General features: G+C 71.8%; 49 protein-coding genes and 14 pseudogenes (2 of these 63 running past the window's edge). 23 read left to right on the plus strand and 40 right to left on the minus strand.

Annotated features, from left to right (window positions below; all coding sequences use genetic code 11):
• The 4 genes from WKH84_RS21580 to WKH84_RS21595 form a co-directional block, all read right to left on the minus strand.
• A protein-coding gene (locus tag WKH84_RS21580) for a hypothetical protein (protein WP_341855054.1) crosses the window boundary here: on the minus strand, positions 1-315 show its 5' portion. Its footprint begins 327 nt before the window's first position; 315 of the gene's 642 nt are visible here — the first part of the coding sequence; the start codon lies at positions 313-315; the stop codon falls past the left edge of the window.
• A 479-nt stretch (positions 316-794) separates the two neighbouring features.
• Positions 795-1,049, minus strand: coding sequence for a hypothetical protein (locus tag WKH84_RS21585; protein WP_341855055.1), 255 nt, complete (start codon positions 1,047-1,049; stop codon positions 795-797).
• The gene (locus tag WKH84_RS21590) at positions 1,046-1,213 is read right to left on the minus strand and encodes an SRPBCC family protein (protein WP_341855056.1); all 168 of its coding nucleotides are present in this window, start codon (positions 1,211-1,213) and stop codon (positions 1,046-1,048) included. Before WKH84_RS21590 ends, WKH84_RS21585 begins: the two co-directional genes overlap by 4 nt.
• Positions 1,210-1,524, minus strand: coding sequence for a hypothetical protein (locus WKH84_RS21595; RefSeq protein ID WP_341855057.1), 315 nt, complete (start codon positions 1,522-1,524; stop codon positions 1,210-1,212). The genes WKH84_RS21590 and WKH84_RS21595 overlap by 4 nt, the downstream gene beginning before the upstream one ends.
• A 32-nt stretch (positions 1,525-1,556) precedes the next feature.
• Here WKH84_RS21595 and WKH84_RS21600 point away from each other — a divergent pair, with 32 nt between their 5' ends.
• A complete protein-coding gene (locus WKH84_RS21600) occupies positions 1,557-1,721 on the plus strand; it encodes a hypothetical protein (RefSeq protein ID WP_341855058.1) in 165 nt (54 codons plus the stop codon).
• On the opposite strand, the gene WKH84_RS21605 is transcribed toward WKH84_RS21600, so the two are convergent.
• Positions 1,705-1,971, minus strand: coding sequence for a hypothetical protein (locus tag WKH84_RS21605; protein WP_341855059.1), 267 nt, complete (start codon positions 1,969-1,971; stop codon positions 1,705-1,707). The genes WKH84_RS21600 and WKH84_RS21605 overlap by 17 nt on opposite strands.
• Before the next feature lie 130 nt (positions 1,972-2,101).
• A complete protein-coding gene (locus tag WKH84_RS21610) occupies positions 2,102-2,857 on the minus strand; it encodes a phosphotransferase (protein ID WP_341855060.1) in 756 nt (251 codons plus the stop codon).
• Positions 2,858-3,247: 390 nt separating this feature from the next.
• Between WKH84_RS21610 and WKH84_RS21615 the strand changes: the two genes are divergently transcribed.
• The 3 genes from WKH84_RS21615 to WKH84_RS21625 all read left to right on the plus strand — a co-directional run bounded on the left by WKH84_RS21615 (position 3,248) and on the right by WKH84_RS21625 (position 4,646).
• Positions 3,248-3,376, plus strand: a complete 129-nt coding sequence (locus WKH84_RS21615) for a hypothetical protein (RefSeq protein WP_341855061.1) — start codon at positions 3,248-3,250, stop codon at positions 3,374-3,376.
• A gap of 81 nt (positions 3,377-3,457) precedes the next feature.
• Entirely contained in the window at positions 3,458-3,982 is a 525-nt protein-coding gene (locus tag WKH84_RS21620) for a class I SAM-dependent methyltransferase (RefSeq protein ID WP_341855062.1), read from the plus strand.
• A gap of 10 nt (positions 3,983-3,992) precedes the next feature.
• Complete coding sequence (locus tag WKH84_RS21625; protein ID WP_341855063.1) at positions 3,993-4,646, plus strand: SAM-dependent methyltransferase; 654 nt, start codon at positions 3,993-3,995, stop codon at positions 4,644-4,646.
• Positions 4,647-4,788: 142 nt separating this feature from the next.
• Here WKH84_RS21625 and ilvD read toward each other — a convergent pair.
• The 3 genes and pseudogenes from ilvD to WKH84_RS21640 form a co-directional block, all read right to left on the minus strand.
• A pseudogene (ilvD, locus tag WKH84_RS21630) lies at positions 4,789-6,532 on the minus strand (dihydroxy-acid dehydratase).
• An 84-nt stretch (positions 6,533-6,616) separates the two neighbouring features.
• Positions 6,617-7,876, minus strand: a complete 1,260-nt coding sequence (locus tag WKH84_RS21635) for an alpha-hydroxy acid oxidase (RefSeq protein WP_341855064.1) — start codon at positions 7,874-7,876, stop codon at positions 6,617-6,619.
• Between the two features lie 48 nt (positions 7,877-7,924).
• Positions 7,925-9,610, minus strand: coding sequence for an L-lactate permease (locus WKH84_RS21640; RefSeq protein ID WP_341855065.1), 1,686 nt, complete (start codon positions 9,608-9,610; stop codon positions 7,925-7,927).
• Between the two features lie 374 nt (positions 9,611-9,984).
• Here WKH84_RS21640 and WKH84_RS21645 point away from each other — a divergent pair, with 374 nt between their 5' ends.
• Positions 9,985-10,665, plus strand: coding sequence for an FCD domain-containing protein (locus WKH84_RS21645; protein WP_341855066.1), 681 nt, complete (start codon positions 9,985-9,987; stop codon positions 10,663-10,665).
• Between the two features lie 27 nt (positions 10,666-10,692).
• Here WKH84_RS21645 and WKH84_RS21650 read toward each other — a convergent pair whose 3' ends face one another.
• The 4 genes and pseudogenes from WKH84_RS21650 to WKH84_RS21665 form a co-directional block, all read right to left on the minus strand.
• Positions 10,693-11,859, minus strand: coding sequence for a bifunctional 2-methylcitrate synthase/citrate synthase (locus WKH84_RS21650; RefSeq protein WP_341855067.1), 1,167 nt, complete (start codon positions 11,857-11,859; stop codon positions 10,693-10,695).
• 5 nt (positions 11,860-11,864) lie between these two features.
• Positions 11,865-12,817, minus strand: a pseudogene (gene prpB / locus WKH84_RS21655) (methylisocitrate lyase).
• A pseudogene (locus tag WKH84_RS21660) lies at positions 12,817-14,332 on the minus strand (MmgE/PrpD family protein). Before WKH84_RS21660 ends, prpB begins: the two co-directional pseudogenes overlap by 1 nt.
• A complete protein-coding gene (locus WKH84_RS21665) occupies positions 14,329-15,045 on the minus strand; it encodes a GntR family transcriptional regulator (protein ID WP_341855068.1) in 717 nt (238 codons plus the stop codon). Before WKH84_RS21665 ends, WKH84_RS21660 begins: the two are co-directional and overlap by 4 nt.
• Positions 15,046-15,180: 135 nt before the next feature.
• On the opposite strand from WKH84_RS21665, the gene WKH84_RS21670 reads away from it, so the two are divergent.
• Together WKH84_RS21670 and nagE are read left to right on the plus strand one after the other, a co-directional pair.
• Positions 15,181-15,423, plus strand: coding sequence for a hypothetical protein (locus tag WKH84_RS21670; protein WP_341855069.1), 243 nt, complete (start codon positions 15,181-15,183; stop codon positions 15,421-15,423).
• Complete coding sequence (nagE, locus tag WKH84_RS21675) at positions 15,423-17,363, plus strand: N-acetylglucosamine-specific PTS transporter subunit IIBC (RefSeq protein WP_341855070.1); 1,941 nt, start codon at positions 15,423-15,425, stop codon at positions 17,361-17,363. Before WKH84_RS21670 ends, nagE begins: the two co-directional genes overlap by 1 nt.
• A 48-nt stretch (positions 17,364-17,411) precedes the next feature.
• Here the strand turns inward: nagE and WKH84_RS21680 are convergent, their stop codons facing one another.
• Positions 17,412-18,326, minus strand: a complete 915-nt coding sequence (locus WKH84_RS21680) for a fused MFS/spermidine synthase (RefSeq protein ID WP_341855071.1) — start codon at positions 18,324-18,326, stop codon at positions 17,412-17,414.
• Positions 18,327-18,399: 73 nt separating this feature from the next.
• Between WKH84_RS21680 and WKH84_RS21685 the strand changes: the two genes are divergently transcribed.
• The 5 genes and pseudogenes from WKH84_RS21685 to WKH84_RS21705 all read left to right on the plus strand — a co-directional run bounded on the left by WKH84_RS21685 (position 18,400) and on the right by WKH84_RS21705 (position 21,425).
• Entirely contained in the window at positions 18,400-18,882 is a 483-nt protein-coding gene (locus tag WKH84_RS21685) for a GNAT family N-acetyltransferase (RefSeq protein WP_341855072.1), read from the plus strand.
• A gap of 157 nt (positions 18,883-19,039) precedes the next feature.
• Positions 19,040-19,324 (plus strand): zinc ribbon domain-containing protein, encoded by a 285-nt coding sequence (locus WKH84_RS21690; RefSeq protein ID WP_341855073.1) that lies wholly within the window; start codon positions 19,040-19,042, stop codon positions 19,322-19,324.
• Between the two features lie 57 nt (positions 19,325-19,381).
• Positions 19,382-20,637, plus strand: a pseudogene (gene fmdA / locus WKH84_RS21695) (formamidase).
• A 213-nt stretch (positions 20,638-20,850) separates the two neighbouring features.
• Entirely contained in the window at positions 20,851-21,306 is a 456-nt protein-coding gene (locus WKH84_RS21700; RefSeq protein ID WP_341855074.1) for a hypothetical protein, read from the plus strand.
• Positions 21,276-21,425 (plus strand): hypothetical protein, encoded by a 150-nt coding sequence (locus WKH84_RS21705; RefSeq protein ID WP_341855075.1) that lies wholly within the window; start codon positions 21,276-21,278, stop codon positions 21,423-21,425. Before WKH84_RS21700 ends, WKH84_RS21705 begins: the two co-directional genes overlap by 31 nt.
• An 87-nt stretch (positions 21,426-21,512) precedes the next feature.
• Here WKH84_RS21705 and WKH84_RS21710 read toward each other — a convergent pair whose 3' ends face one another.
• The 5 genes and pseudogenes from WKH84_RS21710 to WKH84_RS21730 all read right to left on the minus strand — a co-directional run bounded on the left by WKH84_RS21710 (position 21,513) and on the right by WKH84_RS21730 (position 28,180).
• On the minus strand, positions 21,513-22,397 hold the full coding sequence (locus tag WKH84_RS21710) for an endonuclease/exonuclease/phosphatase family protein (protein WP_341855076.1): 885 nt from the start codon (positions 22,395-22,397) through the stop codon (positions 21,513-21,515).
• Positions 22,352-23,650, minus strand: a complete 1,299-nt coding sequence (locus tag WKH84_RS21715; RefSeq protein WP_341855077.1) for an MmcQ/YjbR family DNA-binding protein — start codon at positions 23,648-23,650, stop codon at positions 22,352-22,354. Before WKH84_RS21715 ends, WKH84_RS21710 begins: the two co-directional genes overlap by 46 nt.
• A gap of 353 nt (positions 23,651-24,003) precedes the next feature.
• Complete coding sequence (locus WKH84_RS21720) at positions 24,004-24,315, minus strand: antibiotic biosynthesis monooxygenase (RefSeq protein ID WP_341855078.1); 312 nt, start codon at positions 24,313-24,315, stop codon at positions 24,004-24,006.
• A 7-nt stretch (positions 24,316-24,322) separates the two neighbouring features.
• The gene (locus tag WKH84_RS21725; protein WP_341855079.1) at positions 24,323-24,871 is read right to left on the minus strand and encodes a type 1 glutamine amidotransferase domain-containing protein; all 549 of its coding nucleotides are present in this window, start codon (positions 24,869-24,871) and stop codon (positions 24,323-24,325) included.
• 631 nt (positions 24,872-25,502) lie between these two features.
• Positions 25,503-28,180: pseudogene (locus WKH84_RS21730) on the minus strand (excinuclease ABC subunit UvrA).
• Between the two features lie 225 nt (positions 28,181-28,405).
• Here WKH84_RS21730 and WKH84_RS21735 point away from each other — a divergent pair.
• Positions 28,406-29,599, plus strand: a complete 1,194-nt coding sequence (locus WKH84_RS21735; RefSeq protein ID WP_341855080.1) for an alcohol dehydrogenase catalytic domain-containing protein — start codon at positions 28,406-28,408, stop codon at positions 29,597-29,599.
• Positions 29,600-29,864: 265 nt separating this feature from the next.
• Here the strand turns inward: WKH84_RS21735 and hxlA are convergent.
• Together hxlA and hxlB are read right to left on the minus strand one after the other, a co-directional pair.
• A pseudogene (gene hxlA / locus WKH84_RS21740) lies at positions 29,865-30,489 on the minus strand (3-hexulose-6-phosphate synthase).
• 53 nt (positions 30,490-30,542) lie between these two features.
• Positions 30,543-30,995, minus strand: a pseudogene (gene hxlB / locus WKH84_RS21745) (6-phospho-3-hexuloisomerase); the annotation flags it as partial.
• A gap of 215 nt (positions 30,996-31,210) precedes the next feature.
• Between hxlB and WKH84_RS21750 the strand changes: the two are divergent.
• Both WKH84_RS21750 and WKH84_RS21755 read left to right on the plus strand, forming a co-directional pair.
• A complete protein-coding gene (locus WKH84_RS21750; RefSeq protein ID WP_341855081.1) occupies positions 31,211-32,062 on the plus strand; it encodes a LuxR C-terminal-related transcriptional regulator in 852 nt (283 codons plus the stop codon).
• A gap of 22 nt (positions 32,063-32,084) precedes the next feature.
• A pseudogene (locus tag WKH84_RS21755) lies at positions 32,085-32,210 on the plus strand (IS256 family transposase); the annotation flags it as partial.
• Positions 32,211-32,272: 62 nt separating this feature from the next.
• On the opposite strand, the gene WKH84_RS21760 reads toward WKH84_RS21755, so the two are convergent.
• From WKH84_RS21760 to WKH84_RS21775, 4 genes and pseudogenes are all read right to left on the minus strand, one after another.
• Positions 32,273-32,908: a thioredoxin domain-containing protein gene (locus WKH84_RS21760; protein WP_341857005.1), complete on the minus strand. Its 636-nt coding sequence runs from the start codon at positions 32,906-32,908 to the stop codon at positions 32,273-32,275.
• Between the two features lie 15 nt (positions 32,909-32,923).
• Positions 32,924-33,130 (minus strand): annotated as a pseudogene (locus WKH84_RS21765) (Na+/H+ antiporter NhaA); the annotation flags it as partial.
• Positions 33,076-33,687, minus strand: a pseudogene (locus tag WKH84_RS21770) (Na+/H+ antiporter NhaA); the annotation flags it as partial. The pseudogenes WKH84_RS21765 and WKH84_RS21770, both read right to left, overlap by 55 nt.
• The gene (locus tag WKH84_RS21775; protein ID WP_341855082.1) at positions 33,624-34,151 is read right to left on the minus strand and encodes a Na+/H+ antiporter NhaA; all 528 of its coding nucleotides are present in this window, start codon (positions 34,149-34,151) and stop codon (positions 33,624-33,626) included. The pseudogene WKH84_RS21770 and the gene WKH84_RS21775, both read right to left, overlap by 64 nt.
• A 752-nt stretch (positions 34,152-34,903) precedes the next feature.
• On the opposite strand from WKH84_RS21775, the pseudogene dnaK reads away from it, so the two are divergent.
• The 4 genes and pseudogenes from dnaK to WKH84_RS21795 all read left to right on the plus strand — a co-directional run bounded on the left by dnaK (position 34,904) and on the right by WKH84_RS21795 (position 39,147).
• Positions 34,904-36,762 (plus strand): annotated as a pseudogene (dnaK, locus tag WKH84_RS21780) (molecular chaperone DnaK).
• Positions 36,762-37,439, plus strand: coding sequence for a nucleotide exchange factor GrpE (locus WKH84_RS21785; protein WP_341855083.1), 678 nt, complete (start codon positions 36,762-36,764; stop codon positions 37,437-37,439). Before dnaK ends, WKH84_RS21785 begins: the two are co-directional and overlap by 1 nt.
• Positions 37,440-37,583: 144 nt before the next feature.
• Positions 37,584-38,591: pseudogene (locus WKH84_RS21790) on the plus strand (DnaJ C-terminal domain-containing protein).
• A 115-nt stretch (positions 38,592-38,706) separates the two neighbouring features.
• Positions 38,707-39,147: a MerR family transcriptional regulator gene (locus tag WKH84_RS21795; protein WP_341855084.1), complete on the plus strand. Its 441-nt coding sequence runs from the start codon at positions 38,707-38,709 to the stop codon at positions 39,145-39,147.
• A gap of 572 nt (positions 39,148-39,719) precedes the next feature.
• Here WKH84_RS21795 and WKH84_RS21800 read toward each other — a convergent pair.
• From WKH84_RS21800 to WKH84_RS21850, 11 genes and pseudogenes are all read right to left on the minus strand, one after another.
• Positions 39,720-40,427 (minus strand): glycosyltransferase family 4 protein, encoded by a 708-nt coding sequence (locus tag WKH84_RS21800; RefSeq protein WP_341855085.1) that lies wholly within the window; start codon positions 40,425-40,427, stop codon positions 39,720-39,722.
• A gap of 13 nt (positions 40,428-40,440) precedes the next feature.
• Positions 40,441-41,046: a TVP38/TMEM64 family protein gene (locus tag WKH84_RS21805; RefSeq protein WP_341855086.1), complete on the minus strand. Its 606-nt coding sequence runs from the start codon at positions 41,044-41,046 to the stop codon at positions 40,441-40,443.
• A gap of 183 nt (positions 41,047-41,229) precedes the next feature.
• The gene (locus tag WKH84_RS21810) at positions 41,230-42,468 is read right to left on the minus strand and encodes a glycosyltransferase (RefSeq protein WP_341855087.1); all 1,239 of its coding nucleotides are present in this window, start codon (positions 42,466-42,468) and stop codon (positions 41,230-41,232) included.
• 199 nt (positions 42,469-42,667) lie between these two features.
• A complete protein-coding gene (locus tag WKH84_RS21815; RefSeq protein WP_341855088.1) occupies positions 42,668-42,880 on the minus strand; it encodes a hypothetical protein in 213 nt (70 codons plus the stop codon).
• Positions 42,877-43,182 carry a YbhB/YbcL family Raf kinase inhibitor-like protein gene (locus WKH84_RS21820; protein ID WP_341855089.1) on the minus strand — a complete coding sequence of 102 codons (306 nt, stop codon included), beginning with the start codon at positions 43,180-43,182 and terminating at the stop codon, positions 42,877-42,879. Before WKH84_RS21820 ends, WKH84_RS21815 begins: the two co-directional genes overlap by 4 nt.
• 5 nt (positions 43,183-43,187) lie before the next feature.
• A complete protein-coding gene (locus WKH84_RS21825; RefSeq protein ID WP_341855090.1) occupies positions 43,188-43,862 on the minus strand; it encodes a hypothetical protein in 675 nt (224 codons plus the stop codon).
• Positions 43,847-44,386, minus strand: a complete 540-nt coding sequence (locus tag WKH84_RS21830) for a hypothetical protein (protein WP_341855091.1) — start codon at positions 44,384-44,386, stop codon at positions 43,847-43,849. Before WKH84_RS21830 ends, WKH84_RS21825 begins: the two co-directional genes overlap by 16 nt.
• Before the next feature lie 278 nt (positions 44,387-44,664).
• Positions 44,665-45,870 carry a hypothetical protein gene (locus tag WKH84_RS21835; RefSeq protein ID WP_341855092.1) on the minus strand — a complete coding sequence of 402 codons (1,206 nt, stop codon included), beginning with the start codon at positions 45,868-45,870 and terminating at the stop codon, positions 44,665-44,667.
• Positions 45,871-46,004: 134 nt separating this feature from the next.
• Positions 46,005-47,704 (minus strand): annotated as a pseudogene (locus WKH84_RS21840) (glycoside hydrolase family 13 protein).
• A gap of 101 nt (positions 47,705-47,805) precedes the next feature.
• Positions 47,806-49,806, minus strand: a complete 2,001-nt coding sequence (locus WKH84_RS21845) for a glycoside hydrolase family 13 protein (protein WP_341855093.1) — start codon at positions 49,804-49,806, stop codon at positions 47,806-47,808.
• A gap of 13 nt (positions 49,807-49,819) precedes the next feature.
• Complete coding sequence (locus WKH84_RS21850; protein WP_341855094.1) at positions 49,820-50,194, minus strand: ABC transporter permease subunit; 375 nt, start codon at positions 50,192-50,194, stop codon at positions 49,820-49,822.
• Between the two features lie 359 nt (positions 50,195-50,553).
• Here WKH84_RS21850 and WKH84_RS21855 point away from each other — a divergent pair, with 359 nt between their 5' ends.
• Entirely contained in the window at positions 50,554-50,745 is a 192-nt protein-coding gene (locus tag WKH84_RS21855) for a hypothetical protein (protein ID WP_341855095.1), read from the plus strand.
• On the opposite strand, the gene WKH84_RS21860 is transcribed toward WKH84_RS21855, so the two are convergent.
• The 4 genes from WKH84_RS21860 to WKH84_RS21875 all read right to left on the minus strand — a co-directional run bounded on the left by WKH84_RS21860 (position 50,738) and on the right by WKH84_RS21875 (position 53,290).
• Positions 50,738-51,166, minus strand: a complete 429-nt coding sequence (locus WKH84_RS21860) for an ABC transporter permease subunit (RefSeq protein ID WP_341855096.1) — start codon at positions 51,164-51,166, stop codon at positions 50,738-50,740. The genes WKH84_RS21855 and WKH84_RS21860 overlap by 8 nt on opposite strands.
• A complete protein-coding gene (locus WKH84_RS21865) occupies positions 51,090-51,674 on the minus strand; it encodes a hypothetical protein (protein ID WP_341855097.1) in 585 nt (194 codons plus the stop codon). Before WKH84_RS21865 ends, WKH84_RS21860 begins: the two co-directional genes overlap by 77 nt.
• On the minus strand, positions 51,632-52,318 hold the full coding sequence (locus WKH84_RS21870; RefSeq protein WP_341855098.1) for a hypothetical protein: 687 nt from the start codon (positions 52,316-52,318) through the stop codon (positions 51,632-51,634). The genes WKH84_RS21865 and WKH84_RS21870 overlap by 43 nt, the downstream gene beginning before the upstream one ends.
• Before the next feature lie 129 nt (positions 52,319-52,447).
• Positions 52,448-53,290, minus strand: coding sequence for an extracellular solute-binding protein (locus WKH84_RS21875; RefSeq protein WP_341855099.1), 843 nt, complete (start codon positions 53,288-53,290; stop codon positions 52,448-52,450).
• A gap of 600 nt (positions 53,291-53,890) precedes the next feature.
• Here WKH84_RS21875 and WKH84_RS21880 point away from each other — a divergent pair.
• The 3 genes and pseudogenes from WKH84_RS21880 to trpS all read left to right on the plus strand — a co-directional run.
• Positions 53,891-53,962, plus strand: a pseudogene (locus WKH84_RS21880) (LacI family DNA-binding transcriptional regulator); the annotation flags it as partial.
• A gap of 478 nt (positions 53,963-54,440) precedes the next feature.
• Positions 54,441-54,893, plus strand: coding sequence for a substrate-binding domain-containing protein (locus WKH84_RS21885; RefSeq protein ID WP_341855100.1), 453 nt, complete (start codon positions 54,441-54,443; stop codon positions 54,891-54,893).
• A 706-nt stretch (positions 54,894-55,599) separates the two neighbouring features.
• Positions 55,600-55,812 carry the beginning of a tryptophan--tRNA ligase gene (gene trpS / locus WKH84_RS21890; RefSeq protein WP_341855101.1) on the plus strand. The gene runs 882 nt beyond the window's last position, so only the first 213 of its 1,095 coding nucleotides appear in the window; it begins with the start codon at positions 55,600-55,602; its stop codon lies beyond the right edge, outside the window.

Genomic DNA, 55,812 nt, shown 5'->3' on the forward strand with positions numbered 1-55,812 from the left:
GGCGAGCACGGCGAGGGCCTCCTCGGCGCCGCCGGGGGCAGTGTCCGGCGACGGATCGCGCGTGGACCGGGTGCGGGTGAAGGCGTGGAGGGTAGAGGTCAGCACCTCGGCGAGGACCGCGCGGGCCGACGGGTCGGCGCCGAGGCCTGCGAGCCGCGCGGCGGCCCGATCCAGGACGTCGACCTCTGCAGGACCGCCGGCCGGCTCAGAACCGCCGTCAGGCCCGGACGCGCGGGCCGACGGGGGCTCTGCGCCGGGGCGGCAGGAGTCCCCACCGGGGCGGTCCCCGTCGTCCTGCCGTCTCGTGTGAGCCATGCCTCCATCGTACGTGTGTGCGATTTGTGACACCAGGACTGAAGGGAATCTGTGGATGAATCCGACGGCCTTCTCGTAAATGTGGACAGAACTGTGGAAAACGTGGGTGTGTGGAGGAGAGGTCGAGGTGGCCGTGTCGGCGTCTGTGCGGTGAGAGTGCTGGTCATGCGCGATGCGACGAGTGTTTGCCCGTCGCGCGCGCCCTGTCGGACCCGTCGGAGAAACGGTTCGATGTTGACGCCTTGGGTTGACCGCGGAAAATGCGAGGAAGTGGGCCTGTCAATACCTCGACAAGAATTGTGCACAGCCCCCGACTGTGGAGGAAAGGCGGGCCGCGCGAGCCGGCCGCTCGACCATTTCCCCAGCGGCGTCAGCACCGCTGTCACCCGCCGGTGACCGCTCGCGTCGTCGCTCAGCCCGAGCTTCGCGAAGAGCCGCTGGGTGTGCTTCTCGATCGCTGGGCATCCCTGCCCCGACCCTCAGCCCTGCTCGCAGATCTCCTTCAGCGTCGCCAGGTCCGCGCCGACGGCCTCGGCGTCCTCCGTGAACTCCGCCTCGCTCATCGAGCCGCGGCGCAGGGTGAACACCACCTCGCAGCTCTCCTCCGTCAGCGGCGGCACCCGCGGCGGGTTCAGCACGGACTCGCCGGTGGGCAGGGTGACGGTGTGGTCCACCACGCCCAGATCGTTCTCCGGCACGAAGCTGACCAGCACCCGCCCCATTGGCGAGCTCATCGACCACTGGGAGACCTCCCGCGCACCTCGCTGCCCGCGAGCCCCGCCGCCCAGCGGGGCAGGTTCCGCGGATCACTCACGTACTCGTACACGCGACGCCAGGGGCGGTCGATCACGATCGACAGGTGGCGGGAGGGGCCGGCGGCGGGGGTGGAGTCGCTCATGGGGCGACGCTAACAGCCTTCGTGTCGCGAGCGCCCTGCGCCGCCCTGACCGTCGCGCCGACCGCGTCCTCCCAGCTGGTCGTGACGAGCCCCTCCTCCCGTTCGAGACGCCCCGGCACCTGCGCGCACGGCCCGTACCAGAGCCCGCAGATCCCGTGGAGCATCGCCGCCGCGAGATCCGGCACGTGGGTGAGGGTGTGCGGCGCGTCGGCCCGGCCGAACAGGATCGCGCGACGCCCCGCGAGCAGCGGCTCGATCACCATCGCGGTCGCGACCGCCGCCCCGGTGCCGACGGAGCTCGGCCCGATCATGTCCGAGGCGATGACGCTGAGGGGGGGCCGGTGTGCGCGGCATCGTCGAGCTCGGGAACGCCCAGATCGCCGGTAGCGGCGTCGCCGGCCTCAGCGCCCACCTGTTCGGCCAGCTCGGCCCCGATGCGGTCGCCCTCGGCGAGGACATCCTCCGCCCCCAGATCGAGATCCTCGCGGACCTCATCGCACCGCGCTGAGCGACCTGCCCGTCGCGTCCTCGTCGAGCGCGGCGAGGACGACCCGGACGATCGCGCTCGGCGTCGCGGGCTCTCGCACCCGCGCGCCCGCCGCCGAAGGGGCGACCACGACCCAGTGGGGCGTGCCTCGTCGGCGCATCCTGCCGATCTCGACGCTCCCACCCCTGCGCAGCGGGATCACGAGCGCACCGCTCGGGCCGACGGCGAGGCGGGATCCCAGCTCGGGACGCGCGCGCGAGCAGGAGCGCACGGATCCGCTCGCGCTCGGCCCGCACCACATCGGCGGGGACGGAGCGCGCAGCGGAGCGGCGCGACGGCGACATGCTCACGAGCCTAGGAGCGGGGTGCGACAAGGGAGCGGAGCGACGCGGGCCGTTCGCTCAGCGTCGCAGCGCCCGGGCCCAGACCTCGCGATGCCGGGCGACATGATCGGCCGCAGCACGCCAGTGCGCGCCGTGCCCCGACACGAACATCGTCCCCCACGGCTCGCGGCCCTCGGCATGGGACCGGCGCAGCAGCTCGTGCATCGCCTCGGTGCGCTCCGCCATCGCCTCCGGGAGGTCGCCGCGCGGCTCGGGGCCCGCCCCGTAGCCGTCGACCAGTGCGGCCAGGCGCGGCGCCGCGGAGGCCGGATCCTCCCGGACGTCGTTCAGGGTGAAGGCCTGGGCGGAGTACGCGAGGTCCCACAGCCGGGTGCTCGGTGCCGCACCGTCCCAGTCGATGAACACCCATCGTTCGCCGATCAGCAGGTTCCACGGGGTGAGGTCCCCGTGGCAGATCAGGTCCGCCTCGGCTCCCGGTGACGGGATCAGCGGGACCCAGCCCGGCTCCTCCGTGGGGCGGAACGCCTCGCAGGCGTCATGGACGGCGCGGATCATCGCCCCGACGCGTGCGAGCTCGTCGAGGGAGAGCCTCGGCGACTCCAGGGCGAGCGTCCCGGGGACGAACTCCAGGATCTGCCTGCCCTGCTCGTCCCGTCCGAGCGGGCTGGGGACGTCGATCCCTGCCGCGGAGACGGTGCGCATGAGCTCGTGCACCGCGGGAGTGGCTCGCTCCCAGGGCTTGCGCACCGTGTCGCCGACGCGCACCACGCCGGCGGTCGCGTTCCCGCCATCCAGCGGCTCCTCGTGCACCATCGTGCCACCGTAGCGACATCTCCCCCTCACGGGGGAGCGGAGTCGCTCGCGGGAGGGAGGCGGGCGGGACGGGCGAGGGCGAGGCTCGTCCCATGAGCACCACCACCGACACCCCCGCCCTCCGCACCCGCCCCCGTCCCGACCGCCTCACGACGGCCGCCGGCTGGAGCCTCCTCGCGATCTGCGCCCTGCACACGCTCGCCTTCTCGCTCCATCCGTACTGGGCCGACTGGCTCGCCGGACCGCTGCGCACCACCGAGGCGAGCCTCGACGAGGCGGCGCAGTTCTGGGGGGCGCCCGGCGGGTTCGTCCTCCCCGGCGTCCTGCTCGCCCTGCTCGCTGATCCGTCTGGGGAGGCAGGGAGGGCGAGCACCCGCGGCGTTCGGGCCCGTGCTGGGGCTCTGGGCCCTGGGTCGCGTGTGGATCCTCGGACCCAGCGGGTTCCTGTTCGTCCTGGTCCCTGCCGCGCCGTTGCTCGTCCTCGCGCGCCTGAAGGGCGGCCCTGCCGCCGCCGCCTAGGATCCTCGTCCATGACCGCACTGGAGGCCTACGCCCGCCGCGCCGAGGAGTACACCGCGGCCGCTCGGCGGCGTCGAGGCGATGGCCCCGGCGGACGTCCGACGGATCGAGACCTGGGCCCGCACGGCCTGTGGGCCGCCGCTCGACCTCGGTCGCGGCCCCGGACACTGGACCGCGCACCTCGCTGCGCTCGGCCACGAGGTCGAGGGCTGGGACCCGGTGGCGGAGTTCGTGCGGAGCGCCCGGGACCGCCGTCCCGGGACGGCCTATCGCCGGGCCGCGCTCGCCGACCTCGAAGGGCACCCGGGCACCTGGGGCGGGATCCTCGCCTGGTACTCGCTGATCCACCTCGAGCCCGCGGCGATGCCCGGCGCCCTCGCCGCGCCGCACCGGGCCCTGCGCCGCGGCGGGACCCTGCTGCTGGGGTTCTTCGACGGGGCGCGGCAGGAGCCCTTCGACCACGCCGTCGCGCCGGCGCAAGACTGGCCCGTCGGCCGGATGACCGAGCTCGTGGAGGCGGCGGGGTTCGAGGTCCTCGATGTCGAGACGCGCACGGACCCGGGCGCCCGGCCGCACGCGGCCGTCCACGCCCGAGCCCCTCACTAGGCTGACACCCATGGCACAGCGCAGGCAGGACGGCGGCGCGGGAGACGCGGACTACGGCGCCCTCGGGTCCACCTACTCCCGCTACCGACGCCCCGACCCGCGGATCGCCGCCGTGATCACCCAGGCGCTCGGCGAGGCGCGCACCGTGCTCAACGTCGGGTCCGGGGCCGGCTCCTACGAGCCGACGGACCGGGAGGTCACCGCCGTCGAGCCCTCCGCCGTGATGCGGGCCCAGCGCCCCGCCCACCTGGCCCCGGCCGTGGACGCGACCGCCGAGCAGGCTGCCCTTCGCCGACGACTCCTTCGACGCCGCCATGACCACCTTCAGCGTCCACCAGTGGCAGGACCTTCCTGCGGGCCTGGCCGAGCGCGCCGCGTGACGCGCGGCCCGGTCGTGATCCTCACCTGCGACCCGGCCCGCGTGCAGGAGTTCTGGGTGCGGGAGTACGCGCCGGAGGTGCTCGAGGTCGAGGCGCGCCGCTGCCCGTCGCCGGAGGCGCTCGCCGACGGGCTCGGCGGCGGCGTCTCGATCAGCACCGTGCTGATCCCGCAGGGTCGCACCGACGGGTTCACCGAGGCGTACTACGGACGGCCCGAGCACCTGCTCGACGTCGAGGCGCGCCGCGCGCCTGCTCGGCCTGGTCGCTCGTCGACCCCGCGGTGATCGACCGCTTCACCAGGGAGCTCGCCGGTGACCTGCTCGACGGCACCTGGGACGCCCAACACGGCGCGCCGCGCACGCCGCCGCGCTACGAGGGGTCCCTCGTCGCCGCTCGTCGCCGAGCCCTGAGCCGTCCCCGCCCCGCTCAGTCCCCGAGGATCGCGCCGCGGGAGGCGGACTTCACGAGCTTCACGTACTTGCCCAGCACGCCCTTGGTGAACTTCGGGGGCGGCGGCTCCCAGCCCTCCTGCCGTGCGGCGAGCTCCGCCTCGTCGACCAGCAGGTCGAGGGTGCCCGCGCCGACGTCCAGCCGGATCCGGTCCCCGTCGCGCACGAACGCGATCGGGCCGCCGTCCACCGCCTCCGGGGCGATGTGGCCGACGCACAGGCCCGTCGTCCCGCCGGAGAAGCGGCCGTCCGTCATCAGCGCGACGTCCTTGCCGAGCCCGGCGCCCTTGATCGCGCCGGTGATCGCGAGCATCTCGCGCATGCCCGGCCCGCCCTTGGGGCCCTCGTAGCGGATCACCACCACGTCGCCGTGGTCGATCGTGCCGTCGTTCAGCGCGTCCAGCGCATGCCGCTCCCGCTCGAACACGCGCGCGGTCCCCTCGAAGACGTCCTCCTCGAAGCCCGCGGACTTCACCACCGCGCCCTCGGGGGCGAGGGAGCCGTGCAGGATCGTGATCCCGCCGGTCGGGGCGATCGGCGCGGTCGCCGGGCGCGAGACGGTCCCGTCGGCCGGGCGGGGCTTCAGCACCTCGAGGTTCTCGCCGATCGTGCGGCCGGTGACGGTCAGGCAGTCCCCGTCCAGCAGGCCCTCGTCCAGCGGCGTCTTCATCACGACCTGGATGCCGCCCACGTGGTCGACGTCGTTCATGACGTAGCGGCCGTAGGGCTTGAGGTCCGCGAGGTGCGGCACCTTCGCGCCGATCCGGGCGAAGTCCTCGAGGGTGAGGTCCACGCCCGCCTCGTGCGCGATCGCGAGCAGGTGCGAGACTGCGTTGGTCGAGCCGCCGAAGGCCTGGACCACGCTGATCGCGTTCTCGAAGGAGGCCTTGGTCATGATGTCGGAGGTCGTGATGCCCTGCCTCAGCATCCCCACCACGGCCTCGCCCGCCCGGCGCGCGTCGGCGTCGCGGCGCCGGTCGGCCGACGGGGGAGTGGCCGAGCCGGGGATCGACATGCCGATCGACTCGGCGACCGTCGCCATGGTGTTCGCGGTGTAGAAGCCGCCGCAGGCGCCCTCGCCCGGGCAGATGGAGCGCTCGATCCGGCCGACGTCCTCCCGGCTCATCAGCCCGCGGGCGCAGGCGCCGACGGCCTCGAAGCCGTCGATGATCGTCACGTCCTTCTCAGTGCCGTCGGAGAGTGCGGCGCGGCCGGGCATGATCGTGCCCGCGTAGACGAAGACGCTCGCGAGATCGAGGCGCGCCGCGGCCATCAGCATCCCCGGCAGGGACTTGTCGCAGACCGGCCAGCAAGACCGAGCCGTCGAGCCGCTCGGCGAGCATCACCGTCTCGACGCTGTCGGCGATGATGTCGCGGGAGACGAGGGAGTAGTGCATGCCCTCGTGCCCCATCGAGATCCCGTCGGAGACCGAGATGGTGCCGAACTGCAGCGGGTACCCGCCGCCGGAGTGCACGCCCTCCTTCGCGGCCTGGGCGAGCCGGTCCAGCGACAGGTTGCAGGGGGTGATCTCGTTCCAGGAGCTCGCGATGCCGATCTGGGGCTTGTCCCAGTCCGCATCGCCCATCCCCACCGCGCGCGCGATGCCGCGGGAGGTGGTGGCGGCCAGGCCGTCGGTGACCGTGCGGCCGCGCGGCTTGATGTCCGGGGCGCGGCGGTCGGCGGGGGAGGGAGCGGCAGGGGCGGCGTCGTCGGGGGTCATGGCCCGACCCTAGGACTCCGCGCCGCCGATGTACACGGGCGGCGGGGCGCGTCGGACCGGCCGACGCGCCCCGCGACGGGCCGGTCAGAGAACCCGGGAGCGGCTCTCCTCCTCGCCGAGGCGGGTGAGGCGGCCGAGCCGCGTGACGTGCTGCGGACCGAGATCGGCGAGGGTGGGGACCTGCAGCGGCTTCATGGTCTGCTCGACCTGGCTCGCGAGGATCTCGATGGTGCGGTCCACGCCTTCCTTGCCGCCGGCCATGAGCCCGTAGAGGTAGGCGCGGCCGATCATCGTGAAGTCGGCGCCCAGCGCGATCGCGGCGACGATGTCGGCACCGCTGCGGATGCCGGTGTCCAGGATGATCTCGACGTCCTTGCCGATCTCGCGCGCCACCTCGGGCAGAAGATGGAAGGGCACGGGGGCGCGGTCCAGCTGGCGGCCGCCGTGGTTGGAGAGCACGACCGCGTCGACGCCGAGGTCGGCGAGCTTCTTCGCGTCCTCGAGGGTCTGGACCCCCTTGACCGCGAACTTCCCGGGCCACATCTTCCGGATCTCGGCGAGGTCCTCGAAGTCGATCGAGGGATCCATCGCGGAGTTCAGCGGCTCCCCGACGGTGCCGCCGGTCTCCGAGAGGGAGGCGAACTCGAGCTTCGCCGTGGTCAGGAAGTCCCACCACCACCAGGGGCGCGGGATCGCGTTGACGACGGTGCCGAGGCTGAGGCGCGGCGGGATCGAGAAGCCGTTGCGGGAGTCGCGCGACCGTGCACCGGCCACGGGGGTGTCCACCGTGAAGAAGAGGGTGTCGAAGCCGGCCTCGGCGGCGCGCTCCACCAGGCCGTAGGAGATCTCCCGCTGGCGCATCACGTAGAGCTGGAACCAGTTGCGACCCAGCGGGTTGGCCTCCTTGACGTGCTCGATCGAGGTCGTGCCCAGGGTCGAGAGGGTGAAGGGGATACCGGCTTCGCCGGCCGCCGAGGCACCTGCGATCTCGCCCTCGGTCTGCATCAGGCGGGTGAAGCCGGTGGGGGCGATGCCGAAGGGTCGCGCGGAGTCGCCGCCGAGGATCTGGGTGGTGGTGTCCACCGAGGAGACGTCGTTCAGGATCGAGGGGTGGAACTCGATGTCCTCGAAGGCCTCGACGGAGCGGCGCATCGAGATCTCCCGCTCGGCGGCGCCGTCGGTGTAGTCGAAGGCCGCGGCGGGAGTGCGTCGCTTCGCGATCGTGCGCAGGTCCTCGATCGTGAGCGCCGAGGAGAGCCGTCGCCGCTTGGGGTCGAGGTCGATCTTCTTGAACTTCATGAGCTCGAGGAGCTCGGAGGGGCGGGGGATCTGACGCTGGACCATGGGTCCTCCTTCGTGTCGGGCGGTCGTATCGGGGCGAGCGGGAGCGGGTCAGAGGGTGGGGATCATCCAGGACAGCACGTTCGACTGCAGCCCGACCAGCAGGCACAGTGCGATGAGCATGCCGAGGCTCCACCAGATGACGCGGCGGAAGATCGCGGACTCCTGGCCGACCAGGCCCACGGCGGTCGCCGCGATGGTGAGGTTCTGGGGGCTGATCATCTTGCCGACCACACCGCCGGAGGTGTTCGCGGCCACCAGCGGCGCCGGGTCCAGCCCGGCCTTCTCGGCGGCGGTCTGCTGGAGCGTCGCGAACAGGGCGTTGGCGCTCGTGTCCGAGCCGGTGACCGCGGTGCCGAGCCAGCCCAGGATCGGGGAGAGGAACGCGAAGGCGGCGCCGGTGCCGGCGATCCAGGTGCCGATGGTGATCGTCTGCCCCGACTGGTTCATGACGTAGGCGAGCGCGAGCACCGCGGCGACGGTGAGGATCGACCAGCGCATCTTCACGAGGTTGGTGACGTACACGTCGACGGCGTCCCGCGCGCTCAGTCGGTAGACCAGCGCCACCACGATCCCGGTCAGCAGCAGCAGGGTGCCCGGCGAGGAGAGCCACTGGAGGGCGTACACCGTGCTGGTGGAGACCTCCCCGGCGGCGGTGAGCACCCGGCCGTCCAGACCCGGCCAGTGGATCTTCAGATCCGTCGAGGCGAGGAAGGAGTTCAGCGCCGGCACCAGCTTCGAGGCGGAGAAGACCAGGATCACCAGCAGGTAGGGGAACAGGGCCATGAGCACGCGACCCGAGGTCAGGGCGGTGTCGGGTCGGGTGCGGGTGGCGGACGCGACGGCGCCGGTCCCGTCCTGCGGGGTGTCGGCCTGCTCGGTCTCGCGCTCGCGGTGCATGTTCTCCAGGGCGTCCTTCCCACCGACGGGCTTCCACACGCGCGCGATGAGCACCGCGGCGCCGAGCCCGGCGAGGGAGGCGATGATGTCGGTGAGCTCGACGGAGATGAAGTTCGAGGAGACGTACTGGCTGATCGCGAAGACGAGGCCGACCACCAGCGCGAGCGGCCAGAGCTGGCGCACCCCGCGCCGACCGTCGACCAGCGCCACGAGGAAAAGCGGCACCACGGCGGCGAGGAACGGCGCCTGGTGTCCGATGATCGCGCCGATGTGCTGGTAGGGGATGCCGGTGAGGTTGCCGGCGGTGATGATCGGGATCGCGATCGCGCCGAAGGCGACCGGGGCGGTGTTGGCGATGAGCACCACGGTCGCGGCGCGCATCGCGGTGAAGCCCACCGCCATCAGCATCACGCCGGTGATCGCGACGGGGGCGCCGAAGCCGGCGAGGGCCTCGAGCAGGCCTCCGAAGCAGAAGGCGATGATGATCGCCTGGACCCGGGGATCGTCGGAGATCCTGTCGATGACCAGGCGGAGGTCCTCGAAGCGTCCGCTGCGGACGGTGAGCTCGTACAGCCAGATCGCGTTGAGCACGATCCACATGATCGGGAAGAGTCCGAAGGCGAACCCCTGCGAGGCGGAGAGGGCGACGAGGTCCAGGGGCATGCCGTAGACGAGCGCGGCGACCAGGCCTGCGACGGCCAGCGCCGAGAGGCCTGCCCAGTGCGCCTTCCAGCGCAAGACTCCGAGGGTCACGAAGATCGTCAGCAGGGGGAGGATCGCGACGAGCGAGGACAGCATCAGGCCGCCGGCCAGCGGTGCGAGGTCTGGGGTGTACATGGGAACCTCCGAGGCACGTCAGCGGCGGTGCCGCACTGCATCGCCGTCGATGTCGTGCCTGGTGAGTCGTGAGGGGAGAGGAAGCGGAAGACCACGATGTGGTCCGACCACACAGTGATGGTAGGGCCGGGGCGGCGGCGAGGCAAGCCCCTGACGGGACGGGATCACGGGACGGGGCCGGAGCGGGACCTCGACGGGATGCGTCCGGCGAGGGCCGGTGGACGGAGCGGGCCGTGCGCTCGCAGAGCCGGCCGTGCTAGAACGGGTCCATGGTCGAGAACGCGCACCACTCGGAGGTCGGACCGCATCGGAGCACGGCCGGAGCCGGCGGTGCGGCCTGGGGCCCTGTGTCCCGTCGCAGCACCCACGAGCTGGTGATCGACGCGATCGAGGACCAGATCATGAGCGGTGCGCTGGCCGTCGGGGACCTGCTCCCGCCCGAGCGGGAGCTCGCCTCCCGGTCGCAGGTGAGCCGCACCGGGGTGCGCGAGGCGATCCGGGTGCTCGAGGCCCACGGGGTGCTCCGCTCCGAGGTCGGCTCCGGACGCGGGGCCGGCACCTTCGTCGCCGCGCCGCCCCGCGCCGCCCTCGAGCGCTTCCTGCGACTGCACGTCGCCCTCGCGAACTTCCCCGTCCACGACGTGGTCGAGACGAGGATCCTGCTCGAACGGGCCAGCGCCGCGCTCGCCGCGGAGCGCGCGGACGCGGAGGCGCTCGCGGAGCTCGAGGAGCTCCTGACGAGGATGGACCGTCCCGGCGCGAGCCGCGACGACTTCAACGACGCGGACACCGAGTTCCACGTCGCGATCGCCCGCGCCGGCGGCAATGCGCTGTTCGCGGAGATGACCGGGGCGATCCGCGCCTCCCTGCGGGCGCCGATCCTCGAGGCCTTCACCAAGGTCGAGGACTGGGACGCGATGGCCGACATGCTCCGCGCCCAGCACCGGGAGATCCTCGACGCGCTCCGGGCGGGGGAGGCCGAGGAGGCCGCTAGGCTGACCGCGGAGCACATCCGCGCCGCCGCCGCGGCCCTGCCCGACCTCCCCGGCTCCTGAGCGCCAGGACTCGCGGCACCGGCCGGATCAGGCGCCGGGCACCGGCCGCTCGTCCACCCCGTCGTACTGCGACAGCGGACGGATCAGCGCGTTCGACGCCCGCTGCTCCATCACATGGGCCGTCCACCCGGTCACCCGCGCCGCGATGAACAGCGGCGTGAACAGCTCGGTGTCGAAGCCCATCAGGTGGTAGACGGGACCGGCGGGGTAGTCGAGGTTCGGCTTGATGCCCTTCGCCTCGTCCATCGCCTGCTCGAGCCCGTCGTACAGGCCCAGGATCTCGTCGCGGCCGGTGTGGGCGATCATCGCGTCCAGCGCCTGCTTCATGGTGGGCACGCGCGAGTCGCCGTGCTTGTAGACGCGATGGCCGAAGCCCATCACCTTCCTCTTCTGCGCGAGGGCGTCCTCCATCCAGGCCCTCGCCCGCTCCTTCGCCTCGGCGCCGGACTCCTCCGGACGGATCCCGATCTCGTCGAAGGTGTGCATGACCGCCTCGTTCGCCCCGCCGTGCAGCGGGCCCTTGAGCGCGCCGATCGCCCCGGTCACGGCCGAGTGGAGGTCGGCGAGGGTCGAGGTGATCACGCGCGCGGTGAAGGTCGAGGCGTTGAAGGAGTGCTCGGCGTAGAGGATCAGCGAGACGCGGAAGGCGTCGACCACCTCGGGCGCCGCCTCCTCGCCGAAGGTCATCCACAGGAAGTTCTGGGAGTGGTCGAGGTCCTCGCGGGCGGGGACCGGCTCGGTCGGCCCGCCGGCGCGGCGCCGACGCCGCTCGTAGGCGATCACGGCCGGCGGCTGCGCAGTGAGCCGTTCGGCCTTGGCGAGCTCGCTCTCGAGGGAGGAGTCCTCCGCGTCGGGGTCCAGCGCTCCGAGCACCGAGACGGCCGTGCGCACCGAGTCCATCGGGTGGCAGGTCGTCGGCGGCGCATCGAGGGCCTGCCTGACCGTCGGGTCGAGGCCGCGGTGGGCGCGGAAGCGCCCCTGCGGCGCGGTGAGCTCGTCCGCGTCGGGCGGCTCCCCGGTCCACAGCAGATGGGCGACCGCCTCGAAGGACTGTGTCGCCGCGAGCCGCGGGACGGGATAGCCGCGATAGAGCAGCGAGTTGGTCTCGGGGTTCACCTTCGAGATCGCGGAGACGTCGGCGACGACGCCGTTCAGGCCCTTCCTGATCTCGGAGGTGTCGGTGGCATGGCTCATGGGGCTCACTCCTTCGTCGACGGCGGTGTCCGGTCGGGGGCGTGCGGGTCGGTGCCGTGCACGGCGGGGACCTCGAAGTCGAAGACCGAGGCGTCGAAGCGGCTGTAGGACTCATAGTCCACCAGTTCGTACAGCCGCGCACGCGTGAGCATCTCCGGGACACGGGATTCCTGCGTGCCGGTCTCCAGGATCGTCTCCAGCACCCGCTCGGCCGCGCCCATCGCGGCGCGCAGAGGGTGACCGGGTAGATCACCATCGCGACGCCCGCCTCGGCGAGTCGCTCTCGGGTGAACAGCTGCGACTTCCCGAACTCGGTCATGTTCGCCAGCACCGGCACGTCGAGCGCCGCGCAGACCTGCTCGAACTCGCCGAGGTCCGCCAGCGCCTCGGGGAAGATCGCCTCGGCCCCCGCGTCCACCAGCGCCTTCATCCGGTCGATCGCGGCGGTCAGGCCCTCGGTCGCGCGCAGGTCGGTGCGGGCCATGACCAGGAAGCCGGGGTCGCGCCTGCCGTCGGCGGCGGCGCGGATCCGCTTGGTCGCCGTGTCGAGGTCGACCATGGTCTTGCCGTCCAGGTGCCCGCGGCGCTTGGGGTTGACCTGGTCCTCGATGTGGCGACCCGCGAGCCCCGCGTCCTCGAGCTCCTGGATCGTGCGGGCCACGTTCATCGGCTCGCCGAAGCCGGTGTCGGCGTCGATCAGGCAGGGAAGGTCGGTGGAGCGGGCGATCTGGGCGCCGCGCGTCGCGACCTCGCTGAGGGTGGTCAGGCCGATGTCCGGCAGGCCCAGCTCGTTCGCGATCACGGCTCCGGAGATGTACGCGCCGGGGAAGCCCTTCTCCTCGATCAGCTTCGCGGACAGCGGTGTGAACGCGCCGGGGAACGGGGCGGCGGCGCCGGGGGTGAGCAGGGAGCGCAGGTCCTGCCGCTTCTGGGCGGGGGTGCGGGTGCTCGACAGCATCAGAACAGTCCCTTCGGGGCGGCCGACGGGTCGATCACGCCCGGAGCGGCCAGGACGTTCAGGCGATGCAGCCGCCCGGAGGGCGGCTCCGCGAGGTTCTCCGCGGCGTCGAGGAAGCGGGCGATCTCGCGCTCCTCGAGCACGCCGTCGGCGAGGGAGCGGAATTTGTCGATGTACTGCGCGCGGGCGAAGGGCCGGGCGCCCTGGGGTGCGCATCGGCCACCGCGATCTCGTCGCGCGCCGTTCTCCCGTCGGCCAGGGTGATCACGACCTCGCCGCCGAACGCCTTCTCGGCGAGGTCCAGGGAGTGGTAGCGGCGGGTCCACTCCGCGTCCTCCTCGGTGGTGACCTTCTGCCACAGCGCGACGGTGTCCTCGCGGGAGGCGCGCTCGGGGGCGTAGGAGTCGACGTGGTGCCAGGTCCCGTCCTGCAGGGCGACCGTGAAGATGTACGGGATGGAGTGGTCGAGCGTCTCGCGGGACGCGGTCGGGTCGTACTTCTGGGGGTCGTTCGCGCCCGAGCCGATCACGTAGTGGGTGTGGTGCGAGGTGCGCAGCAGGATCGAGTCGACGTCGCCGGGGTCGGCGAGCTCGGGGTGCTCGGCGTGCAGTCGCCGGGCCAGGTCGATCCAGGCCTGCGCCTGGTACTCGGCCGAGTGCTCCTTGGTGTAGGTGTCCAGGATCGAGCGCTTGGCCTCGCCGGGACCGGGCAGCGGCACCGTGTAGCGGGCGTCCGGGCCGCCCAGCGACCAGGCGATCACCCCGTCCTCGCCCTCGTAGATCGGGACCGGGGAGGTCTGGCCGCGCATCGCGCGGTCCACCGCCTCCACGGCCATCTTCCCGGCGAAGGCGGGGGCGTGCGCCTTCCAGGTGGAGATCTCGCCCTTGCGGGACTGGCGGGTGGCGGTGGTGGTGTGCGCGCCTGCCCGATCGCCTGGAAGATCGTCTCCGCGGGCAGGCCCAGCGGCGTGCCGATCCCGGCGGCGGCCGACGGGCCGAGGTGGGCGACGTGGTCGATCTTGTGCTCGTGCAGGCAGATCGCGCGCACCAGGTCCACCTGCAGCTCGTAGCCGGTGGTGATGCCGCGCAGCGGCTCGGCGCCGGTGCGGCCGGTGTGCTCGGCGACGGCCAGCAGCGGCGGGATGTTGTCGCCGGGGTGGGAGTAGTCCGCCGCCAGGAAGGTGTCGTGGTAGTCGAGCTCGCGCACGGCGACGCCGTTGGCCCAGGCCGCCCATTCGGGGGAGGTGCGCGTCTCGAGGCCGACAACGCTCGAGCCGGTGCCTCCGGCGGGGACGGGATGGCTGAGCGCCTGGGCGCGGGCGGAGACGATCGGGGCGCGGGTGAGGGAGGCGACGGCGACGGCGGCGTTGTCGATGACGCGGTTGATCACCATCTCGGCGACCTCGGGCTCGACCTCGACCGGGTCGACGGCGACCTGCGCCATCTTCCAGGCCAGCTGGTCCTCGTGGGCGAGGTTCTCCTCGGAGCGGTGGACGCGGACGTCGTGGTCGATCATGCGGTGGCCTCCTGGCGGGCGGGATCGGCGGATGCGGCGGGGTCGGTGGGGATGCCCGCGTCCTGCAGGTGGGCGAGGGCGCGGCGCAGATGGACGAGGGTGCTCGCCGCCGCGAGCTCGGGATCCCCCGAGGCGATCGCGCGGGCGATGTCGGCGTGCTCGCGGGCGGAGTCGGCCAGGCGACCTGGGGAGTTGCGCGCCAGGCGTCGCAGACGACCCAGGTGCAGGCGCAGACCGCGCAGGGACTCGGCGAGATAGGCGTTCTGGCAGGCGGTGTCCAGCGCGGCGTCGAGCTCGCGGGTCAGGGCGTAGTAGGCGGTGGGGTCGGTGCCGGCGGCGAGGAGGCCGCGTGCCTGCGCGAAGCGGTCGGCGAGAGCGGCGAAGGCGTCGGCCCCGCCCCGCGCGCCGGACGTCCCGTCGGACCGCGCGATGCGCTCCGCCGCGCGGCGGGCGGCGAGGGTCTCCAGCGCGATGCGGAGGTCGAACAGCGGGGTGGCCTCCTCGAGGGAGACGGCGGTGACGACGATCCCGCGGCCCGCGGCGGGCTCGGCGAGCCCGTCGGAGACCAGCCGGGCCAGGGCCTCGCGCAGCGGGGTGCGCGAGAGGCCCAGTCGCCGGGACTGCTCGACCTCGCCCAGCACGGCGCCGGGCGCGAGGGAGCCTTCGATGATCTCCTCGCGCGCCGCCGTGTAGGCGCGGTCACTGGCCCGCATGACATGAGTGTATGCAAAGTTTCCGTCCCTGTGCGAGAGCACCGGTGATTCCAGGGGAATCGTGCCACCGATGTATGCACTGCGCGGGGGTGGCTCGTCGTCCGGAGCCCGGCCCGTCGGGACCGGGGAACCGGCGTGATAGCGTCCACGCGGCCCGAGACCGCCGTCGGCCCCCGCACCGGGACCCACCTCGGCGACGCCGCCGGTCCGACGGGCGCCTGGCAGGTCCTGCCGCGCCGCCACCGCACGTCGGCGCGATCCCGGACCGGGGAGCGGGACCCACCGCGCCCCGCACCGACCCTGACCACCACCGGGCGCACCCCGCCCCGCGGCCTCGCCGCGGGATCCGCCGTGCCCCTCCCTCCTGAGAGGCCCTGATGAAGTTCTTCCAGCGCCTGGGCAGATCGCTGATGTCGCCCGTGGCCGTCCTCCCCGTCGCCGCGATCCTCAGCGGCATCGGCTACTGGATCCTGACCGCCACCGGGAACGACGCGAACCTCGTCGGCGTCTTCTTCACGACCGCCGGCGGTGCGCTCCTGGACAACCTCCCGCCGCTGTTCGCGATCGGCGTCTCGCTCGGCATGGCCACGAAGCCCGACGGCACCTCCGCGCTCGCCGGCCTCGTCTCCTGGCTGGTCGTGACCACGCCGCTGTCCCCCGAGAACGTCGCCCTGTTCCAGGGCATCGAGCCCGATGCCGTGAACCTGGCCTTCTCGAACCTCGAGAACGTGTTCGTGGGCATCCTGTGCGGCCTGATCGGCGCCTGGTCCTACGACAGGTTCAAGGACACCGAGCCGCCGGACGCGCTCGCCTTCTTCGCCGGGCGCCGCTCCGTCGCGATCGTCTCCGCCGGGCTCTCCCTCGTGCTGGCCCTGGCGCTGTTCTTCATCTGGCCCCTGGTGTTCTCCGGCCTCGTCGCCTTCGGCGAGTTCATCCTGACGCTCGGGCCGGTGGGCGTGGGCCTCTACGGCTTCCTCAACCGCCTGCTGATCCCGCTGGGCCTGCACCACGCGCTGAACTCCGTGTTCTGGTTCGACGTGGCCGGCATCAACGACCTGGGCAACTTCCTGGACGGCTCCGGCACCTACGGCGTCACCGGTCAGTACATGACCGGCTTCTTCCCGATCATGATGTTCGGCCTGCCCGGCGCGGCCCTGGCCATGTACGTCACCGCGAAGACCTCGCGCCGCAAGGTCGCCGCCGGCGTGCTCTTCTCCAGCGCCGTCGCCGCCTTCTTCGTGGGCGTCACCGAGCCGCTCGAGTTCGCGTTCATGTTCCTCGCCCCCGGCCTGTACCTCGTCCATGCCCTGTTCACCGGCATCTCCATGGCGATCAGCGCGCTGCCGCCGGTGCGGATGGGCTTCGGCTTCTCCGGCGGCTTCATCGACCTGGTCCTCGGCTGGGTGAACCCCATGGCGCAGAACCCGTGGGCGATCCCGCTGATGGGCATCTTCTGGTTCGCGGTCTACTTCGTGGCGTTCCGCTGGATCATCCTGAAGTTCGACCTGAAGACCCCCGGCCGCGACGACTCCTTCGACGGCCGGGTCGAGGGGGAGGACGCCGCGAGCGACGGCAGGTACGCCGCGACCGCGACCGCCTTCCTCGCCGCCCTCGGCGGCGCCTCGAACATCACCGACCTCGAGAACTGCGCGACGCGCCTGCGGATGGAGCTCGCGGACGTCTCCAAGGTCGACGAGGCGGCGCTGAAGCGCGCGGGCGCCGCCGGGACCATGAAGCCCGGCGGGCACTCCGTCCAGGTGATCTACGGGACCTCCGTCCAGTTCGTGAAGGACGCGATGGAGCGGATCATGAGCGGCACGGACCGGCCCGTCGCCGAGGAGGACGTCCGCGCCCTCGAGGAGCAGGACGCCGCCGAGGCGGGAGGCGGGAGCGCCACCGCGCCGCGGGCCTCCTCCCTCGTGCGCCTGCGCCGGCCCGTCGAGGGCACCTCGGTGCCGCTCGACCAGGTGCCGGACCCGACCTTCTCCCAGGGGATCATGGGCCCCGGCATCGCGATCGAGCCCAGCGACGGGCTCGTGCTCGCCCCGGCCGAGGGCACCGTCGCCCACGTGTTCCCCACCGGTCACGCCGTCGCGCTGACCCTCGAGGACGGCGTCGAGGTGCTGATCCACGTGGGCCTGGACACCGTGGAGATGAAGGGGCACGGCTTCGAGACCCTCGTGCAGACGGGAGACCGCGTCGTCGCCGGCACGCCGCCGCTGCGCGCCGACCTCGCCGCGATCCGTGCGGCCGGGCACCCGACCGTGACCCCGGTGATCGTGATGAACGATCCCGGCGCCCGTATCGAGCTGGTCTGAGCCGATCTCGCCACGACGGCCGTCGCCCCGTCAGCGGGGCGGCGGCCGTCATCGTCCCGGGCGGGGCCGGCCCGTCTGCACCGGCCGGGCAGGGGAGGGCAGACGGGGGCGACCTGTCAGGAGCGGCCGACGCGGCCGACGGCCTCCTCGGTCTCGTGAGGATCCAGCACGCCGGCCGGGTGCGGCCCGGCCGCGAGCCAGGCCGCGCGCCAGTCCTCGACCGCCGGGGAGGCGAGCGCGCCGCCGGCCAGCAAGACCATGTTCCCGTCGGCCGGGCGGGCCAGCAGGCTGCGCATCGGTGAGCGTCCACGCCCCCGGCACCCCCACCACCGCAGCGGCGGCCTCGAGCTCCCTTACCTGCGCGGCGAGGAAGAGGCGCCCCGCGTCGTCGCCGACGTTCACCATCAGCAGACCGTCGGCCCCCAGGTGGGAGAGGGCCTCGCGGTAGAACGCGGCCTCGGCGAGATGGGCGGGGGAGTCCTGACCGGAGAAGACGTCGAGCACGATCACGTCGAACTCGCGCTCCCCGAGCGCGGCGAGCTCCTCGCGCGCGTCCCCGATGACCACCTCGAGCTCCGTGCCCTCCGGCGCCGGCAGTGCGGTGGTGACGAGGGTGGGCGGCTCCCGCTCGATCTCGATCACCAGGCGCGCGGAGCCGGGCCTGGTCGCCTGCACGTAGCGGACCAGGGTTAGCGCCCCGCCGCCGAGGTGCGCGATGCGCGGCGGCGCCCCGGCCGGCCGCACCCGGTCCAGCACGTTGCCCATCCGGCGCAGGTACTCGTGGACGAGCCGCGTCGGATCCTCGAGGTCCACGTGGGACTGCTCCACGCCGCCGATCAGGAGGGTCCAGCCGCCCACCACCTCGTCGGCGACGATCCAGGCCGGCTGGTCCGAGAAGGACAGCCGCAGGCCGCGGGGCGTGCCGGAGGCGAAGGGCGTGGCGGAGGAGGGGGAGGCGTTCATGAGGACATTGTGCCGAGGACGGGTACCCGGAGCGCGCGCCCGCCTTCTGACGGGCACCCCCACAATGGCATCCATGACCGCTCTGGACATCCTGGACCTCCCCACCGGCCCCGTCGCCCTGCACCGCGCGAGCGAGGCGGACCTGCCCGAGCTCGTCGCCCTGCTCGCCGACGACGTGCTGGGCCGGGAGCGGGAGGCCCCGGAGCTCGGCCCCTATCGCCGGGCCTTCGCGGCGATCGACCAGGATCCCGCGCATCTCCTGCTCGCGGCGCGCGACGAGGCGGGCGCGCCGCTCGCCACGCTCCAGTTGACCCTGCCGCCGTCCCTCTCCCGCGGAGGGACGCCGCGCCTGCAGACCGAGTCGGTGCGCGTGACCGCCGACGCGCGGGGGAGCGGCCTCGGGACCGCGCTGATGCAGTGGGCCCATCGCTGGGGGCGCGAGCACGGCGCCGCCCTCGCCCAGCTCACCACCGATGCCGCCCGCACGGACGCCCACCGCTTCTACACCCGGCTCGGCTACGCCCCGAGCCATCTCGGGTTCAAGCTCCCGCTCTGAGCCCGGCTCCCGCACAGCCCCTGCTCCGCGCCCGGCACCCGCCCGCTCCCGCCCGATTCCCGCCGGGCGACCGCCCGGCCGCCGGAGGCGGCGCAACCGCCGCGAGGTGCCTATGATGAGCATCACGGCGAAGCAGCGCAGGCGACAGGAGGGTCCGGTGCCGATCTACGAGTTCCGCTGCGAGGGCGCGCACGAGTACGAACGCTCGGTGCCCATCAGCGCCCGCGACGAGGACCTCCTCTGCCCCGACTGCGGTGCGCCGGCCCGTCGGCGGATGAGCGCCCCGCGCCTCGGCCGGCTCGGCTCGGCCGCCGGACAGCCGCTGGACCGCGCCGCGAAGAGCGCCCACGAACCCGCCGTCGTCGATCGCGTCCCCGGCGCGCGGCCCGCCGCGACCCGCACCTCGACGGACCCGCGCCACGCGCGGTCGCCGCGTCCCTGAACGCGGCCCAGGACCCGGCGGGCCGATCCGCGGACCCGTCGCTGTGGAAGGAGAAGCATGCCCCAGAACGTGTTCCCCCTCGACTCCGCGAAGCCCTTCACCGAGCAGACGATCCTCGGTCACAACCGCTGGCACCCGGACATCCCGCCGGCCGTCAGCGTCAGGCCCGGCGACACCTTCCGCGTGGACTGCCGCGAGTGGTTCGACGGGTACATCAAGAACGACGACTCCGCCGAGGACATCGCCACCGCGCCCCTGCACACCGTCCACACCCTCTCCGGGCCCTTCCGCATCGAGGGGGCGAAGCCCGGCGACCTGCTGATCGTGGACATCCTCGACGTCGGCCCGATCCCGCAGGAGGACGACGGCCCGCTCGCGGGGCAGGGCTGGGGCTACACCGGCATCTTCGCCAAGCGCAACGGCGGCGCCTTCCTCACCGACCAGTTCCCCGACGCCTACAAGGCCGTGTGGGACTTCCGCGGCGAGAGGGCGACCTCCCGCCACGTCCCCGGCGTCGAGTTCACCGGCATGATCCATCCCGGCCTCATGGGCACCGCCCCTCGCCGGAGCCGCTGGGGAAGTGGAACTCCCGCGAGGCGGCGCTCATCGCGACCGACCCGGACCGCGTGCCGGCACTCGCCCTGCCGCCCGAGCCGGACGGTGCGATCCTCGGCGGGGTCCCCGAGGGCGAGTTCGACCGGGTCGCGGGGGAGGGCGCCCGCACCGCCCCGCCGCGCGAGAACGGCGGCAACCAGGACATCAAGAACCTCACCCGCGGCACGAGGATCTTCTACCCCGTGTTCGTGGACGGGGCGAACTTCTCCGTCGGCGACCTGCACTTCAGCCAGGGCGACGGCGAGATCACCTTCTGCGGCGGCATCGAGATGGGCGGGTTCATCGACCTGCACGTCGACGTGATCCCCGGCGGGATGGAGAAGTACAACGTCGCCGAGAACGCGATCTTCATGCCCGGGAACACCGCCCCGCAAGACTCGCGGTGGCTGAGCTTCTCCGGCACCTCGGTCACGCTCGACGGCGAGCGGCGCTATCTCGACTCGCACCTCGCCTACCAGCGGGCGTGCCTGCACGCGATCGAGTACCTGACCACCTTCGGCTGGTCAGCCGAGCAGGCCTACCTGTCGCTCGGCGCCGCGCCGATCGAGGGCCGGTTCTCCGGCGTGGTCGACATCCCCAACGCCTGTGCGACCGTCTACCTGCCGCTGGACATCTTCGACATCGACATCCGCCCCGGGGCGGGCGAGGTGCCGAGGATCGATCCGGGCATCGGCGCGCCGCGCGCGAGCGTGGGCTGACCCCGAGGGCCTGGCCGACAGGGGCGGGCAGAGCACCGACCGACGAGCGACGGCGGCGGGTCCGGGAGGAGTCGCGGGCCCGCCGCCGCGGCCGCCGCGAGAGACGGCCGGGATGACCGGACCCGTCCTCCTGCCGCTCGACGGTGCGCCGCGCCGTGCTGCGCTGAGAGCCTCCGCGCGGCAGGCCCCCGTCGCCTGGTGATAATGGCGCACATGATCGACCTGGACCTGCTCTGGCACGACTATCTCGGGATCAGCTGGACCGGTGCACTGGGCGTGGTGCTCTCCACGATCGTGCTCTACCTGTTCTTCACGCCGCTGGTGCATCTCTCCGGCACCCGGCTGATGGCGACGATGAGCACGGCGAGCTTCGTGGTGCTCGCCGTGGTGGGCGGGGTCAGTGCGCGCTCGATGCTCGGGGAGTCGCCGACGATGCTCGCAGCCCTGCTCGCGCTCAACACGCTGATGGTGATGGATGCGCTGATGGGGACGTTCCGCCGCATCGCGCCGGTCCTGCCCGCGGCCGTGCGTCGCCGCCCGAGCGTCGTGATGCTCGAGGGGAGCGACCGTGCAGAGGCCCTGCGCCGACGTGGGCTGACTGAGGCCGGGCCGCGCACGATCGACTGCGCATCGGGGGAGTGCTCGACCCCGCCGAGGTGGAGCTCGTGATCCTCGAGGAGCGCGGCGGCCTGACGATCGTCCGCCGTGGTGAGCGGATCGCGCCCGGCCTCCTCGCCGGCGTCGAGGGCGCCGAGCTGGTCCCCGAGCGCCTGACGACCTCCGCCTGACCCGTCCGGACGGGGAAGGTCAGACCCCGCCCTGCGCGACCGGGGAGACCTGCACCCGCGGCGCCTTGTGGTCGGCGCCCCGGATCGTCAGGCGGCTCGGCACGGGGCCCTCGCCACCGGGGCCGACGAGCGCATGGCAGGTCCGGGCGAAGGGCGGCACGCTGCGACCGACGGGCCAGGTCGGCTCCCACAGCCCCTCCCCGCGGCCCCTCCGGGGGCGGCGAGGGAGCGCAGGGAGCCGTCGGCCATGAGCTCGCGCATCGTGTGATCTTGCGCGATCGCGTTGAAGTCCCCGACCAGCAGCAGGTTCTCCTCGGTGTCCAGCGAGACCATCTCGCCGACCGCAGCGGCATCGGCGGTCCATGACTCCGCGCCCATCTGCGGCGGCGCCGTGTGGATCACGCCGAGGTGCCAGCGCGTGCCGTCGATGGTGGTGGTGGCGAGGAGGTTGTCGAAGACGGTGCCCGCCGTGGAGTCGACCAGCTCGACCGGGGTGCGGGAGAGCGACATCGTCCCGGCCGCGCCGTCGCGGGCGGTGCCGACACGATGCGGGAAGGCCTCCAGCAGGCCCGACGTCTCGAGAGCCTCCTCGAACTCCGGCGTCACCTCCTGCGGCCGCGATCGCGTCCACCCCCTGCTCGGCGAGACGGCTGATCTCGTCGATGTCGGCGCCGCCGTACTCGATGTTCGACGAGAGCACGGTGAGCGTCCCCTCGGGGGCGACCTGCGGGGTGTCCGACCGCTCCGGTCCGGGCAAAGCATCGGCCAGGCCGTCACCGCTGCGAGCACGAGGGTGAGCGTCGCGGCGAGCAGTCGCCACCGGGCGCGCAGGAGCAAGACGAGTCCGAGCGCGGCGACCAGCGGCGGGACCCCGAGCATCGGGATGAACGACGCGGCGGCGATGAGGTACCCGTGCCAGGTGTGGATCACGGTGACCTGCCGCGGCACGAGCAGCGACGCGGCGCAGAGCACCCCCAGCACCAGCAAGCACCCAGCCCGGGCCGCGGACCGCACGACCCGTCATGCCGCCGGTCCGTCGGTCGAGGAGGAGCCGGTGCCGCCCTCCGCGGCGAGGAAGGTCTGCGGATCCACCGGCCGCCGCACCTGCGGCGCTGCGTCTCGACGACCAGCAGGTAGGAGTCCGTGACGAGCTCGCGCACGAACTCCGCCTCGAGCCCGCCGGGGCTCAGCGTGATCCAGTGCCGCTTGTTCATGTGATAGCCGGGCGTGATCTCCGGATGCGTCGACCGGAGCGCCTCCGCGTCGCGCGGCTCGGCCTTCAGCACCACGATCGGCTCGCCCTTCACCTCGGTGAGCAGCAGGAACATCTTCCCGAGCACCTTCGCGACCTCGGAGCCCGGACCGAAGGGCATCTCGAACGCCGCAGCGGGTAGCTCGAGCGCCCGGGCCCGCACAGTCTCCTGCAGGACGGTCCCGTCCATCGTCTCTTCTCTCATCCCTGTTGCTGGATGATGCCGATCTTCTGCCACACCTTGCGGGCCATGTCCGAGGTGAGCGCCTCGATGCCCTCGACCGCATCCAGCACGTCCCCGTCCGTGGTGTGTTCCGCGAAGAGCGCCGCGCTCTTGCCCACGAGCGAGAGCATCTCCGTGCAGAAGTCGAGATAGCGGGTCAGCTCCGTGCGGTCCAGGTCCAGCCCGCCGTCCGCGCGCGAGCCGCGCTCGAGGCGTTCGGGCACCTTGGTCAGCTGGTGCATGTCGATCACGTGGGCCAGGGAGCGAAGGCGGTGCAGGATCCGCAAGCACGCGCGCCCGCTCCATCCGCTCGGGGATCCGCATCAGGAAGAACACCGCGATCCCGCCGAAGACGAGGTCGTTGATGATCGTCTCGAGCGGCGGGAGCACGTCCAGCGGGCCCAGCACGTCGCGCTCCGCGAACAGGTCCACCGCCGCGAGCGCGACAGCCCCGCCGAGGAACAGCGCGACCGCGAGCATCGCGAGCCGTGAGAGAAGTCGGGCGAGCCGCACCCGTCGGCGGCTGATGCCGGTGCCGGCGTTGATCTCGTCCACGAGCCCCACCACCTCCCGGCACACCTCCCACAGAGTGCGATCGGGGAAGCGGGTCATGATCCGGTGTTCGAGCGCCGCGGCCGAGCGGCGCACCGCCTGCCCGTCCAGGCGCTGGAAGCGGCTCGAGGAGGGCGGCTCGTCGGAGTGGTCTTCAGGGCGGGGCGCGGGGGCCGACGGGTCGGTGGTCGGAGACATGCAGCGAGGCTAAGGGATCCGACGGGAACGGGAGTGCGTCGACCCCGAGCTCCCCCGGGGACCCCTCGAGCGCGCGCAGGTCCGCGCCGGTACCGTGGGCCTGGGCGACGGCCCGTCGAGGGCGCGCGGCGCCACGGAGGCAAGACTGTCCTGACGACCATCGAGGAGGGGCTGATGCGACAGCGGGGCGGCATGACGGTCTGGGTGCCCCGCTGAGGGGACCATCGGCCGCCAGCGGGCGGCGCAACTCGCACGGTCCTGGATCGGGACGGCCCGGGGATCGGCTCCACAGCCGTGGCCACGGATGTGGAGCCGATCGGGGCCGCACCCCGATGTCAATCGATGCTGATGCTCTAGGCGGTCTCGCCGGGCGCCTTGTACGCGATCACGTCGACGTTCTGGATGCTCGGCTCGGTGCTGAACAGATCAGCTCCCTGTGCAGCGAGTGCCTGACCGACGCCACCGGAGAGGTGGGTCTGGCGGGCCTCGTCGTCGGGGAACACGTCGAAGATCCCGAAGGTGGATTCATCGAACTGCAGGGCGAACCAGGCTCGCGTGCCCTCCTCCTGCTCGACGATGGGGCGGGCGCTGCGGAGGAAGTCCGCGACGTCCTGCTCCTTCCCCGGCTTGGCGTGAACGATGACTGACAATGCAGTGTTGATCATGTTTTCCTCACTTGTCCTGGCTGAACAGCTCGACCATCGCGGCGTTGAAGGCCGGGAGATCCTCGGGCGAGCGGCTGGTGATCAGGTTCCCGTCGCGCGCCACCTCTTCGTCGACGACGTTCGCTCCGGCATTGCGCAGGTCGGTGCGGATGCTCGGGTACGAGGTCAGCGTCCGACCCTTCGCGACACCGGCCTCGATCAGCGTCCACGGTCCGTGGCAGATCGCAGCGACCGGCTTGTCGGCGACCATGATGTCGCGCACGAATCCGACGGCGTCGGTGTCCACGCGCGGCTGATCGGGGTTGACCGTGCCGCCGGGAAGCAAGAGGGCGTCGTACTCGTCGGCCGAGGCGGACTTCACCAGGGCATCGACCGAGAATGTCCCGGCTTCGTCCAGGTCGTTCTCGCGTGCCTTGATCTCGCCCTCGTGCAGCGAGAGCAAGACGGTCGTGGCCCCGGCGTCCTGAAGAGCCTGTCGCGGTCGCTCGAGCTCCACGCGCTCGACGCCGTCCGCGGCCAGGATCGCGATCCGCTTGCCATGCAATTCGTCTGCCATGTTCTGCTCCGTTCTGCGAGAGATGATGGCTTGCCCGTGGGAGCGAGCCGCACGCTGTCCGTATCGGACAGCGTGGTTCGGGTGCAGGACGACTCGCGTGCAGTCGTCTTTGCGCTCATCGAGGTCTCGGCAGGTGGTGGTCGCCGATTCTCGGGCCGGGTCCTGGGGGACGGAGAAGAAGCTTCGGCCCGGAGGTCGTCGCTGACGTTCCGCCATCGACGGTGGGCCTTCTTCGCCGGGGCCCGGCCGAATGTGAGCGTCTGCCCCTCAGCCAGTGTAGACCTCGCACGTCAGGGACGGGGCGCACGTGGCCATCTCATCCGGGACGCCGGGACGCCGGGACGCGGAGACGTCGACGACTCCGATGCCGCCCGCGGGCCCTGCAGAGCCCGCCGAAGACGGCGGAGGCACGACCCGGCGGGTTCCCGTCGGACTCGTGCGTCGTGCCCCCGCGAGCCCGCGCCCCGGCCCGGCGTCGCCCTGCTCGCCGGCCCGGGGTGCAGGGCGACGCGGAGAGCCTGCTGACCGCGCTGGGAAGGCATGCGCCCGGGCTCCCGATCTGGCGAGGCGACCTGCTCGTCCGGTGCGCTCTCTGCGCGAGGTATTCGCCTACGTCGCAGCCTTCCGACTCTCACATCCGGGAGGTGGCCTCCCGGAGCGCGGCCTCGAGGTACGGTGCCGACGCACCGGCTCCGGACGAGGCGACCTGCGCGGGCGTCCCTGAGACGACCACCGTGCCGCCATCATCTCCCGCGCCGGGCCCGAGGTCGATGACGTGGTCGGCCACGGCGACGATGCGCATGTCGAGCTCGACCGCGACGACGGTGTTGCCTGCATCCACGAGGGTCTGGAGATGGGTCACGAGCCGGTCGGAATCGGCGCTGTGCGGCCCGGACGTCGGCTCGTCCAGGACGTAGAGAGTGTCCCCGCGCTGGGATCGCTGGAGCTCGGAGGCGAGCTTCACCCGCGCGCCTCACCTCCGGACAACTCGGTGGCCGGCTGTCCGAGTCGGAGATATCCGAGGCCGACGTCGACCAGTGCCGTGAGCGAGCGCATGATGTCGAACTCGCCGTGGAAGAAGTCGTGGGCCTCCTCGACGCTCATGGCGAGGATCTCCGCGATGTTGCGGCCGCGCCAGGCGATCTCCAACGTGCTGGACTGGTAGCGGGTGCCGTGGCAGTCAGGGCACTCGGTGTAGACCGAGGGGAGGAAGAGCAGCTCCACCATGACGGATCCTTCGCCCTTGCAGGTAGGGCAGCGACCGCCGGTGACGTTGAAGGAGAATCTGCCCGCCTTGTACCCGCGAGCGCGAGCCTCGGGCGTCTCCGCGAACCTCCGCCTCACGTGGTCGAACAGGCCCGTATAGGTGGCGACGTTCGAGCGCGGGGTGCGACCGATGGGCTTCTGGTCGATGCTCACGACGCGGCGCACCCCGGCGACATCGCCCCGGATCTCTCCCTCGAGCTCGTCGGGCTCGTCCGACAGCAGGAGCTCGTCCCCTTCGGCGGGGGCGGCGTCCTCCGCCTGGTCTGCTCGTCCCTGCCGTTCGCCGAGCGGCGCAGGCAGTGCCTGGCTGACCAGGCTGGACTTGCCTGATCCCGAGACTCCGGTGACGGCGGTGAACACCCCGAGCGGGAAGGAGATCGTCACGTCGCGCAGGTTGTTGCGCGTGACGTGCTCGAGCCTCAGCCATCCCTGCGGCTCGCGAGGCGTCCGGCGGGGCAGGCCGCGCCCCCGAAGACATAGCCGCGGGTGACGGACTCCTGCACCTCGGCGAGCCCTTCGTAGGGCCCGCTGTAGACGACGCGGCCGCCGCGCTCACCCGCGCCGGGCCCGATGTCGACCAGCCAGTCGGCGTGCCGCATCACATCCACCGAATGCTCCACCACGAACAGGCTGTTGCCCCGGCGCTTGAGCCCGTCGAGGATGCCGAGCAGAGCGCTGACGTCCTGCGGATGAAGACCCGCGGACGGCTCATCGAGCACATAGACCACACCGAACAGCTCAGAGGTCAGCTGGGTCGCGAGTCGCAGTCGCTGCGGCTCGCCGCCGGAGAGGGTGGGGGTGGTGCGGCCCAGGGAGAGGTACCCCAGACCCAGGTCGATGATCGGCCGCAGTCTGTTGACGAGCTCCGCGCCCAATCGCGCTGTCGCGGCCAGCTTCTCGACCGAGCGGTCAGGCGACATGCGCGCGTCCTCGACGGCCGCGGGGGCGGATCCTCCGGCGTCGATCCGCGCGCCCGGCGTCGCGTCGGTCAGCCTGGCCACCTGAGCGGCCCGCCGACTCGGCCCCGTCGAGAGCGCCGGTGGCCCGTTCGACCGCCTGGTCGATCAGCGTGGAGAGCTCCGCGAGCGGCGGCGCGGAGAGATCTGCGACGTCGAGACCCTCGAACGTCACGGACAGGGCCTCCGGCTTCAGCCGCTTCCCATGGCAGGCAGGGCAGGGAGCGACCGAGAGGAACTCCGCCACGCGTCGCTTCATCGACTCGCTCTTGGTGTTCGCGAACGTGTCGAGCACGTACCGACGCGCGCCGACGAAGGTGCCCGAGTAGCTCGGTTCGACGCCCGCCGCGGTCGCGGCCCGAGCCTCGGAGAGTGTGAGCCGCGAGTGGACCGGGACATACGGCGTCTCGTCCGTGTAGAGAATCCAGTCCCGATCCTCCTTCGGCAGATCCTTCCAGGGCACATCGACGTCGTAGCCGAGCGCGACGAGCACATCGCGCGACTGATGACCGTGCCAGGCCGTCGGCCACGAGGCGATGGCCCGCTCGCGGATCGTCAATGAAGGGTCCGGCACCATCATGTCCTCGGTGACCTCGTACACCCGGCCGATGCCGTGGCACTCCGGGCACGCGCCCTGCACCGTGTTGGCGGAGAAGTCCTCGGCGTAGAGCATCGACTGATCATCGGGGTAGTGGCCGGCCCGGGAGTAGAGCATGCGCACCAGCGAGGAGAGCGTGGTGATGTCGCCCACCGAGGACCGCGCGCCGCGGCCCCCACGCCGCTGCTGAAGAGCGACGGCCGGCGGCATGCCCGTGATGGAGTCGACGTCCGGGACGCCTGCCTGGTCGATGAGGCGACGGGCGTAGGGGGCGACGGACTCGAGGTAGCGGCGCTGGGACTCCGCGAACAGGGTTCCGAAGGCCAGGGAGGACTTTCCTGAGCCGGAGACGCCGGTGAACACCACCAGAGCGTCGCGGGGGACCGTCAGGTCGATGTCCTGGAGGTTGTGCTCGCGCGCGCCGAGAACCTGCACGTCGGGCTGAACGGGTGTGGAGTCCGACGGCGCGGACCAGCGTGCTTCGACCATGCCGGCGACACTAGCAACGCGTTCCACCGATCGGTCGGAGGATGGCCCGGTCCTCCACGGTCCACCTGCCCGTGGCGCCTGTAGCCGCAGCGACGGCGGGCACCTCGGTGGAGGACGAGGTTCCTTCTGCCCTATGCTCGACGAGAGCCGAGGTCGCAGGCGACGGGCATCCGAATGACCGTGGCACTTCCGCGACCGGGCCATCCACAACCGGAGGAGATCGTCATGGCAAGCAGCAACCGCGCCGTCGTGTTCCAGAACGTCAAGGACATGCGCGTCGAGACCCTCGACTTCCCGAAGCTCGAGATGCCGAACGGCAAGAGCGCCCCGCACGGCGTCATCCTCAAGATCGTCGCCACCAACATCTGCGGCTCCGACCTGCACATCTACCGCGGTTCCTTCCCAGTCCCCCAGGGCATGGTGATGGGGCACGAGATGACCGGCGAGGTCGTCGAGATCGGCTCCGACGTCGAGTTCCTCTCCGAAGGCGACCTGGTCTCAGTACCCTTCAACGTCGCCTGCGGCCGATGCCGCAACTGCCGCGCCCGCCACACCGAGGTGTGCGAGACCGTGAACCCCGACGTGTCCTGCGGCGCCTACGGGTTCAACCTGGGCGACTTCCAGGGCGGACAGGCGGAGTACCTGTTCGTCCCCTACGCCGACTTCCAGTCGCTCCGCTTCCCCGACAAGGACCAGGCCATGGAGAAGATCCGTGACCTCGCCCTGCTCTCGGACATCCTGCCCACCGCGTTCCACGGCCTCATGGAGGCCGGGGCCAAGCCCGGCTCGACCGTCTACATCGCCGGCGCCGGACCTGTGGGACGCCGCGGCGCCGCGGCGGCCCGTCTTCTGGGCGCGTCCTGCATCATCGTCGGTGACTACCACCAGGACCGGCTGGACCTGATGAAGAACAACGGCCGCGAGACCATCGACCTCAACCAGGACGTGCCGCTGACCGATCAGATCGAGGCCATCCTCGGCGAGCCCATGGTGGACTGCGCCGTCGACTACGTCGGCAACGAGGCACACGGGATCGGCCGCGAAGCCGAGGACATGAGCCCGGCCCACGCCATCAACCAGGTCATGGACGCCACCCGCGCAGGCGGTGCCACCGGCATCGTCGGCGTCTACGGCCCCGACCCGCTGGCCTCCTCCAAGGCCGAGCAGGAGGGCACCTACCCGCTCGACTTCGGCAAGGCGTGGATCAAGTCGCCTCGGATCTCCGGCGGCCAGGCCCCGATCATGCACTACAACCGTGAGCTGATGATGTCGATCCTGTGGGACCGCATGCCCTACCTCAGCGACATGCTCAACACCCAGGTCATCAGCCTCGACGAGGCCCCCGACGCCTACGCGAAGTTCGACACCGGAGTCTCGGAGAAGTACATCATCGACCCGCATGGCATGATCCCCGCCTGATTCAGGGATGTCATACACCCGGCCCGCGATCGTCGCTCCAGCGGCGGTCGCGGGCCGGCTCTGTGCACGGATCCGTCGCCGATCCCGTCCTGGACGATGCCCGGCGCGGGCCCGCCTCGGCACCCCCTGCGGGGAGGAGGGTCACGTGGCGCGCCGCGCCACGCGGGGATCGACTGCGGCATCAGTCCACCGCACCCGGTGGGAGGGGACAGGGTCCGGGCGTGCCGTCACCTGCCCCCTCTCCACGGGATGCGGAGGGCGGTGGTCAGCTGATGGCGGAGCGGATGGCGGCGGCCGCGGCGGCGACGTCCGATGCGCTGTAGATGGCGCGCGCCCGCGACGGCCACGTCTGCTCCTGCCTGCTGGACGGCCTCGACCGAGTCCGCACTGACGCCGCCGGCGACGGAGAACGGGACCTCGGCGGCCTTGCCGGCGGAGAGCAGGGCGTCGAGGCTGTAGCCGTCCTCCGCCTGCTCGTCGAGGCCGGCGTGCATCTCCACGAAGACGGCGCCGAGGGCGACGACCTCTCGGGCCCGTGCGGCCTTGTCGGACACGCCGATCAGATCGACGACGACGCCCTTGCCGTGCTTGGTCGCCGCGGCGACCGCTCCGGCGATCGTGCTGTCACCGGCGACGCCGAGCACGGTGACCAGATCGGCTCCGGCGGAGAAGGCGATGTCAGCTTCCAGCTCGCCGGCATCCATGGTCTTGAGATCGGCGAAGACGGTCTTGTCAGGGTGGGCGGCCTTGACCGCCGTGATCGCCGCGAGGCCCTCGCTCTTGATCAGAGGGGTGCCGAGCTCGAGGATGTCGACGTGGGGTGCGGCCTTCGCGGCGAGGTCGAGGGCGGACTCGGTGGTCAGGGTGTCCATGGCGAACTGCAGTCGCATGTCAGGGTGTCTCTTTCTCGTGGTGGTGTCGATGATGGAACGGGGAAGAAAGGTCATTCGAGGTTGGCATGACGGGGCCAGAGCGCATCCGCGCTCTGTCCGCTCTTCTGCCACAGGACGTCGAAGAGAGCGTCGCCGACGAGGACGAGGAGTCGCTCGAACAGGTCGCCGGCGTACTGGGCCGACTGCTGCTCGGACCGGTCCGTCTTCGTCGCCGCACGGATGACCAGGACAGCGTGGGACAGCTGAGCAAGCGGCGACTCGGGGTCGGTCGTGATCCCGATGACGCGGGCACCGACGGATCGTGCCGTCTCGGCCGCGCTCACCACTCCCGAGGTCGTGCCGGAACCGCTGGCGGTCAGCGAGCAGATCGGCCTCTTCGATCGCCGGGGTCGTCGTCTCACCGACGACGTGAACCTGCGACCCGAGGTGCATGAGGCGCATGGCCGTCATCCGCGCGCGAGCCCGGAGCGTCCGGCGCCGTGGACGAAGACCCGCCGGGCGTTCGCTGTCAGTTCGACGGCGGCCGCGAGCGCGGGCGCGTCGGGAAGGGGGCAGCCGCCCCCTCGATCTCGTTGACGATCCGCGTCAGCGAATCCTGGATGCTTCGTTCTTCCATGTCGACCATCTTGGGCCGGTCCGCGGCGGTCCACTGCTCGCCCGATGAGCGGGGCGCCCCATCCGATCGGGTGGGCCTCCCAGGTCGGGCTAGAGTAGGGGAGTGAGCGACCTCCCTACCCCGTTGGAACGTGCCCGCTCCCTGTCGCGGGACCGTGCCCTGACCGAGCAGGCTGATCAACATGCGGTCACCCTCGAATCGATCCTCGCCGTGCTCCGCTCCAGCCGACTCGCGGATGCGGCCGCGCGCAGGGAGGCCACGGAGATCGCCTCCTCCGCACTCATCCGTGCTCGTTCGGTCCATGAGCAAGAGGAGAGCGTGCTCGAGCCGGTAGCCGAGGCATTCTCCCGCCTGCGCACCGAACTGCGTCCTCTGATCCGCTCCGGGCCCCTGCAGGTCCAGTTCGCAGAGCCTCCTGCGCGAGGACGGGCGCCGCCGGGACCGGTCGCTCGGGAAGCCCGCGCCATCTCCCGCACAGCAGTGCTCTCGCTCATGGACCGCGCGGACGCCGCACGCGCCCGGATCGGCTGGGACTGCGATGGCCGCAACCTTCTGATGGAGGTCCGTGACGACGGGGGAATCGCGGTGACGGCGCACGACGACACACTGCGTCCGATCGTGGAGCGAGTGGCGGCGCTCGACGGAGCCATGGACGTGGAGACTACCCCGGGCTGGGGGACGACGGCGCGGATCGAGGTCCCACTGGACCCACCCAGCGCAGCGCTCACCGTGGAGGGCGCCGAGGAACTCACCGACCGCGAGAAGCAGGTCTCGCGCCTGGTCGCGACCGGGATCTCGAACCAGCGCATCGGCGACCAGCTCGGGATCACGGCCAACACCGTGAAGTACCACGTGGCCAACTTGCTGCGGAAATACGGCGCCCGCACGCGCGCCGAGCTCGCAAGCATCGCTCACTCCCATGATGCGCACTCTCCGAGCGCCCAGACACGATAGCGGGCCTCGGTCCGCACGTCGGCGACGGTGTCGCACCCGCTGCGCTGCGAGCCTCATGGGCGTGACCTCGAAGAGCTGGTGGCCGGCGGTGAAGGCGATGCCGCACGCCGTCCAGGACCAGCCCGACGCGAAACCGGTGAACGCGCAGCTGTGACTGATACGCGCCGGCACGGCCCGCGTCCCACCGTGTTCCGGTTTCGCGGATCGGCCTCAGGCCCTCGCCGCCTGGGTGCGGCCCCCGCGACGGCTGGATTCCAGCATCTCGGTCAGTGAGCGCGCGTCATAGCTGCCCACCATCCGGCAACCCTCGATGAAGAACGTCGGGGTCATCTTGGCGCCGCTCGCCTCCGCGCTCGCGATGTCCCGTCGCACCCGCGCAGCGACCTCGTCGCTGTCGAGATCCTCGATGAACGCCTCGACATCGAGTCCCAGCTCAGCCGCGTAGCCGATGAGATCCTCGCTCTCCAGCGCGTCCTGCCGAGTGAACACGAAGTCGAGCCACGGCCAGAACATCTGTCGCTTCGCGGCCGCCTCGGCGGCCCGTGCGGCGAGGGGGCCGTGAGGATGGTGAGGCAGATGCCGCACGACGTAGCGCAGATCGTCACCGAAGCGCCCGTGCAGGTCTTCCCATGAGCCAGTGGCGTGCGCGCAGTACTCGCACTCGAAGTCCACGAACTCCACGAGGGTGAGCCGGGCGTCCTCCGGTCCGCGGATGTGATCCACCTCGGGGTCCACCGGAGAGTCGAGCGTCATCGGGAGATCCGCCGTCTCCTCTCCCCACCGGCGGGCCGCGACCTTGAAGATCAACCAGCCCAGAACAGTGGCGAGCACCATCGCCACGAGCACGCCCAGCGTCGCCTGGCGCCCCAGATCCGAGGAGGAGTCGAAGGCGAGGCTGATGACCAGCAGCGACACGGTGAAACCGATGCCCGAAAGTCTTGCCCCGCCGAACACGCGCCCATTCCGACCCCCTCCGGCAGTCGGCCTGCGCCCAACCGAACGGCGAGGAGCGTCGCGATCCCGATTCCGAGGAGCTTGCCGAGCACGAGCCCCGCGATGACGCCCCACGTCACAGGCGAGCCCAGCGAGTCGGCCACCACCCCGCCGCCCAGGTCGACCCCGGCATTGGCCAGAGCGAAGATCGGCACGACCAGCAACGCCGTGGGGAGACGGAGGTACTCGTACAACCGCTCGTTGACCGACACGCCCTTGGACAGCCCCCGTCCGACGGCACGCGCCGAGGAAGCGCTCGGGGATTGCCAGAAGTCGCGGAACAGGCGCCGGGCGGCGACCACCTCCTGCCGTTGCGTCGGGTAGGCGGGGATCAGAAGGCCGGCGATCATGCCCGTCAGCGAGGCGTGGATGCCGGAGGACAGAGTCGCCAGCCACATCACGATGACGATCCCCACATACGGAGCGGCACTCCACTGCCGGGAACGGCCCACCAGCCACAGGGCGACGAGGCGACCGAGAGCGACCAGCGGCGGGACGGGTCGGATCTCGTCGCTGTAGAACACCCCGATGATCGACACCGCAAGGAAGTCGTCGACCACCGTGAGGGTCAGGAGGAAGACGCGCAGCTGCCCGGAAAGCCGAGGGCCGACGATCGCGAGAGCACCGAGCATGAACGCCGTGTCCGTTCCGACGACCGCCCCCACCCGCGAAGCCCCTCGCCACCGGACGCGCCGACGACCAGGACGTACACCAGCGCGGGCAACGCCACCCCCGAGACGCCCGCGATCGCCGCCAGACGGGCGCGACTGCTGTCCCGCAGAGCCCCGTGTGCGAACTCCTGGCGCACCTCGAGACCCACGACGAAGAAGAACACGACCATCAGTCCGTCGTTGATCCAGTGGTGCAGATCCAGGTGCAGGCCGAACGGGCCGACGTCGATCCCGACGCTCTGTTGCCACAGCTCGACATAGGAAGAGGACAGCGGCGAGTTCGCCCAGAGGAGAGCGAAGGCCGTGACGACGATGAGCAGGACGGCCGAGCCCGACTCCGTGCGGAGTCTTCCGGCAATACCGCGCGAGGGCGAGGTTGAGTGGGGCACGGCGCGATTCTGCCTGAACGTGCTGGCCGGCGCCACTGGGTCGGACCGGGTGCGATGCCGCCGCTGTTCGGGTCCGAGGGGGTGGACGGGCGGCCGTGGGAGATCGATCCCCGGTCGCGCGCGAGGTGCGTGCGGCTCGTGCGAGAGCTCCCGCGGGAGTTCTCCTCCCACCTCGCCGCAGCGGTCGCGACCGCTCGGCAGGACGGCGTCCCGTGGGGCCGTGCGGCGCTGTCCGGCGCAGGAGGATGTCGACCACGGGACTCGTCCGGGTGTCACCAGCGCAGGGAGTGCCGAGGTCAAGCGAACGAAGGCTGAGAACGAGCGAGCTGTGCGAGGACCAGGAGACGCTCCGCCCGGCCTCAGTTCTCTTCGCGGCGAGCTCGACCCGCGCAACCAGCGATCCTCGCGTTCGACGACGTGAGGAGAGGCGAGGGTCGCGCGGAGTCGCCGGGCCCGGAGGCGTCGGACCCGTATCGCAGCCCGCACCGTCATCGATGCCCTGGTCCAAGACAGGAACAGCGATCCAGCCACGCCGGTGACAGATCGCTGAGATCACTGCCACCTTGTCGAGAACCTACAGATGTGGCCTCCATCACGTCCTGCCGCACCGGGAATGAACCTGATCGGATCAGAGTTGAGCCGGGTGCACTCAAGAACGGAGCCGCTGAGATTGACATCGTCGATCTCGGGTCCTCTACTTGAGTCCGTACAGCTCAAGTCTTGCCGTCGGCCGCTGGTCGGCAGCGAAGATCCCGTGCGGCGCATCCGTCGCAGAAAGGCAGGCACCCATGTCCCGTGTCGTCGGAATCGATCTCGGCACCACCAACTCCGCCGTCGCCGTCCTCGAGGGCGGCCAGCCCACCGTCATCGCGAACGCCGAGGGCTCCCGCACCACCCCGTCGGTCGTCGCCTTCTCCAAGCAGGGCGAGGTGCTCGTCGGCGAGGTCGCCAAGCGTCAGGCCGTGACCAACGTCGACCGCACCATCTCCTCCGTCAAGCGCCACATGGGCACCGACTGGACCCAGGAGATCGACGGCAAGAAGTACACCCCGCAGGAGATCTCGGCCCGCATCCTCGGCAAGCTCAAGAAGGACGCCGAGTCCTACCTGGGTGAGTCCGTGACCGACGCGGTCATCACCGTCCCGGCCTACTTCTCGGACTCCGAGCGTCAGGCCACCAAGGACGCCGGCACGATCGCGGGTCTGAACGTCCTGCGCATCATCAACGAGCCCACGGCCGCGGCCCTGGCCTACGGCCTCGAGAAGGGCAACGACGACGAGCAGATCCTGGTCTTCGACCTCGGCGGCGGCACCTTCGACGTCTCCCTGCTCGAGGTGAGCAAGGACGACGAGGGCTCGACCATCCAGGTCCAGGCCACCGCCGGCGACAACCGCCTCGGCGGCGACGACTGGGACCAGAAGATCGTCGACTGGCTGATCTCGCAGGTGAAGAACAAGGAGGGCGTGGACCTGGGCAAGGACCGCATCGCCCTGCGGCGCCTGAAGGAGGCCGCCGAGCAGGCGAAGAAGGAGCTCAGCTCCTCCACCTCTACCACCATCTCCCTGCAGTACCTCTCCATGACCGAGAACGGCCCGCGCACCTGGACGAGAAGCTGAGCCGCGCGCAGTTCGAGGACATGACCTCCGATCTGCTCGAGCGCACGAAGGCCCCCTTCCACCAGGTCATCAAGGACGCCGGGATCAAGGTCTCCGACATCGACCACGTGGTCCTCGTGGGCGGCTCGACCCGCATGCCCGCGGTGACCGAGGTCGTCAAGGAGCTCACCGGCGGCAAGGAGCCCAACAAGTCCGTGAACCCGGACGAGGTCGTCGCCGTCGGCGCCGCTCTCCAGGCCGCGGTCATCAAGGGCGAGCGCAAGGACGTCCTGCTCATGGACGTCACCCCGCTCTCCCTGGGCATCGAGACCAAGGGCGGCGTGATGACCAAGCTCATCGAGCGCAACGCGGCCATCCCGACCAAGACCTCCGAGGTCTTCTCCACCGCCGAGGACAACCAGCCCTCCGTCGCGATCCAGGTCTTCCAGGGCGAGCGCCAGTTCACCCGGGACAACAAGATGCTCGGCACCTTCGAGCTGACCGGCATCGCCCCGGCGCCGCGCGGCATGCCGCAGATCGAGGTCACCTTCGACATCGACTCCAACGGCATCGTGCACGTGACCGCGAAGGACCGCGGCACCGGCAACGAGCAGTCCATCCAGATCACCGGCGGCTCCGCCCTGTCCGAAGAGGACATCGACCGCATGGTGAAGGACGCCGAGGCCCACGCCGCCGAGGACGAGGAGCGCCGCAAGAACGCCGACGCCCGCAACACCCTCGAGCGGCTCGTCTACCAGGGCGAGAAGTCGCTGAAGGACAACGAGGAGAAGATCTCCGACGGCGACAGGACGAAGGCCGAGGACGCCATCAAGGAGGCGAAGGATGAGCTGGCCAAGGAGGACGCCTCCACCGAGGACCTCGAGGCCAAGCGCGACACTCTGAACGAGGCGCCGCAGGCCGTCGGCACCGCGATCTACTCCCAGGCCCAAGAGGGCGCCGAGGGCGCTCCCGAGGGCACCGAGGCGCCGTCGTCCGATGACGACGACGTGGTCGACGCCGAGATCGTGGACGAGGACGAGGAGAACAAGTGATGACCGAGAACCAGAGCCACCCCGACGACGCCCAGCGCCCTGAGGGCGAGCCGCGGTTCTCCTTCACCGACAAGCGGAAGGTGAACCCGGAGGACGGCTCGATCCGTCCCTCCGGGGACGCCCCCGCCTCCGAGGGACAGGGCTCCCAGGAGCCGGTCGACCCGATCGACGCCGAGGCGGCGACGCTCTTCGAGCAGGCCGCCTCGGGCCAGGGCGGGGACTCCGCCCCGGCAGACGCCGGACGGGTCGCCGAGCTCGAGGGCCAGGTCACCGCGCTCACCGAGCGGCTCAAGCGCGAGCAGGCCGAGTACGTCAACTCGCGCCGCCGGATCGAGGCCTCCGCCGAGGCGGGCAAGGAGGCGGCCGTGGGCCGCGTCCTGGCCGCTCTGATCCCGGTGCTCGACGACGTGGAGCTGGGCCGCCAGCACGGCGACATCGCCGAGGGAACGCCCTTCCACTCGATCGCGCAGAAGCTGGTGGAGATCCTCGGCTCCCATGGCCTGAAGCGCTTCGGCGCGGTGGGCGAGGAGTTCGACCCGAACCTCCACGAGGCCCTCATGCACGAGGACGCCGACGACGTCGAGACCGCCACGATCTCGCTCGTCATGCGGCCGGGCTATGCGATGAACGATCGCGTCGCGCGCCCCGCCCGGGTCGGGACGCGCGGACCCGCCTGAGAGCACGCGCCTCCACGACGCCGGGGCGGGGCCCGTCGGTCCCGCCGACGGGCCCCGCCCCGGCTCATTCCCCACGAACGCCACGAACCCTACGAACACCACGAACGACGCAGAAGTACCTGAGGCTCCCGGAAGGAGACGCTGATGTCCGGACAGGACTGGCTCGACAAGGACTTCTACGCGGTCCTCGGCGTCTCCAAGGACGCCGACGCGCAGGAGATCAAGAAGGCCTATCGCAAGAAGGCCCGGCAGTACCACCCCGACCGCCACCCCGACGACCCCGCAGCGGAGGAGACGTTCAAGGAGATCGGCGAGGCCTACTCGGTCCTCAACGATCCCGAGCGGCCGCGAGCAGTACGACGCGATCCGCGCCATGGGCTCCGGCGGTGCGCGCTTCTCCGCCGGGCAGGGCGGACCCGGCGGCGCAGGCTTCGAGGACATCTTCTCCTCCATGTTCGGCGCCGGTCAGGGCGCCCCAGGCGGCTACGCCGCAGGCGGCGGAGGTGGCGCGAGCCCCGATCTCGACGACCTGCTGAAGATGTTCGGCGGCCAGGCCGGCGGCGGCTTCGGCGGCGGGGGACCGGCCGGCTTCCAGCCCGGCCCCTCCAAGGGCCAGGACATCTCGGCCCGCACGAGGATCAGCTTCCGCGACGCGGCGCTGGGCACCGAGATCCGGCTGACCGTGGACGGGAGGACCGTCACCGCCCGCATCCCCGCGGGCGTCCATGACGGGCAGAAGATCCGCCTGCGCGGCAAGGGCCGGCCCGGCCCCGGTGGCGGCCCGGCAGGAGACCTGCGCTTACGCTGGACGTCGAGGAGCACCCCGTGTGGAGCGCCGCCGGCGCGAACCTGAAGATCACGGTGCCCGTCTCCTTCGACGAGGCCGTGCTGGGCGCCACCGTGCCCGTCCCGTCGCTGGACGGCGGCACCGTGTCGGTGAAGGTCCCCGCGGGCACCCCGTCCGGCCGTACCCTGCGCGTGCGCGGCAAGGGGCTCGTGACCTCCAAGCGCACCGGCGACCTCCACGTCACCGTCCAGGTCGCGGTCCCCTCGCACGTCGAGGGGAAGGCGAAGAAGGCCGTGGAGGACCTCCGCGAGGCGCTCAAGGGCGAGGACCCGCGCGCCGGGCTCGCCGCGGCCGCCGCCAGCTGACCGTAGCCGAACGGGCCGGACGGAGATCTCCGGCCGGTCCGTTCGGAGATCGGCGCCGCCCGCCGCCGCGCCCGTCCCGACCCGTCCATCTTCGCATCCCGGAAGGAGCTCTCCTATGGCCCCCTCGTCCCGTCTCGACGAGCGCGCGCCGGTCTTCGCCATCTCGGCCGCCGCCGAGCTCTCCGGCATGCACCCCCAGACCCTGCGCCAGTACGACCGGCTCGGCCTGGTCGTCCCGCGCCGCACCCGCGGCCGGGGACGCCGCTACAGCGCGCGCAACGTGATGCGGGCGCGGGAGATCCAGGAGCTGTCCCAGGACGAGGGCGTCAACCTCGCCGGCATCAAGCGGATCCTCCAGTCGCAGGACGAGGTCCAGACCCTCCAGGACCAGCTGCAGCGCGTGCGCGAGACCCTCGAGTCGATGAGCCCCGCGCGCCGCCGCGTGTTCACCGCCGACCGCGACGGGGAGATCAGCGCTCTGCGCCGCGGCGAGCGTCCCCGCCGCGCGCTCCGCGGCGGCGCGCTCGTCGTCTGGCGGCCCGGCCACCGCCGCTGACCTCGGGCCGCCGGCACCGGGCCTCGCCCGCGCCGAGCGAGCGGCCGACGACGCCGGGCCGCGTCCGGTACCCGCGCCCGGGCGGTCCGGCCTCAGTCGTCCCGCCCGGGAGCAGGCCGGTGCGGTCGCGCCCCGACCTCCTCGTACAGCGCCGCGAGCGTCCGCGCGATCTGCCGGATGTCCACGCCCTCGGCCGCCTCGCGTCCCGCTCGGCGGAGGTCGGCGAGCTCCCCGTCCAGCGGCCGCAGCGAGCTTCTCCGCCGCGCGCCCCGGGAAGCCGGGGCCGTCGCCCGCGACCTGGTGCGTGAGCACCCCGTCGGGCATCCCGTCGCGGTAGATCGGGATCGCGCGCACCAGCGCCGGCACCTTGCAGGCCAGCGCCTCCCACAGCACGATCCCCTCGGTCTCCTCCTTGGTGAGGAAGCAGAAGACGTCCGCCCCGCAGTACGCCTCGCGCACCTGCTCCGCCTGCACGTAGCCGGGGAAGAGGGCGTTCGGCGGCGCGGAGGCCAGCGCCCGCTCGACGTCCCGGGTGAGCATGCGGGGATCGGTGCGGCCGTACCAGACGAAGGTCACCTCCGGCAGCGAGCCTCGCCACCTCCACCCAGTCGAGGATCCCCTTGCGCACCAGCCGCATCCCGACGCTGGCCACCACGCGCGCCTCCGGTCCAAGGCCCAGGCCGCTCGCGCGGCCGCCTCCGCGCTCCCGGATCGGGGCGGAAGAAGGTCGTGTCCACGCCGTTGGAGAGCACCCGCACCGGGGCGCGCAGGCCGTACTGCGGCCGGGAGATGAGCCCGCGCGAGTACTCGCTCGGGGTGACCACGAGGTCGCCGCGGCGGTACAGGTGTGCGATCCAGCAACGGAACAGCGGCGCGACGCGGTTAGCCCCGGGGAAGGAGTCGCGGAAGTCCTCCTCGGTCGAGTGCGCCCACATCAGCACCGGCCGACGCCACAGCCGCGCCCAGTGCGCGAGCAGCGGCGTGTCCGGGAACGGGGTGTTCAGGTGCACCACGTCGAAGGGGCGCAGGGGGTTGGTGACCACCTCGTGGCCGAGTGCCCGCACGGCGGTCTCCTGATGGCGCATCGCGGCGCCGATCCCGGACTCCTTCGCCAGCGAGGCGAGACCGCGCGGCATCAGCACGCGCGCTGGCTCGTCGCCGCGCACCCCGCGGCGGGGATGGCGTCGGGGCAGGATGGTGCGGGCGATGCGGTCCAGACGACGGCCGGCCGCCTCGAGCGGCCGGCGGCGGCGCCTCGCGGCGCGGGAGCTCATGAGCATCGGGGAGTACTCCTCACCAGGGAAGGAAGCGCAGCAGCGGCGCGCTCACGCCGAGGCCGTAGGCGATCAGCGCCCACGGCTTGCACAGCAGGATGATCGCGACGTAGGTGCGCCACCTCATGCGGGTGGTGCCCGCGATGTAGCACAGCAGGTCGTCGGGCGCGACGGGAAGCGCGATCGCGAGCGCGAAGGCGCGGGTGAAGTGCGCGGCGCGCGTCCAGCCCAGCGGCTTCTCCACCGTGCGCGGACGGAACATCCGCTGGATGAGGCCCAGGCCCACGTGCCGCGCGATCAGGAAGTTCAGCAGGGAGCCCGAGCACACGGCGAGGTAGTTCAGCACGGTCCCCTCGACGGCGCCGAAGAGCACCGGGCCCGCGATCACCAGCAGGCCGCCGGGGACGATGGGGAAGACGACCGAGGCGGCGGAGACCACGAAGAAGGCGAGCGGGCCCCAGGCGCCGAGCGAGTCGATGAAGGCCTGCAGGTTCGTCAGCGAGCGCGGCGACCCCCGTGTCGAGCCCCCAGACCACCAGTGCGATGGAGAGGCCGAGGCCGAGCAGCGGGGAGAGCCGGGCGGCGATCCGCAGCGGGTCCCGTCGGATCCCGGCCTCCCGGCCACCGGTCCCGGAGATCCGGTCGGCGCCGGGGCGGGCCGGGGCGGCCGGGGCCTGCAACGCACCCGGGCGGGAGACGGGTGCGGGGACCGGCCGGGCGGTGACGTGACGGGCGGCGATGCGGCGTGAAGGGGTCGCCGGGCGCGTCGGTGCGGTGCGGATCGCGGGGATCGCCCCGGTCGTGGTGCTCATGCGGTCACGACCGGGCGCGAGATGATCCGGGCGGGTCTGCGGCGCAGGCTCTGGCGGTAGACCTCGAGCACGTGCCGACCGAAGTCCTGCGCCCCGCAGGTCGCCTGCGCGTGCTCACGGGCCGCGGCCGCCATCTCCTCGCGTCGGCGCGGGCCGTCCAGCGGCGCGGACAGGTGGGCGGAGAACTGCTCGGCGTCCTCGTACTGCCAGCCCGTGCGCCCCTCGATCACCACGTTCGCCAGCGACGGGTCGCGACGGCACAGCAGCGGCGGCCCGCAGGCGAGCGCCTCGATGAAGGTCAGGCCCTGGGTCTCGCTGAGGGAGGCGCTGACGAACAGCTCGCCGATCCGGTACCAGCGCCGCACCTCGGCGGGATCCGCGACGCCCGCGAAGCGGACCCGGTCGGCGATCCCGAGTGCCCGGGCGTGGGCCTCGAGCTCGGGGCGGTAGGGCCCGTCGCCGACGAGCACGAGGACCGTGTCCGCCCGGTCCGCGCCCGCGACCATGTCGAGGACCTCCTCGAGGTTCTTCTCCTTGGCCAGGCGCGAGACGGAGACGAGCACTCGCTGCTCGGGGGCGATGCCGAGCCCGCGGCGCAGCGACCGGACGTCCTCGTGCTCGGCCTCGCTCGCGGCGGGCCGGAAGCGCTCGAGGTCCAGGCCCGTCGGCACGACGTGCACGGGGGAGCGGACCCCGTAGCCGGTGAGGATCCGCTGGACCTTCGCGGTGGGGACCACGACGGCGTCCGTCCCCGCCAGGACCCGGCGGGAGAAGGTCTCCACGACCTTCCTTCCGACGGAGCGGCTGGGGGAGTAGTAGTGCGTGTAGTCCTCGTAGATCGTGTGGTAGGTGTGCACCAGCGGCACGGCGAGGGTGCGGGCGATGCGGCGCGCCCACACGTGGGTCGAGAACTCGCACTGGGAGTGGACGACGTCCGGTCGCCAGCGCAGGATCTCGCGCGCGACGCGGCGGCTGGCGGGCATGCCGATCCGGGCGCGGTCGTAGACCATCGAGGCGGAGACCGAGCCGATGCGGTAGACGCCCTGCTCGCTGCGGGTGCGGATGCCCTGGGACAGCGTCAGCACCCGCACGTCGCAGCCGAGGGCGAGCGGCTCGCGGCGCAGGGTCTGGACCGAGGCGACCACCCCGTTGACCACCGGCTCCCACCAGTCGGTGGTGAGGAGCACTCGCAGGGGACGGGTCGGCTCGGCGTCCTGACGGGGGCTCGGGCGCATCCTGGTCACGTTCACCCCTCGAGGTTCGCACGTGGTCGCGCCGAGCGCCTCCGCCGAGCGGAGGAGAGGGATCAGACCGTGGTCTGATCCTGCCTCCGACGCCTGGTCGTGCCTGGTCCTCGTGCTCATGCTCCGAGCCTATGACCGGTGCCCAGGGGCCAGAACCGGGCGCGCCCGACGCGTCGCGGAGAGTTTCCCCCTAGTGCGTCAGCCCGTCACCTGGTAGCGGGCCGTGAGCGACGTGGACCCCAGCTCGCTGGGTGAAGATCGCGAAGCGCGCCTGGACGTTGGCGGCCCCGTGCTCGACGCCGAGGGTCTCCACAGGCAGGGCGTGGATCGAGAACTGATAGCGGTGCGGGGCGCCGGCGGGCGGCTCCGGCCCGTCGTAGCCGACGTTCCCGAAGTCGTTCACGGCCTGGCGGATCGGCGAGCCGGCGTCCTCGCGGGCCACGCCCTGCGGCGCGACGCGGCAGTGGCAGGGATGTCCCAGGCGACCCAGTGCCAGAACCCGGAGCCCGTCGGGGCGTCCGGGTCGTAGCAGGTGACCGCGAAGGACCGCGTCCCCTCGGGAGCATCGCTCCATGCGAGATCGGGGGAGAGGTTCTGCCCGCCGAGGGCCTCGACGAGCCGCGGCGGGGCGACCACCGTCCCGTCCGGCGTGGCGGAGGAGGTCAGGCTGAAGGTCTCGTCGGATTCGGTGACGTTCTCGCTCATGCCGATCAGCCTAGGCAGGGCGCGCGGAGAAGTCGACCGGACCGCGCCGGTCTCCCGCCCCTCAGAAGCCGTCGGCCGAGGGACGCGGGTAGTGCTGGAGGAACTTCTTGACCTGGTTCATCTTCGCGGCGAGCACGTAGAAGCGGCGCTTCGCGCCCTCGACCCCGTAGGCGAGCGGGTGCACGGTGCGGCGCTTCCCGATCTCCCGCACCCGGGTGCGCAGGTCCGGGTCGATGATGTAGCGGCGCAGCAGCGGCCACGGCACGATCGAGTAGAGGACCTCCTCGCGCGGCACCAGCCGCTCCATCTCGCGCCGCTCGACGAGGTCCGCCACCACGGGCGGCCGCGACGTTCGCCCCGGCCGCGGTCATGTAGTAGTTGTTCCGGCCGATGCGGGGGTTGACCTCGAAGAACTTCCCGACCCCGTCGCGGGGGTCGATCTTCACGTCGAAGTTGGCGTAGCCGCGGTAGCCGGTGTGGTGCAGGAAGCGCACCGACTGCTCGAACACCTCCGGCAGGTCGGTCGTGAACATCGCCGCCGGGTTCCCCAGCGCGCCGGGGGTGTGCTCCTCGAGGAGCACCTGCGCCCCGCCGAGCAGGGTGACCCGGCCCTGGGTGTCGACATAGGCGGTCACCGACAGCATCGAGGTGTCGTCGCCGGGGATCATCTCCTGGACCACGAAGCGGTCCTGATAGCCGGCCTCCGTGAGACGGCCGACGAGGTCGAGCGAGCTGGGCGCGGTCCTCGATCTCGAAGACCTTCCGCTTGCCGGGGAAGGAGACGGCGTTGTACGCGGAGGAGCGGGAGGCCTTGGCGACCACGGGCCAGCCGAGGTCCAGCTCCGGCACCTCCGGCGCCGTGCCGCCCTCGAAGTCGAGCACGACGGTGCGCGGGGTGGCCACGCCGATCTCGGAGCACATCTGGGAGAAGGTCGCCTTGTCCGCGACGGCCTCGAGCACGTCGTCGTCCAGCGGCGGCAGGTGGAAGAGCTCGCCGAGCTCGTCCCGGTGCGCGGCCAGCGGCCGCGACCAGGAAGTCCGCGTTCGCCAGCGGCACCGGGCGGGTGCCGCCGGAGCGAGCGGCCTTGTCGCGGCCCACCTGCAGCAGCGCCGCGACCATGTCCTCCTCGGAGGCGGCCATGCCCAGCTCCACGGTCGTCAGGATCGAGGAGTCCGCGACGGGGCCGGCGACCTTCCGGGTCACGACCGTCGAGGTGATCCCGTACTTCTCGTGGAAGGCGCGGGCCAGGGCGTAGATGCCGATGTCGCCGCCGAGCGAAGACCAGGTCCACCTCCGGGGTCGACACGGCGGTGCAGGGGCGGGGCGGGGTGTCGGGCATCAGAGGGGTCCTTGTCGGTCGTGCGCGGTGCGGGAGGGGTGAAGCGGTGGGATCGGGGAGCGGCGGGACGTGCCGGGCCCGGACGCTCAGAAGCCGGTGTCGGTGGGGCGCGGGTACACGGCGCGGTACTTGCGCACGAAGTTCAGGCCGGAGACGACCGAGTAGGCGCGCATCCACAGGCCCTCAGGACGGTACCGGAAGGGGTTGCGCGCGCCCGCGCCGCGCCACACCTCGGACGTGCTCGCGCAGGGCGGGATCGCGCACATAGGAGAGCACGAGCCGCGGCGGCAGGATCGTGTAGAGGATCGGCCGGGTGACGCGCACCTGGGCGATGTCGCGTCCGTGCACCCGGTCCTCGACCACGTGCCGCGCCACGGGCTCGCCCGCGGCGGTGACGTAGTAGTTGTTCCGGCCGATGCGGGGGTTGATCTCGAAGAAGCACTCCCGGCCGGTGCGCGGGTCGACCTTCACGTCGAAGTTCGCGAAGCCCACGTAGTCCACATGGTCCAGGAAGCGCTCCGCGGCGGCGGTGAGGCTCGGGAAGTCGCCGGTGACCATCGCGGCGGGCCGGCCGAGCGCCTCGGGGGTGTGCTCGCCCAGCGGCACCTGCGCCGCGCACAGCGGCGTCACCCTCCCGCGGCTGGAGCGGTAGGCGGTGATCGAGCGGCGCGCGGTGTCGTCCCCCTCGATCAGCTCCTGGAACAGGAAGCGCCCGGTGAAGCCGGCCTCCTGCAGGGATCGCACGAGGGCCTCTTTGCTCCTCCGCGGACTCGAGGAAGAACACCTTCTTCTTCCCGGGGAAGTCGACGTGGTGGTATTCGGCGGTGTTCGCGGCCTTGCCGACCACGGGATAGGACCAGGGCGGCTCCTCGTGCCCGTTCCAGTCCGGCTCCCCGGCCCGGGAGAAGTCGACGATGACGGTGGGGACCGTGTCGATGCCGAGCTCCTCGCAGATCTCCGCGAACTCGGCCTTGTCCGCCAGGCGCGACAGCGGCTGGGCGTCGACCTGCGCGAGCAGGTAGTGCGGCTCCAGATCGGCGCGGAAGCGATCGATCAGCTCGATGAGGGAGTCCGCGTTGGTCAGCAGCAGCGCCGGCCGGCCGGCGGGGCGCTGGGCGGCCAGGTCGATCAGCGCATCGCGCAGGTCCTCGTCGCTCGCGTCGGCGCCGAGGGTGACGAGGTCCGTCGTGACCGTGCGCTCGTTCATCGCCACCGGGGTGCGCACCACGGTGGTGCGGCGCATCCCGTACTGGGCGTGGAAGGCGATGGTGAGGTTCAGGGAGTTCAGGCCGGCGCCGAGGACGACGACGTCGAACCCGGGATCGACCGGGGCGGAGGGCGAGCGCATGAGCGCGATCCTAGCGGGGAGGCGGGCTCCCGCCGCGCAGGGACGGGCCCTGCGCGGCCGGACGTGAGCACCGCGACTCACCGGCGATCCGCCGGCGGCGTCAGTGCTTCGCTCCTCCCCGGCGCAGCGGCGGCTCAGCGCCGACGCGCCCACACGGCGGCGTCGGCCGGGAGCCGGCCGGGCACGGGCTCGGCGGAGCCGACCAGCACCTCCGCGTCCGCGAGGTCGAGGCCGTCCGGTCCGGCGGGCAGCGGCGGCTCCTCCTCCGAGGTGTTCACCAGCACCACCACCTCGCCGCGCACCAGGCCCAGCAGGCCCTCGGGCAGGTCCTCGAGGAACTCCACCGGGGCGTCCGAGCGGCCCAGGCCGTGCTCCCTGCGCGCCGCGATCGCGGCGCGGTACATCTCCAGCGTCGACCCGGACACGCCCTCCTGCGCATCCGCCGCCAGCGCCCCGAACTCCTCCGGTCGCGGCGGCCAGCTCTCGCCGGTGGGGGAGAAGCCGTACGCCGGGGCGTCCGCCCGCCAGGGCAGCGGCACGCGGCGCCGTCGCGGCCGGGCACCCCGGCCCGAAGATGGGCGGGGTCCTCGCGCGCCGCGTCGGGGATCTCCGCGACCTCCGGCAGGCCCAGCTCCTCGCCCTGGTACAGGTAGGCGGCGCCCGGCAGGGACAGCATCAGCGGCGTCGCCGCGCGGGCGCGGGCCAGGCCCAGCGCCGCGTCCGGCGTCTCCTCGCGGCCCAGCCCCTCGCCGAAGCGGTAGCCGGGCGGGAAGCCGTAGCGGGTGGCGTGCCGGATCACGTCGTGGTTGGACAGCACCCAGGTGGTGGGCGCGCCCACGGCATCGGCCAGGGCCAGCGGCTTCTCGATCGCCGCCCGCATCGTCTCCACGCCCCAGGTGGCCTGGAGGAACCCGAAGTTGAAGGACTGGTGCGCCTCCTCGGGGCCGATGTACAGCGGCGACCGGTGCTCGGGGATCCAGGCCTCCAGCACCATCATCCGCTCGCCCTCATAGGAGTCCAGGATCGGCCGCCACTCGCGGTAGATCTCCAGCACCCCGTCGTTGTCGAAGTAGATCGGCACCTCGCCCTCGGGGATGTCCAGCGGCCCCTCGGCGTTGACGGCGGCGTCCGGCGGCCCCTCGGGCTTGACCATCCCGTGGGCGACGTCCACGCGGAACCCGTCGGCCCCGCGATCCAGCCAGAACCGCAAAGACATCCCGGAACAGGGCGTGCACGCGCGGGTTCTGCCAGTTCCAGTCCGGCTGGGAGGTGTCGAAGATGTGCAGGTACCACTGCCCGGGCGTGCCGTCCGCCTCGGTGACGCGGGTCCAGGCCTCGCCGTGGAAGATCGAGGTCCAGTTGTTCGGCGGCGGCTCGCCGTGCTCCCCCGGCCATCGGCGAACACGTACATGTCCCGCTCGGGGGAGCCGGGCCCGGCCGCCAGCGCCTGCTGGAACAGCTCGTGCTCGCTCGAGGAGTGGTTGGGGACGATGTCCACGATCACCTTCAGGCCCATCGCATGGGCGGAGGCGATGAGCTCGTCGGCATCGGCGAGCGAGCCGAAGCGCGGGTCCACGTCGCAGTAGTCGGTCACGTCGTAGCCGCCGTCGCGCCGCGGGGAGGTGTAGAAGGGCGAGAGCCAGAGGGCGTCCACGCCGAGCTCGCGCAGGTAGGGCAGGCGGGAGGTGACGCCGGGCAGGTCGCCCATGCCGTCGCCGTCCGCATCGGCGAAGGAGCGGGGATACACCTGGTAGACCACGGCGTCGCGCCACCATTCGGGGGCGCCGGCCTCCGGCCGCGCGGTCGCGCGGGCAGGCGAGGGGGTGATGGTCATGGTGTCCTTCCGATGGGGGCGGTGCGGGGCGCCGGGCCGACGGGGAGTGCCGGCCCGGAGGATTCGTGGAGTCTCAGACAGAGGTCGGTTCCGTGGTCGGCTCAGCGGCCAGCACGGTGGCGCCGGCCGCGGTGGCCTGCAGGTGCAGCAGCGGTCCGTGCGCGGCGGCGGTGGCGCCGCCGACGGCCGCCAGAGGATGGGCACCGGTCACGCCGGGCAGGGACCGCAGGTCCAAGGTGACGGGATCGTGGGCGTCCCGGGCCAGGTGCACGATGATGTCGCCGTCCGGGTGGGTGCGCACGAGCACAAGGGCGTCGTCCCCGGTGTGCGAGCCAGCGCAGGCCGCCGCGGCGCAGGGCCGGGTGCTCGCGGCGCAGGCCCAGCAGGGTGCGGGTGGACTCCAGCACCTCGGCATCGACCGGAAGATCGGCGTCCCCGGGATCACCCGCCTGCTCGGCGAGGGCGTCGATGGCGGCCCAGGGCATCGGGGTGCGGGCGTGCTCCCCGGTGAGGCCCTCGGCGCCGAGCTCGTCCCCGGCGAAGACGGTGGGCACCCCGGGAAGGGCCGCCAGGGCGGCGACGGCGGTGAGCTGGCGGCCGCGCTCGCCGACCACGGTGCGGGTGCGGGGCGTGTCGTGGCTGGAGAGCTGGTTCTGGGAGTGGAGTCGGGAGGGCCAGGGCATCTGCGCGTTGTAGTCGCGCAGGTCGCGGGAGACGGCACCGCCGGGCGCCCGCGGCGTCGTCATGGGCAGTCCCAGCCAGTTCAGGGCGTCGCCGGGCTCGGCCAGCCAGGCCCACAGGGGCCGGGTGAAGCCGGTGTAGTTCATAGTGCCGTGCCAGCCGTCGCCGTCCAGGTCCCCGGTGGCGTCGTGGCCGTGCTCGGCGACCAGCCAGGTGTCCCGGCCGGTGCGGGCGCGGACTCGGCGCAGGGTGCCGCGCATCTCGCGGGCCACCTCGCGGGTGAGGTCCACAGCACCGTGGCGGCCGGTCATGTTGGCCACGTCGATGCGCCAGCCGTCGGCGAGCACGGGCTCGTCGAGGAATCGCGCGGTCACGGAGCCCTCACCGCGCGTGAGGCGGGCGCGCAGGGCGGCGCTGCGCTGGTCGAGCTTGGGCAGGCTCGGCACGTCCAGCCAGCTCACGTAGCGGTGCGGGTGCTCGGTGAACAGGTAGTACCCGGCCTCTTCGCTCCCGGCATCGGCCTGGGCGGCGCGGAACCACTCGTGGGTGTCCCCGGTGTGGTTGGTGGTCAGGTCCAGCACCAGGCGCATACCGCGCGCGTGCGGCGCCTTCGAGAGCCGCGCCAGGGCCTCCTCGCCGCCGAGCAGCGGATCGACCGCCTCGAAGGTGGAGGCGTCGTAGCGGTGCACGGAGCCGGCGGGGAAGATCGGGGTGAGGTAGACGGTGTCAGCGCCGAGGGAGGCGATGTGGTCCAGGCGCTCGATGATCCCGTCGAGGTCGCCGCCGTAGTACTGGGCGCCGGTGAGGTCGCCGCGCACGGCGGGCTCCTCGTCCCAGCGCATCGGCACCGCCCAGGCGGGCAGGTCCTCCGGGACGGGGCGGCCCTCGGCGTCCTCGGGGATGCGGGAGCCGCGGGCGAAGCGGTCGGGGAAGACCTGGTAGACGATCGCGTCGTCCACCCAGTCCGGGGCCGGCTCGTGCGCGACCAGGCGGAAGTCGGTGGCGTCGGAGACGTCCCAGGGCACCAGGCCGGCGGCGGTGAGCCAGGCGTAGGTGGGGACCGGGGCGCCGGAGGCGGTGCGGGCACCGGGCTCGGCGAGCACGGCGACGCGGTAGGGCACGACCGGGTTCGCGACGGTCAGGGTCGCTTCCCACCAGGTGCCGGTGCCGTCGGACGCGGAACGCGGGGTGAGGTCCCCGGTGAGGATCTCCCCGTCCACCACGGACCGCAGGGCCAGGGTGCGGGCCGGATAGGCGGCGGGCACCCAGACCCGCGGCGTGGCCTCCTGGCCGAGGCCCGCCCGCGGACCCGGCACGAAGGACGGGCCGGAGTCGTGGTGGGGCCGCTCGGTCAGGGGCACGCCGCTGGGCTCGATCGCGGGATCGACCGGTCGCGGGGCGGGGGAGGGGAGTCCGCTCATCGGGAGGGTCCGTTCAGCCCTTCACGGCGCCGGCGGTGGAGCCGCCGACGATGTAGCGCCGCAGGAACTGGTACAGGATGATCACCGGCACCATGATCATCACCGAGCCGGCGGCGAAGACGCCCAGGTTGTTGGAGCGGTCGCCCTCGAGCATCCCGTACAGGCCCACGGCCAGGGTCTTGGTGTCGTTGCTGGTCAGGAAGATCGAGCCCAGCAGGAACTCGGAGAGCACACCCACCAGGGCCAGCAGGATGGTGGTGGCCAGGATCGGGGTGAGGGTGGGCAGCAGGATCTTGGTGAACACCTGCCAGTGGGAGCGACCGTCGATGATGGCGGCCTCGTCCAGCTCCTTGGGCACGGTGTCGAAGAAGCCCTTGATCAGCCACACCTGGCCGAGCGAGCCGCCCAGCGGCGACGATGATGTAGCCCGGCAGCGAGTCCAGACCCAGGAAGGGGATCGCCTTGCCCAGCCCGGAGACCATCGAGTAGACCGCGATCATCGCCAGGAACGCCGGGAACATCATCACCAGCAGCAGCGAGAGCAGGCCGATGCGGCGACCGGCGAATCGCAGGCGGCTGAAGGCGTAGGCGGCCAGGGTGGAGAGGAACACCTGCACCAGGGCGACGGTGCCGCACACGATGATCGTGTTCACGTACCAGCGCAGGAAGGGCCCGCGATCGCCCGCGATCAGGGACTCGTAGTGCACCAGGGAGAAGGCCTTGGGGATCAGGCCGGAGCTGGAGACGGTGCCCAGCGGGTTCACCGAGGCGGAGATGATGAACAGGATGGGGAACACCGCGAAGGCGACGGCGAGGATGCCGACGACGTGGCGCCACCCGACCTCGGCCATCCAGCGGCCGAAGGGCATCCGCCCGCGCGCGGTGACGGAGGTCTGCTGCGAAGTCTGCGTGCTCATGATCGGGCCGCCTCTCAGTTGACGTCTTCGAGGACGCTGGTGAACCGGAACTGGATCGCCGCGAGCACGCCGGTCAGCGCGAACAGGGCGACGGAGACGGCGGAGGCGAAGCCGAAGTCGGCCCCCGAGCCGCCGAAGGCGATGCGGTAGATCATCGAGATCAGGATGTCGGTGCCGCCGCGGGTGTACTCGCCCGGCAGGAACGGACCGCCCTCGGTGAGCGGCTCGATCGCGTTGAAGTTGTTGAAGTTGAAGGCGAAGGAAGCCACCAGCAGCGGGGCCACGGCCACCAGCAGCAGCGGGGTCACCACCTTCACCGTGGTCTGGAAGCGGCTGGCGCCGTCGATGCGGGCCGCCTCCATCACGTCACCGGGGATCGCTTGCAGGGCGCCGGTGGAGACGATGAACATGTAGGGGAAGCCCATCCACAGGTTCGTCAGCAAGCACCGCGATCTTGGCCATCGTCGGATCGCCCAGCCAGTTCACGTTGATGCCGAGGGTGGTGTTGATCAGGCCGAAGTCCTGGTTGTAGAAGTTCGACCACACCAGCAGGGCGATGAAGCCCGGCACCGCGTAGGGCATCAGCAGGATCGAGCGGTACAGGCGGCGGCCCTTCAGCCGCTCGTCGTTGAGGATCAGCGCCAGGGCGAAGCCGACCACGAAGGTCAGCGCCACCGAGCCGAGGGCGAAGACCAGGGTCCAGACGAAGGCGGCGAGGAACTGGCGGGCGATGTTGGAGTCGGTGAACAGGCGCTGGTAGTTGGACCAGCCCACGTTCTGCAGCCAGGACTGGCTGAAGGCGCGCTCGCCGTTCTCGTTCACGAAGTACTCGGAGTCGCCCACGGTGCCGACCGCGTAGACCGCGCCCGTCTGGGTGTCGGTGATGGTGTCGGCGGCCTCGTCGTAGGTCAGCAGGGTGGTGCCCACGTAGGCCTGATTGGCGCCCTGCACCCGCACCGCGGAGTTCTCGTCGACGGGGACGGCGACCTCCTGCGCGCGTTGTAGGCGTCGTTGACCTCGCGCGCCTCGAGGATCGTGTAGCCGGACGCCTCGGTGACGTAGTTGTTCTCGACGGTGACGTCGGCGGCGGGCACCTGGGTCAGCTCGGTCTCCTCGTCGCCGGAGTAGACGACGCCGGTGGCGGGGTCCACCAGGAACAGGGTGAAGGGGCCCTCGACGGGGTCGCCCTGGGTGGCGACCGACATGTTGTACCAGGTGGAGTCGTCGGTCTGGACCACCGAATTGGCGATGATCGAGTTGACCGCCTGCTCCTTGGTGCCGCGGGTGCCGTCGCCGTAGTTGGTGAAGGAGTAGCCCACCGTGAGGATGATCGGGGTGATCAGGAAGACCGCGAGGAAGAAGGTGCCGGGGAAGAGGTACTTCCCGGGGATGAAGCGCTTCGTGGAGTAGATGACGAAGATCGCGATCGCGGCCAGGACCATCACGGCCAGCCACAGCCACTGCTGCTGCTGGATCATCAGCGGCACGGTGAAGGCGGTGACGGCGAGGACGGCGCCGAGGACGATGATGCGCACCAGGACCGCGGGGATCGAGGTGCCGCGCTCGCGGTGCACGGGCGGCAGGGGGCTGGACATGGCGACGGTGCCTTTCACGGGGTGGCGGGTGTGACCGGGCAGGTCGGTCGGACGGGGTGCGACGCCGTGATGTCGCACCCCGTCCGGGGAGCCGGGGAGCGGGCGCCGCCCGCTCCATGGCGGAGAGGGTCAGCCGATCTGGCTGGAGATCTGCTCGCCGGCGGAGGTCATGGTCGACTCGGCGTCCGCGCCGCCGACCAGGTTGGCCTCGGCCTGACCGAGCGGTTCCCAGATGGCGGCCATCTCGGGGATGGCGGGCATCGGGGAGGCGTCCCCGGCGTACTCGGCGATCTTCACGATCTCGGGGTAGTCGGCCGAGAGCTTCTCCTGCGGCTCGAGGTTCACCGGGGGCGACTCGTTGCCGGCGAACATCGCCTCGGCGATGTCGGGGGAGGAGACCACGTCGGTGGCGAACTGCTGGGCGAAGGCCTGGTTGGCGCCGCTGGAGGCGACGAAGAAGGCGTTGACGCCGGCGAAGGGGACCGCCGGGTCCATGCCCTCGAAGCCGGGGACCTGGCTCATGGTGAAGTCGACCTCCGCGGTGCGGATGTCGGCCAGGGCCCAGGGGCCCGAGATCAGGTAGGCGGCGTTGCCGTCGGTGAACAGCGAGATCGCGTTGTCGTTGCTGATGGAGGTCTTCAGCACGCCCTGCTCGCCGAGCTCGACGATCTTCTCGGCCGCGGAGATCGAGCCCTCCTGGCCCACGCCCACGTCGGAGGGGTCGAGGTTGCCCTCGGAGTCCTCGCCGAAGAGGTAGCCGCCGCCGGAGGTGTAGAAGGGTCGCATGTGGTAGGCGTCGCCCTCCTCGCCGACCGGCAGGGACAGCACGTTCTCGGCGCCGCCGGCCTCGCCGGCCTCGACCAGCTCCTCCACGGTGGAGGGCTCGGGCACATCGGTGAGCTCGTTGTTCGCGTAGAGCACCAGGGTCTCCACGGCGTAGGGGGCGCCGTAGGTCTGGCCGTCGTAGGTCACGGCCTCGAGGCCGACCGGGGCGATCGCGTCGGAGGCGCCGGAGGGCAGCCTGCACCGGGGAGATGGCGCTGTTCTGCACCAGGTTCCCGATCCAGTCGTGGGCGGCCACGATCATGTCGGGGCCGTTGCCGGCCTGGTTGGCGGTGATGAAGTTGCCCTGCAGGTCGTCGGCGACGATCTGCACCGCGACGGTGAGGTTGTTGGCCTCGGCCCAGTCCTGCGCCGGGCCCTCGAGGGCGCCGGCCTTGACCTCGTCGGTCCAGATCACGAGGTCGGCATCGGCGCGCTCGGGCGCCGCGCCCTCGGAGGAGCCGCCCGCGTCCGAGCCGCCGGAGGAGCTGTCGGAACCGGAGTCGCTGCCGCCGCCGCAGGCGGCGAGGACACCGGTGGTGGCGGCGATGCCGCTCAGGGCGAGGAAGTTCTTGCGACGGATCTGCACGTCTTCTCCTTCGAATCGTGGTGCACCTGGCCGTCGGTGGCCGTGCGGGTTGGGAGAAAATATAGATCCTCGTCGCCGTCCTGTGCAAGAATCAGCAAGAACTTGCAGGACACGATTCGGACACGGCGCGATGGCGCTCGTGACAAGAGGGGATGAGTGTGATGGCGCGACTCGTCGACATCGCCAAGGCCGCCGGTGTGAGCGAGGCCACGGTCTCCCGGGTGCTCAACGGGCGACCCGGGGTCAACGAGGCCACCAGGCGTTCCGTGATCGAGACGGCCCGCCGGCTGGGGCGGGAGGTCGGCACCGCCGCCACCCGCACCGGGCCGCTGGTCGGGATGCTGGTGCCCGACCTCGACAACCAGGTCTTCACCTCCTGGGCCGAGCGCATCGAGGCCGAGCTCTTCGCGCGCGGGGCCGACTGCCTGGTGGCCATGCGTGCCCGGACCGCTGAACGCGAGCGAGAGATCTTGCAGCGTTTCCTGTCGGTCGGGGTGGACGGCATCATCGTCGTCTCCGGGCACCACGCCCAGGAAGGTGGCCCCATCGACCACTACCGCGAGGTGACCGATACCGGGAGGCCCCTGGTGCTGGTCAACGGCGTGCGCCCGGACCTGGACGCCGCCTACCTGTCCACCGACGACGAGCACGCCGTGCGCGCCACCCTGCAAAGACCTCGAGGACCTCGGCCACCGCCGCATCGGCCTCGCGGTGGGGGACGAGCGCACCTGGCCGGTGCGCGAGAAGGTGCGGGTCTTCGAGGAGGCCTCCGCCGACAGCGACCGCGAGGAGCGCCCCGTCTCCTACACCGACTTCTCCTACGCCGGGGGCTACGAGGCCGCCCGCGACCTGGTCGCCCGCGGCGCCACCGCGATCATGTGCGGGTCCGACGTGATGGCCGCCGGCGCCCTGGAGGCCGTGCGCGCGATGGGCCTGACGATCCCGGGGGACGTCTCCGTGGTCGGCTACGACGACGTGTTCTGGTCGGCCCTGACGAACCCGCCGCTGACCACCATGCGCCAGGCCGTGCCCGCCCTGGCTCGCGCGGCCGTGCGCGCCGCGCTCAGTGGCGGCGAGGAGTCCCGTCGCCCCTCCCGCACCTTGGTGGTGGTGCGGCCGCAGCTCGTCGTCCGCGGCTCCACCGGCTCCGCCCCCGAAGCCTGACCCGGGGCCGCGGACCGGGGGCTTCCTCGCCCCGGTCGGACGCCGCGAGCGACCCCGGCAACGCCGCACGGCACGGTATTCATCACCTGACTTCCATCCCTGGAAGGGAGCCGAGGAGAACCGGCTCCTCCGTCCGGATGTGCGATCATCTCGGGTCGCACTTACCTCGGTGGACGTGCTCACTGAACATGTTCACCACGGTCGGGGAGGTCCGATGCCTGGAACACGGCACGCACAGCGCGCAGGGACGAATCGGCGGGTGATCGCCGCACGACGCCGCCGTCACGGAGGTCGCGGGGTACGAGCCGGAGACCGCCGGGTACGGTGCGCTGGACGTCGCGGACGCCATGCTCGGGCTGGTCGATCCCTTTCTGGGAGCCTGTTCGCGCACCCCGAGCTGTCGCGGTCCTATGTCGCGATCCTCGTGACGGGCCGCTATCCCTCCACCCTGGTCTCCGAGCTCCCCAATCGGCGAACCGCCGACTTCCGGGCTGGCCGCCGTCCTGTCCGGGTCTTCTACTTCCCCGCCGCCGCATCCCACCTGCGGGCGTGCTTCCTCGGTCCCGCCTTCTGGGTGAACTGTCTGGGGATCTTTGCTCCACTCCATCGCCGTGCTGGTGCTCTCCCTGGCCTGGTGAGGCACCCGACGATCCGGCCGTCGTCGGTCGCGTCGGAGGGGCGCGCGGGCGCCGATAGCATGGTGGGCATGACCGATATCGTCGCCGATGTGACCCCCGAAATCACCCCCTCCAGCTACGACGCCGCCCAGCGGCGCAGCGACGCGATCTGGCAGAAGATCGAGAGCGACCCCAGCGGCCTGCGCATGCTCACCGGTGACCGGCCCACCGGCGCCCTGCACATCGGCCACTACTTCGGCTCCCTGCGCAACCGCGTCCGCCTGCAGCAGGCCGGCGTGGAG

It is taken from the genome of Brachybacterium sp. GPGPB12, assembly GCF_038396325.1.
GTDB classification, from domain to species: Bacteria; Actinomycetota; Actinomycetes; order Actinomycetales; family Dermabacteraceae; genus Brachybacterium; species Brachybacterium conglomeratum.

What these genes read in the sequence shown, in the direction of transcription:
- WKH84_RS21585 (WP_341855055.1), bottom strand. Translation starts at nt 1,049, where the DNA reads ATGAGCTCGCCAATGGGGCGGGTGCTGGTCAGCTTCGTGCCGGAGAAC.
- WKH84_RS21590 (WP_341855056.1), bottom strand. Translation starts at nt 1,213, where the DNA reads ATGAGCGACTCCACCCCCGCCGCCGGCCCCTCCCGCCACCTGTCGATC.
- WKH84_RS21595 (WP_341855057.1), bottom strand. Translation starts at nt 1,524, where the DNA reads ATGATCGGGCCGAGCTCCGTCGGCACCGGGGCGGCGGTCGCGACCGCG.
- WKH84_RS21610 (WP_341855060.1), bottom strand. Translation starts at nt 2,857, where the DNA reads ATGGTGCACGAGGAGCCGCTGGATGGCGGGAACGCGACCGCCGGCGTG.
- WKH84_RS21620 (WP_341855062.1), top strand. Translation starts at nt 3,458, where the DNA reads ATGGCCCCGGCGGACGTCCGACGGATCGAGACCTGGGCCCGCACGGCC.
- WKH84_RS21625 (WP_341855063.1), top strand. Translation starts at nt 3,993, where the DNA reads ATGGCACAGCGCAGGCAGGACGGCGGCGCGGGAGACGCGGACTACGGC.
- WKH84_RS21635 (WP_341855064.1), bottom strand. Translation starts at nt 7,876, where the DNA reads ATGGTCCAGCGTCAGATCCCCCGCCCCTCCGAGCTCCTCGAGCTCATG.
- WKH84_RS21640 (WP_341855065.1), bottom strand. Translation starts at nt 9,610, where the DNA reads ATGTACACCCCAGACCTCGCACCGCTGGCCGGCGGCCTGATGCTGTCC.
- WKH84_RS21650 (WP_341855067.1), bottom strand. Translation starts at nt 11,859, where the DNA reads ATGAGCCATGCCACCGACACCTCCGAGATCAGGAAGGGCCTGAACGGC.
- WKH84_RS21665 (WP_341855068.1), bottom strand. Translation starts at nt 15,045, where the DNA reads ATGCGGGCCAGTGACCGCGCCTACACGGCGGCGCGCGAGGAGATCATC.
- nagE (WP_341855070.1), top strand. Translation starts at nt 15,423, where the DNA reads ATGAAGTTCTTCCAGCGCCTGGGCAGATCGCTGATGTCGCCCGTGGCC.
- WKH84_RS21680 (WP_341855071.1), bottom strand. Translation starts at nt 18,326, where the DNA reads ATGAACGCCTCCCCCTCCTCCGCCACGCCCTTCGCCTCCGGCACGCCC.
- WKH84_RS21685 (WP_341855072.1), top strand. Translation starts at nt 18,400, where the DNA reads ATGACCGCTCTGGACATCCTGGACCTCCCCACCGGCCCCGTCGCCCTG.
- WKH84_RS21700 (WP_341855074.1), top strand. Translation starts at nt 20,851, where the DNA reads ATGATCGACCTGGACCTGCTCTGGCACGACTATCTCGGGATCAGCTGG.
- WKH84_RS21715 (WP_341855077.1), bottom strand. Translation starts at nt 23,650, where the DNA reads ATGTCTCCGACCACCGACCCGTCGGCCCCCGCGCCCCGCCCTGAAGAC.
- WKH84_RS21720 (WP_341855078.1), bottom strand. Translation starts at nt 24,315, where the DNA reads ATGATCAACACTGCATTGTCAGTCATCGTTCACGCCAAGCCGGGGAAG.
- WKH84_RS21725 (WP_341855079.1), bottom strand. Translation starts at nt 24,871, where the DNA reads ATGGCAGACGAATTGCATGGCAAGCGGATCGCGATCCTGGCCGCGGAC.
- WKH84_RS21735 (WP_341855080.1), top strand. Translation starts at nt 28,406, where the DNA reads ATGGCAAGCAGCAACCGCGCCGTCGTGTTCCAGAACGTCAAGGACATG.
- WKH84_RS21785 (WP_341855083.1), top strand. Translation starts at nt 36,762, where the DNA reads ATGACCGAGAACCAGAGCCACCCCGACGACGCCCAGCGCCCTGAGGGC.
- WKH84_RS21795 (WP_341855084.1), top strand. Translation starts at nt 38,707, where the DNA reads ATGGCCCCCTCGTCCCGTCTCGACGAGCGCGCGCCGGTCTTCGCCATC.
- WKH84_RS21800 (WP_341855085.1), bottom strand. Translation starts at nt 40,427, where the DNA reads ATGCTCATGAGCTCCCGCGCCGCGAGGCGCCGCCGCCGGCCGCTCGAG.
- WKH84_RS21810 (WP_341855087.1), bottom strand. Translation starts at nt 42,468, where the DNA reads ATGCGCCCGAGCCCCCGTCAGGACGCCGAGCCGACCCGTCCCCTGCGA.
- WKH84_RS21820 (WP_341855089.1), bottom strand. Translation starts at nt 43,182, where the DNA reads ATGAGCGAGAACGTCACCGAATCCGACGAGACCTTCAGCCTGACCTCC.
- WKH84_RS21835 (WP_341855092.1), bottom strand. Translation starts at nt 45,870, where the DNA reads ATGCGCTCGCCCTCCGCCCCGGTCGATCCCGGGTTCGACGTCGTCGTC.
- WKH84_RS21845 (WP_341855093.1), bottom strand. Translation starts at nt 49,806, where the DNA reads ATGAGCGGACTCCCCTCCCCCGCCCCGCGACCGGTCGATCCCGCGATC.
- WKH84_RS21870 (WP_341855098.1), bottom strand. Translation starts at nt 52,318, where the DNA reads ATGTCCAGCCCCCTGCCGCCCGTGCACCGCGAGCGCGGCACCTCGATC.